The sequence below is a fragment of the Brevibacillus sp. HD3.3A genome, from assembly GCF_013284375.2.
Classification (GTDB): domain Bacteria; phylum Bacillota; class Bacilli; order Brevibacillales; family Brevibacillaceae; genus Brevibacillus; species Brevibacillus parabrevis.
Genome location: NZ_CP085874.1, coordinates 3518459 through 3574287, shown reverse-complemented (window position 1 = coordinate 3574287; position 55829 = coordinate 3518459). Strand labels below are relative to the sequence as shown.

68 protein-coding genes and 1 pseudogene (2 of these 69 running past the window's edge) are annotated in these 55829 nt (G+C 49.6%); 51 read left to right on the top strand and 18 right to left on the bottom strand.

Features of this window, described 5'->3' with window-relative positions; translation table 11 throughout:
* On the top strand, window positions 1-149 hold the 3' portion of the coding sequence (hfq, locus tag HP435_RS16360) for an RNA chaperone Hfq (protein ID WP_063227534.1). It extends 91 nt beyond the left edge of the window; 149 of the gene's 240 nt are visible here — the last part of the coding sequence; the start codon falls outside the window, past its left edge; the stop codon is at window positions 147-149.
* 145 nt (window positions 150-294) lie between these two features.
* Here hfq and HP435_RS16355 read toward each other — a convergent pair whose 3' ends face one another.
* The 3 genes from HP435_RS16355 to HP435_RS16345 form a co-directional block, all read right to left on the bottom strand.
* Window positions 295-1314 carry a vWA domain-containing protein gene (locus tag HP435_RS16355; protein ID WP_122965278.1) on the bottom strand — a complete coding sequence of 340 codons (1020 nt, stop codon included), beginning with the start codon at window positions 1312-1314 and terminating at the stop codon, window positions 295-297.
* 74 nt (window positions 1315-1388) lie between these two features.
* Window positions 1389-2510 carry an AAA family ATPase gene (locus tag HP435_RS16350; protein WP_229049956.1) on the bottom strand — a complete coding sequence of 374 codons (1122 nt, stop codon included), beginning with the start codon at window positions 2508-2510 and terminating at the stop codon, window positions 1389-1391.
* 222 nt (window positions 2511-2732) lie between these two features.
* On the bottom strand, window positions 2733-3212 hold the full coding sequence (locus HP435_RS16345; protein ID WP_122965279.1) for a DUF6530 family protein: 480 nt from the start codon (window positions 3210-3212) through the stop codon (window positions 2733-2735).
* A 273-nt stretch (window positions 3213-3485) separates the two neighbouring features.
* Here HP435_RS16345 and HP435_RS16340 point away from each other — a divergent pair, with 273 nt between their 5' ends.
* The gene (locus tag HP435_RS16340; RefSeq protein ID WP_173596516.1) at window positions 3486-3842 is read left to right on the top strand and encodes a GIY-YIG nuclease family protein; all 357 of its coding nucleotides are present in this window, start codon (window positions 3486-3488) and stop codon (window positions 3840-3842) included.
* Window positions 3843-3988: 146 nt separating this feature from the next.
* Here the strand turns inward: HP435_RS16340 and HP435_RS16335 are convergent, their stop codons facing one another.
* The 3 genes from HP435_RS16335 to HP435_RS16325 form a co-directional block, all read right to left on the bottom strand.
* Entirely contained in the window at window positions 3989-4414 is a 426-nt protein-coding gene (locus tag HP435_RS16335; protein ID WP_122965281.1) for a VOC family protein, read from the bottom strand.
* A gap of 193 nt (window positions 4415-4607) precedes the next feature.
* Complete coding sequence (locus HP435_RS16330; RefSeq protein WP_122965483.1) at window positions 4608-5834, bottom strand: multidrug effflux MFS transporter; 1227 nt, start codon at window positions 5832-5834, stop codon at window positions 4608-4610.
* Window positions 5835-5882: 48 nt separating this feature from the next.
* The gene (locus HP435_RS16325; RefSeq protein WP_063227529.1) at window positions 5883-6353 is read right to left on the bottom strand and encodes a MarR family winged helix-turn-helix transcriptional regulator; all 471 of its coding nucleotides are present in this window, start codon (window positions 6351-6353) and stop codon (window positions 5883-5885) included.
* 201 nt (window positions 6354-6554) lie between these two features.
* On the opposite strand from HP435_RS16325, the gene infC reads away from it, so the two are divergent.
* Window positions 6555-7040, top strand: coding sequence for a translation initiation factor IF-3 (gene infC / locus HP435_RS16320; RefSeq protein ID WP_063227528.1), 486 nt, complete (start codon window positions 6555-6557; stop codon window positions 7038-7040).
* A gap of 17 nt (window positions 7041-7057) precedes the next feature.
* Entirely contained in the window at window positions 7058-7840 is a 783-nt protein-coding gene (locus HP435_RS16315; protein ID WP_173598856.1) for a DUF4184 family protein, read from the top strand.
* A 76-nt stretch (window positions 7841-7916) separates the two neighbouring features.
* On the opposite strand, the gene HP435_RS16310 is transcribed toward HP435_RS16315, so the two are convergent.
* Window positions 7917-8867, bottom strand: coding sequence for an AAA family ATPase (locus HP435_RS16310; protein ID WP_173598855.1), 951 nt, complete (start codon window positions 8865-8867; stop codon window positions 7917-7919).
* Between the two features lie 225 nt (window positions 8868-9092).
* Here HP435_RS16310 and HP435_RS16305 point away from each other — a divergent pair, with 225 nt between their 5' ends.
* The 20 genes and pseudogenes from HP435_RS16305 to HP435_RS16225 all read left to right on the top strand — a co-directional run bounded on the left by HP435_RS16305 (window position 9093) and on the right by HP435_RS16225 (window position 23112).
* A complete protein-coding gene (locus HP435_RS16305) occupies window positions 9093-9710 on the top strand; it encodes a hypothetical protein (protein WP_173598854.1) in 618 nt (205 codons plus the stop codon).
* Between the two features lie 162 nt (window positions 9711-9872).
* Window positions 9873-11165, top strand: a complete 1293-nt coding sequence (gene hflX, locus HP435_RS16300; protein WP_122965286.1) for a GTPase HflX — start codon at window positions 9873-9875, stop codon at window positions 11163-11165.
* A gap of 8 nt (window positions 11166-11173) precedes the next feature.
* Window positions 11174-12451, top strand: coding sequence for a methionine gamma-lyase family protein (locus HP435_RS16295; RefSeq protein ID WP_122965287.1), 1278 nt, complete (start codon window positions 11174-11176; stop codon window positions 12449-12451).
* Window positions 12452-12702: 251 nt separating this feature from the next.
* Window positions 12703-13113, top strand: a complete 411-nt coding sequence (locus HP435_RS16290; protein WP_063230129.1) for a MerR family transcriptional regulator — start codon at window positions 12703-12705, stop codon at window positions 13111-13113.
* A gap of 34 nt (window positions 13114-13147) precedes the next feature.
* Window positions 13148-14482, top strand: a complete 1335-nt coding sequence (gene glnA / locus HP435_RS16285) for a type I glutamate--ammonia ligase (protein WP_122965289.1) — start codon at window positions 13148-13150, stop codon at window positions 14480-14482.
* 116 nt (window positions 14483-14598) lie between these two features.
* Complete coding sequence (locus HP435_RS16280) at window positions 14599-14883, top strand: DUF4376 domain-containing protein (RefSeq protein ID WP_229049697.1); 285 nt, start codon at window positions 14599-14601, stop codon at window positions 14881-14883.
* A gap of 67 nt (window positions 14884-14950) precedes the next feature.
* Window positions 14951-15325 carry a C40 family peptidase gene (locus tag HP435_RS16275; RefSeq protein WP_173598853.1) on the top strand — a complete coding sequence of 125 codons (375 nt, stop codon included), beginning with the start codon at window positions 14951-14953 and terminating at the stop codon, window positions 15323-15325.
* A gap of 237 nt (window positions 15326-15562) precedes the next feature.
* Complete coding sequence (locus tag HP435_RS16270; RefSeq protein ID WP_173598852.1) at window positions 15563-15757, top strand: hypothetical protein; 195 nt, start codon at window positions 15563-15565, stop codon at window positions 15755-15757.
* Window positions 15757-15873 (top strand): CD1375 family protein, encoded by a 117-nt coding sequence (locus tag HP435_RS29100; protein ID WP_255679063.1) that lies wholly within the window; start codon window positions 15757-15759, stop codon window positions 15871-15873. The genes HP435_RS16270 and HP435_RS29100 overlap by 1 nt, the downstream gene beginning before the upstream one ends.
* 44 nt (window positions 15874-15917) lie before the next feature.
* Window positions 15918-16052, top strand: a complete 135-nt coding sequence (locus HP435_RS29095; protein ID WP_254223122.1) for a CD1375 family protein — start codon at window positions 15918-15920, stop codon at window positions 16050-16052.
* Between the two features lie 662 nt (window positions 16053-16714).
* Window positions 16715-17115: pseudogene (locus HP435_RS16265) on the top strand (holin family protein).
* 1 nt (window position 17116) lies between these two features.
* Window positions 17117-17512: an N-acetylmuramoyl-L-alanine amidase gene (locus HP435_RS16260; RefSeq protein ID WP_173598850.1), complete on the top strand. Its 396-nt coding sequence runs from the start codon at window positions 17117-17119 to the stop codon at window positions 17510-17512.
* Window positions 17487-17603 carry a hypothetical protein gene (locus tag HP435_RS29290; RefSeq protein WP_370641078.1) on the top strand — a complete coding sequence of 39 codons (117 nt, stop codon included), beginning with the start codon at window positions 17487-17489 and terminating at the stop codon, window positions 17601-17603. Before HP435_RS16260 ends, HP435_RS29290 begins: the two co-directional genes overlap by 26 nt.
* Entirely contained in the window at window positions 17594-17761 is a 168-nt protein-coding gene (locus HP435_RS29285) for a hypothetical protein (protein ID WP_370641077.1), read from the top strand. Before HP435_RS29290 ends, HP435_RS29285 begins: the two co-directional genes overlap by 10 nt.
* A gap of 186 nt (window positions 17762-17947) precedes the next feature.
* A complete protein-coding gene (locus tag HP435_RS16250; protein ID WP_173598849.1) occupies window positions 17948-18424 on the top strand; it encodes a DNA-directed RNA polymerase subunit alpha C-terminal domain-containing protein in 477 nt (158 codons plus the stop codon).
* A 138-nt stretch (window positions 18425-18562) separates the two neighbouring features.
* Window positions 18563-18736 (top strand): MerR family DNA-binding transcriptional regulator, encoded by a 174-nt coding sequence (locus tag HP435_RS16245; protein ID WP_340965192.1) that lies wholly within the window; start codon window positions 18563-18565, stop codon window positions 18734-18736.
* Between the two features lie 18 nt (window positions 18737-18754).
* A complete protein-coding gene (locus HP435_RS16240; protein ID WP_173598848.1) occupies window positions 18755-19723 on the top strand; it encodes an arsenic resistance protein in 969 nt (322 codons plus the stop codon).
* A 220-nt stretch (window positions 19724-19943) separates the two neighbouring features.
* Window positions 19944-21194: an aminopeptidase P family protein gene (locus tag HP435_RS16235; RefSeq protein WP_370641106.1), complete on the top strand. Its 1251-nt coding sequence runs from the start codon at window positions 19944-19946 to the stop codon at window positions 21192-21194.
* Between the two features lie 303 nt (window positions 21195-21497).
* Entirely contained in the window at window positions 21498-22088 is a 591-nt protein-coding gene (locus tag HP435_RS16230) for a sigma-70 family RNA polymerase sigma factor (RefSeq protein WP_122965348.1), read from the top strand.
* Window positions 22063-23112: a hypothetical protein gene (locus HP435_RS16225; RefSeq protein WP_173598846.1), complete on the top strand. Its 1050-nt coding sequence runs from the start codon at window positions 22063-22065 to the stop codon at window positions 23110-23112. Before HP435_RS16230 ends, HP435_RS16225 begins: the two co-directional genes overlap by 26 nt.
* Window positions 23113-23418: 306 nt before the next feature.
* On the opposite strand, the gene HP435_RS16220 is transcribed toward HP435_RS16225, so the two are convergent.
* Window positions 23419-24798 carry a MocR-like pyridoxine biosynthesis transcription factor PdxR gene (locus HP435_RS16220; RefSeq protein ID WP_173598845.1) on the bottom strand — a complete coding sequence of 460 codons (1380 nt, stop codon included), beginning with the start codon at window positions 24796-24798 and terminating at the stop codon, window positions 23419-23421.
* A 48-nt stretch (window positions 24799-24846) separates the two neighbouring features.
* Between HP435_RS16220 and HP435_RS16215 the strand changes: the two genes are divergently transcribed.
* The 7 genes from HP435_RS16215 (at window position 24847) to HP435_RS16185 (ending at window position 29379) form a co-directional block, all read left to right on the top strand.
* Window positions 24847-25302, top strand: coding sequence for an FMN-binding negative transcriptional regulator (locus HP435_RS16215; protein ID WP_338076096.1), 456 nt, complete (start codon window positions 24847-24849; stop codon window positions 25300-25302).
* A gap of 69 nt (window positions 25303-25371) precedes the next feature.
* Window positions 25372-26010 carry a LysE family translocator gene (locus HP435_RS16210; protein WP_173596535.1) on the top strand — a complete coding sequence of 213 codons (639 nt, stop codon included), beginning with the start codon at window positions 25372-25374 and terminating at the stop codon, window positions 26008-26010.
* 65 nt (window positions 26011-26075) lie between these two features.
* Window positions 26076-26465: a hypothetical protein gene (locus HP435_RS16205; protein ID WP_173596536.1), complete on the top strand. Its 390-nt coding sequence runs from the start codon at window positions 26076-26078 to the stop codon at window positions 26463-26465.
* A 327-nt stretch (window positions 26466-26792) separates the two neighbouring features.
* Window positions 26793-27212, top strand: a complete 420-nt coding sequence (locus HP435_RS16200) for a MarR family winged helix-turn-helix transcriptional regulator (protein ID WP_122965352.1) — start codon at window positions 26793-26795, stop codon at window positions 27210-27212.
* A 25-nt stretch (window positions 27213-27237) separates the two neighbouring features.
* Complete coding sequence (locus tag HP435_RS16195) at window positions 27238-27879, top strand: nitroreductase family protein (RefSeq protein ID WP_173596537.1); 642 nt, start codon at window positions 27238-27240, stop codon at window positions 27877-27879.
* Window positions 27880-27910: 31 nt separating this feature from the next.
* Entirely contained in the window at window positions 27911-28207 is a 297-nt protein-coding gene (locus tag HP435_RS16190) for a putative quinol monooxygenase (protein WP_122965354.1), read from the top strand.
* A 794-nt stretch (window positions 28208-29001) separates the two neighbouring features.
* Window positions 29002-29379: a hypothetical protein gene (locus HP435_RS16185; RefSeq protein WP_173596538.1), complete on the top strand. Its 378-nt coding sequence runs from the start codon at window positions 29002-29004 to the stop codon at window positions 29377-29379.
* 420 nt (window positions 29380-29799) lie between these two features.
* Here the strand turns inward: HP435_RS16185 and HP435_RS16180 are convergent, their stop codons facing one another.
* The 3 genes from HP435_RS16180 to HP435_RS16170 form a co-directional block, all read right to left on the bottom strand.
* The gene (locus tag HP435_RS16180; RefSeq protein ID WP_173596539.1) at window positions 29800-30438 is read right to left on the bottom strand and encodes a FusB/FusC family EF-G-binding protein; all 639 of its coding nucleotides are present in this window, start codon (window positions 30436-30438) and stop codon (window positions 29800-29802) included.
* A gap of 170 nt (window positions 30439-30608) precedes the next feature.
* A complete protein-coding gene (locus HP435_RS16175) occupies window positions 30609-30923 on the bottom strand; it encodes a CD3324 family protein (RefSeq protein ID WP_255679262.1) in 315 nt (104 codons plus the stop codon).
* A 284-nt stretch (window positions 30924-31207) separates the two neighbouring features.
* Complete coding sequence (locus tag HP435_RS16170; protein ID WP_173598843.1) at window positions 31208-31777, bottom strand: DUF4269 domain-containing protein; 570 nt, start codon at window positions 31775-31777, stop codon at window positions 31208-31210.
* A gap of 126 nt (window positions 31778-31903) precedes the next feature.
* Here HP435_RS16170 and HP435_RS16165 point away from each other — a divergent pair, with 126 nt between their 5' ends.
* On the top strand, window positions 31904-32389 hold the full coding sequence (locus HP435_RS16165) for a DUF456 domain-containing protein (protein WP_122965360.1): 486 nt from the start codon (window positions 31904-31906) through the stop codon (window positions 32387-32389).
* 46 nt (window positions 32390-32435) lie between these two features.
* On the opposite strand, the gene lexA is transcribed toward HP435_RS16165, so the two are convergent.
* The gene (gene lexA / locus HP435_RS16160) at window positions 32436-33059 is read right to left on the bottom strand and encodes a transcriptional repressor LexA (protein ID WP_063228476.1); all 624 of its coding nucleotides are present in this window, start codon (window positions 33057-33059) and stop codon (window positions 32436-32438) included.
* 312 nt (window positions 33060-33371) lie between these two features.
* On the opposite strand from lexA, the gene HP435_RS16155 reads away from it, so the two are divergent.
* The 4 genes from HP435_RS16155 to HP435_RS16140 all read left to right on the top strand — a co-directional run bounded on the left by HP435_RS16155 (window position 33372) and on the right by HP435_RS16140 (window position 36737).
* Entirely contained in the window at window positions 33372-33707 is a 336-nt protein-coding gene (locus tag HP435_RS16155) for a cell division suppressor protein YneA (protein ID WP_173596542.1), read from the top strand.
* Window positions 33708-33799: 92 nt separating this feature from the next.
* A complete protein-coding gene (locus tag HP435_RS16150) occupies window positions 33800-33997 on the top strand; it encodes a DUF896 domain-containing protein (protein ID WP_063228478.1) in 198 nt (65 codons plus the stop codon).
* 96 nt (window positions 33998-34093) lie between these two features.
* Window positions 34094-34459: a fluoride efflux transporter CrcB gene (gene crcB / locus HP435_RS16145; RefSeq protein WP_173596543.1), complete on the top strand. Its 366-nt coding sequence runs from the start codon at window positions 34094-34096 to the stop codon at window positions 34457-34459.
* Window positions 34460-34496: 37 nt separating this feature from the next.
* Complete coding sequence (locus tag HP435_RS16140) at window positions 34497-36737, top strand: HelD family protein (protein ID WP_173598842.1); 2241 nt, start codon at window positions 34497-34499, stop codon at window positions 36735-36737.
* Window positions 36738-36796: 59 nt separating this feature from the next.
* Here the strand turns inward: HP435_RS16140 and HP435_RS16135 are convergent, their stop codons facing one another.
* The gene (locus HP435_RS16135) at window positions 36797-37099 is read right to left on the bottom strand and encodes a HesB/IscA family protein (protein WP_063228481.1); all 303 of its coding nucleotides are present in this window, start codon (window positions 37097-37099) and stop codon (window positions 36797-36799) included.
* A gap of 131 nt (window positions 37100-37230) precedes the next feature.
* On the opposite strand from HP435_RS16135, the gene ltaE reads away from it, so the two are divergent.
* The 3 genes from ltaE to HP435_RS16120 all read left to right on the top strand — a co-directional run bounded on the left by ltaE (window position 37231) and on the right by HP435_RS16120 (window position 40495).
* Window positions 37231-38268 (top strand): low-specificity L-threonine aldolase, encoded by a 1038-nt coding sequence (gene ltaE, locus HP435_RS16130; protein ID WP_173598841.1) that lies wholly within the window; start codon window positions 37231-37233, stop codon window positions 38266-38268.
* 249 nt (window positions 38269-38517) lie between these two features.
* The gene (locus HP435_RS16125) at window positions 38518-40161 is read left to right on the top strand and encodes a peptide ABC transporter substrate-binding protein (RefSeq protein ID WP_173596546.1); all 1644 of its coding nucleotides are present in this window, start codon (window positions 38518-38520) and stop codon (window positions 40159-40161) included.
* A 139-nt stretch (window positions 40162-40300) separates the two neighbouring features.
* Window positions 40301-40495 (top strand): hypothetical protein, encoded by a 195-nt coding sequence (locus HP435_RS16120; RefSeq protein ID WP_063228484.1) that lies wholly within the window; start codon window positions 40301-40303, stop codon window positions 40493-40495.
* Window positions 40496-40516: 21 nt separating this feature from the next.
* Here HP435_RS16120 and HP435_RS16115 read toward each other — a convergent pair whose 3' ends face one another.
* Window positions 40517-41251, bottom strand: coding sequence for an alpha/beta hydrolase (locus HP435_RS16115; protein WP_173596547.1), 735 nt, complete (start codon window positions 41249-41251; stop codon window positions 40517-40519).
* A 325-nt stretch (window positions 41252-41576) separates the two neighbouring features.
* Here HP435_RS16115 and pdhA point away from each other — a divergent pair, with 325 nt between their 5' ends.
* The 7 genes from pdhA to HP435_RS16080 all read left to right on the top strand — a co-directional run bounded on the left by pdhA (window position 41577) and on the right by HP435_RS16080 (window position 48556).
* Complete coding sequence (gene pdhA / locus HP435_RS16110) at window positions 41577-42662, top strand: pyruvate dehydrogenase (acetyl-transferring) E1 component subunit alpha (protein ID WP_122965367.1); 1086 nt, start codon at window positions 41577-41579, stop codon at window positions 42660-42662.
* Window positions 42663-42665: 3 nt separating this feature from the next.
* Window positions 42666-43646: an alpha-ketoacid dehydrogenase subunit beta gene (locus HP435_RS16105; RefSeq protein ID WP_122965368.1), complete on the top strand. Its 981-nt coding sequence runs from the start codon at window positions 42666-42668 to the stop codon at window positions 43644-43646.
* A gap of 102 nt (window positions 43647-43748) precedes the next feature.
* Complete coding sequence (locus HP435_RS16100; protein ID WP_173598840.1) at window positions 43749-45122, top strand: dihydrolipoamide acetyltransferase family protein; 1374 nt, start codon at window positions 43749-43751, stop codon at window positions 45120-45122.
* A 6-nt stretch (window positions 45123-45128) separates the two neighbouring features.
* The gene (lpdA, locus tag HP435_RS16095) at window positions 45129-46538 is read left to right on the top strand and encodes a dihydrolipoyl dehydrogenase (protein ID WP_122965370.1); all 1410 of its coding nucleotides are present in this window, start codon (window positions 45129-45131) and stop codon (window positions 46536-46538) included.
* Between the two features lie 104 nt (window positions 46539-46642).
* Window positions 46643-47326, top strand: coding sequence for a helix-turn-helix domain-containing protein (locus HP435_RS16090; RefSeq protein WP_173600257.1), 684 nt, complete (start codon window positions 46643-46645; stop codon window positions 47324-47326).
* A gap of 20 nt (window positions 47327-47346) precedes the next feature.
* Window positions 47347-48216 (top strand): IS3 family transposase, encoded by an 870-nt coding sequence (locus tag HP435_RS16085; RefSeq protein WP_173600258.1) that lies wholly within the window; start codon window positions 47347-47349, stop codon window positions 48214-48216.
* A 178-nt stretch (window positions 48217-48394) separates the two neighbouring features.
* Window positions 48395-48556, top strand: a complete 162-nt coding sequence (locus HP435_RS16080; protein WP_063228490.1) for an aspartyl-phosphate phosphatase Spo0E family protein — start codon at window positions 48395-48397, stop codon at window positions 48554-48556.
* A 21-nt stretch (window positions 48557-48577) separates the two neighbouring features.
* Here HP435_RS16080 and HP435_RS16075 read toward each other — a convergent pair whose 3' ends face one another.
* On the bottom strand, window positions 48578-49300 hold the full coding sequence (locus HP435_RS16075; RefSeq protein WP_173599479.1) for a hypothetical protein: 723 nt from the start codon (window positions 49298-49300) through the stop codon (window positions 48578-48580).
* 153 nt (window positions 49301-49453) lie between these two features.
* Window positions 49454-49603, bottom strand: a complete 150-nt coding sequence (locus HP435_RS16070) for a small acid-soluble spore protein P (protein WP_063228492.1) — start codon at window positions 49601-49603, stop codon at window positions 49454-49456.
* Window positions 49604-49810: 207 nt separating this feature from the next.
* Between HP435_RS16070 and HP435_RS16065 the strand changes: the two genes are divergently transcribed.
* Both HP435_RS16065 and HP435_RS16060 read left to right on the top strand, forming a co-directional pair.
* Window positions 49811-50668: a HEPN domain-containing protein gene (locus HP435_RS16065; protein WP_122965372.1), complete on the top strand. Its 858-nt coding sequence runs from the start codon at window positions 49811-49813 to the stop codon at window positions 50666-50668.
* Between the two features lie 33 nt (window positions 50669-50701).
* A complete protein-coding gene (locus tag HP435_RS16060; RefSeq protein ID WP_122965373.1) occupies window positions 50702-52273 on the top strand; it encodes an ABC-F family ATP-binding cassette domain-containing protein in 1572 nt (523 codons plus the stop codon).
* Window positions 52274-52341: 68 nt separating this feature from the next.
* Here the strand turns inward: HP435_RS16060 and HP435_RS16055 are convergent, their stop codons facing one another.
* Together HP435_RS16055 and HP435_RS16050 are read right to left on the bottom strand one after the other, a co-directional pair.
* Entirely contained in the window at window positions 52342-52851 is a 510-nt protein-coding gene (locus HP435_RS16055; RefSeq protein WP_173599480.1) for a DUF6886 family protein, read from the bottom strand.
* A gap of 43 nt (window positions 52852-52894) precedes the next feature.
* Window positions 52895-53962 (bottom strand): phosphodiester glycosidase family protein, encoded by a 1068-nt coding sequence (locus HP435_RS16050; RefSeq protein ID WP_122965375.1) that lies wholly within the window; start codon window positions 53960-53962, stop codon window positions 52895-52897.
* 129 nt (window positions 53963-54091) lie between these two features.
* Here HP435_RS16050 and HP435_RS16045 point away from each other — a divergent pair, with 129 nt between their 5' ends.
* From HP435_RS16045 to HP435_RS16035, 3 genes are all read left to right on the top strand, one after another.
* Window positions 54092-54235 (top strand): hypothetical protein, encoded by a 144-nt coding sequence (locus HP435_RS16045; protein ID WP_167470337.1) that lies wholly within the window; start codon window positions 54092-54094, stop codon window positions 54233-54235.
* A 156-nt stretch (window positions 54236-54391) separates the two neighbouring features.
* Complete coding sequence (locus tag HP435_RS16040; protein ID WP_173599481.1) at window positions 54392-55681, top strand: DEAD/DEAH box helicase; 1290 nt, start codon at window positions 54392-54394, stop codon at window positions 55679-55681.
* Window positions 55682-55717: 36 nt separating this feature from the next.
* On the top strand, window positions 55718-55829 hold the 5' portion of the coding sequence (locus HP435_RS16035) for a hypothetical protein (protein WP_173596552.1). Its footprint extends 44 nt past the window's final position; only the first 112 of its 156 coding nucleotides appear in the window; its start codon is at window positions 55718-55720; its stop codon lies off the right edge, out of view.

Here is a 55829-nt window from a genome sequence, read left to right as displayed (position 1 = left end):
AATTGCGCGGGTATATTAAAGCGTTCGATAATTTCACGATTGTGATTGATAGCGAAGGCAAGCAACAATTAGTATACAAGCATGCGATCTCCACTTTCACTCCGCAACGCCCAGTTTCACTGATGTCTCAAGACAACAACCAGCAATAAGTCGTGAAATGCTCTGCCCACCAGCCAGGACCCTAGAGGTTCTGGTTTTTTCTTTTTGCCAAGCTTTTCTTTGCAAAAGCGCAACACAAACAAAGGCTCCCCGCTTATACCCGGAAAGCCTTTGTCAGCTGAGTTTTCAGGCAAGTTACAAATACCGGGCAATCATTCGAACCAGCTTTGCAGGAAACTCGTGTAAATTTGTCATATCCAAAAAGCGTTCCTTTCCGTAAATTTCACTAATGACCTCCTTGTCTTGGCCGATCGCCGCTGCAAGGAAGGCGACTCCTTTTCGTTCGTACTCCTGGATCGTTTGCTGCATATCGGCAACCGCATGACTTCCGGTATAGTCGTCCAGCGCTTTCGGTTGTCCGTCGCTGATGCTGATCAACAATTTGGTCTGTTGCGGGCAGACGACTAGCCGTTCCGCCATAATGCGCAGTGCCATTCCGTCGCGATTATTGCTTCTGGCTTGAATCCGCATCAGCCGGAAGCGGTCAGTGGCGTCCGTTTTGTCCAGGTCGACATAGGCGAAGACGGACATTTGCTCCAAGCGGGACACATCCGCCGTATCCCCGTAGATCAACACAGGAATGTGGCAAAGCTGACAAAATTCATAGACGGCGATGACCGCCCGTTTGGCCGCCTCCAATCTCCCGAAGGCTGACATCGACGCGGATTCGTCCACCCGCAGACCCACGACAAGCGACGGCGATTCCGTTGGCGGGCGTTTCTTGGCAAAATATTTGTAGTCTTTGTAGGCAACGCTGTCCGCTTGAAATTTGCTGCCGTAGTAACGATTCCGCGCAAAGTCGGAAGTGACCTCATGCTCCAAGTAGGGAAGTGTCTTTCTGGCAAGCTGTTGTACGATGGGCATGAGTCCTTTGCTCAGGCGGACGTACTCCTGCTGGTTTTCCTGATCGTAGTCAGGGCGGTGCACGATGAGCTTCACTTTTCGATGAATCGAATCGGAAATGACCTCTCGTGCCGCCTGATTCAGCTTTTTGCGGAAATCGCGCTCCTGTTGCTTCGCTTCCTCTGAGGCAGACTCGGGGTTTGCCTGATGATAGCGAGGGGTGCCGTCTTCCCCCGGAGTGGAGCGCTCGATTTGAGCAGGATCGTCGGAGACTTGCGAAGAGTTGTTGTCACTGTCAGCCGATTTTTTCAAGGCGATTCCTGTTTGCTCCCGTGGCTGGTCTGTGTCAAAAGCAGCGTCGTCAATCTCCCCGGATGTCTTGATTTCTATGGCATCGTCCCAGTTTCGTTTTTTTTTAGCTCACCAGAAGAGGCTGCCTCCAGACGGGCAAACAATTCATGCTGGGCAAGTGCTTCTTCCAAAAGCTGAATTTCTTCCGGATCGGTCGTGATTTTGTAGATGACCTTGTGGTAAAGCGATGCTTTTGCAGAAATGCCGTTGGCAATCGCATCTGCCCAGTAAAAGAACGAACGCATTCCCGCCACACCCTTGATCGCATTGGCTCGTGCCGTTTTGTCCAATAGCAAAATGACATTCGCTAAGAGAGACAGCATTTCTTCATCTTGGAAGCCCGTTTTGGCCTTGACGCGCCCGATCATGACCTCTTTTGTCGGCAGATCCATCTTTTCCGTATGCTGGACTCTGTCGCGCAGTGCCTCGTTTAACGGTCTTGTTCCGGCATAGCTGCGGTTTGTCGTGATCACGGCGATGAAGTCCGGGTGCCTGCGGATGATTTCCGTTGGAAGGTTGATGCTCCCATCCAGCTCCAGGGCAGAGTTTAGCGCCATTAACACCGCAGCATCGCGAATCACGTTCGGTTCCTGGATTTCCAAAAGATAGCCCTTTTGATAGGCTCTGACGATTTCAGAAGGGTAAAATCGGTATTCAATCGCTTCCCCATCGCTCTTTTCCGCGGCAAGCTTCCCTAATTGCTTCATCATTTTGGCGGCTTGCTCCCCGGAAATCCCCAATGCCTTCATCAAAATTTCCGTGCCGCTTGCCAATCCTTCGTTTTCATAGAGAGCTGTTAAGGCGGTTTGTTGCGCAGGCTGCAAATTGTTTAGGCGCTCAGAAGAAATCACCGGCAAAATAGCTCCAATAATATCTGATTTATCCATATCAGCAAAACAAGTGACTTTCGTGTACGGAAGCCCGAAATTCGCCGATAAAGCTTTTGCCAGTTGAGTCTTGCCAGAACCCGCATCGCCCTCCAGCAAAATGTTGGCGATCTTCATTTCCCAGCGATGCCAGTTGCGCCTGACTTCGTCACTAATGCGCCGCTCTTCTTCGCTGACTTGATGGGTAGGCGGCTTTTTCCACACGAGTGCTTTTTCTTCATCAGTCAACTGTCTATCAGGTGATAAATAATCGTGTCTGTTTTCTGTCATTCCATGTTCCTCCAAATTGTCGTCATGCGGCGTGCTGCTCTGCTTTGTGCCTTTTTTCAACAGCGACAAGCGGGAGCAGGCAAGTGGCATCGCCGATCATCCATGCTTCACTCGCGGCGTGTACCGCTTCTTCGAGGGAAAACGTGTCTTCGACTAGCCGGGTACGAATGTCCCGTTGACCAGCCTTCCGATGAAAACAGGGGTAACTGCGGCTAAACAAAGCTAATAGCCCATGTCTCTTAAAACTTTTGCCAATGAGCGCAGACGCTCGCCGATCAGTTCCCCGTCGTCGCTTAAAATTTGGCTGAACTGCTTGATGTCTTCATGGAGACTTTCGTTGTCTGTGCAGATTGCGACGTTCAACGCATCGCCTTGCAGGGCAATCCTGTCGATAACGGGCTTTTGCGGATCGTAAAAATGCTCATATCTGTATGCATCGTGAAAATGAGCCAACGACCGGCAAAGCAGCAGCGACAGATCAAGAACGCGATGGAGCGGGAGTTCCTCCGGTTGACTTGCCCCGTTTTCTCCCGCGCTTTTCCACACCTTGGCTGTGATAGCGGCTTTTTTATGGTCACTTTCCCGAGTCAAGCCGAGCGAGAGCGCTTGGACATCCGTGTTTCTGGCATGACGGCCGTCCACTCGATCGTAGTTTTCTGATACCACGACAGGCTTGTGTTCGGACGTAGCGGAGATTTTCATGTTCTTTTCCTCTTTCCTTTTCGAAATTACTGCAAAGTCTATCTGAGTTTTTCGCGAGAAGCAATACTTTTTTGTTATGATTGACAAACATTTCGTTTTTATGTTTATTATTATATAAACTTAATATTAATTTGTTTGTTTTTTTATCGAGCCATCCGCGCCCCTCTTTGGAAGAGAGGGAGCTTGAGGAAAGTATACAGGCAGAAAAACGGATGGAAGACTATTACAGGCTGCAGGTCAGGTGTAGCTCGTGAAAAGTGAGGAGAAACCAAGATGAATCGCAAAGACGAACTGAAACAGACGTTTAAGGAAGCGAAGACAGAGGCGGGCGTGTATCAAATCAAAAACACCCTTAATCAAAAAGTGTGGATTTGCAGTACCCGCAATCTTAAAACGATGAACGGAAAACTGTTCACGCTCAAACTCGGCTCGCATATGAACAAGCAACTGCAAAGCGAGTGGGATGAGTACGGAGAAGAGGCGTTCGTTGCGGAAGTGTTGGAGGTTTTGAAAAAGAAGGAAGACGGATATTTTGATGAAAAGGATGAGCTGGAGAAACTGGAACAAAAATGGCTCGACAAGCTTCAGCCGTATGGAGAACGTGGCTATCATCAGGAGAAAAAGAAATAGGCGTGGGTCTAGTGGAGGGAATGCAAAGCTGTATGGATTGCAAACAAACGAGAGCGAGCCGAAACACGTTATTCTCGCGTTTCGACTCGCTCTGACGGCTGGCATGTCATGATCTACAGACAAAGAAACAGAACGGTCTTAGATGATTATTGTTCGCCTTTAGTGAAAATCTGGAAGGTGATACCGAACTTGTCGCGCACGTTGCCGTAGGCAGGGCTGAAGAATGTTTCCTGCAAAGGCAGATGTACCTGCCCGTCCTCTTGAAGCGCTGCGAAAATGCGTTCTGCCTCGGCTTTATCCTCCAACGAAATGCAAATGGTCACTTGATCGCCTAACTGATAAGGTTGTCCAGGAAACGCGTCAGAAAACATCAATTCGCTGTCGCCAATTTGCAGTGTAGCATGACCCACAAGATTTTTGGCTTCTGGCGGGAGCGGGTACTCAGGGTCTTCCGGCATTTCGCCAAACGTCTGCTTGTAAAGCACTTGCGCACCCAACACTTTTTCGTAAAACGAGATGGCTTCGCTTGCATTTCCGTTCAGGACAAGATAAGGGATCAGACGCAAAGACATGGAGGAATCAGCTCCTTCGAATAGTGGTCTAGGCATGGCTGACGACAGGAGAGCAGACAGGTATTCTGGCTTCCAATGTCATCCATAAGCAAATGATACCACAAAAGAACATACGTTCGCAATAGTGTCAAAAAAAAAACGAGGCCGCATACGCGAATCCTCGTTTTGTTGCGTCTACGCCGCATCTGAAAAGTTACGCGGCTTTTCGACGAATCATGAACAGATAGCAGACAATCGAGCCGATGGTGGCAAGCGCCATGACAATGCCCATCGGCACAGCAGTGCCTTCCCCTCCGATTCCGACCAGCGGAGCGACAATACCGCCGCTGATGAAGGAGAGCAGACCTTGCAAGGCAGACGCACTGCCTGCTGCTTTGCTCTGATTTTGCATGGCGAGCGAGAAGCCTGTCGCCCCGACGATACCGACGCTGGAAACGACGAAGAACAAAGGCACGAGCACGGCAACCAGCCCAGCGTCAAGCAAGATCATGGCGAGCAGCGTGATTCCGCCAAGCCCAGCCAGCAAAATGCCAGTGACAAACAGTTTTGTCTCTTTGACTTTTCCGGCAAGTCGTCCGGTAATTTGGCTGGCGATGATAATTCCTACCCCATTCATGGCGAAAATCATGCTGAAGCCTTGCGGAGAGACACCAAAAATTTTCTGGAACACAAAGGGCGATCCGGCGATATAAGCGAACATCGCGGCCGTGACCAGACCTTGCGACAAGGCGTAGCCCATGAAAACCCGATCTTTCACCAGCCCGCCAAAAGTGGCGAGCGTATTGCCGATTCCGGCTTTGGAACGGCGATTGACAGGCAACGTCTCCGGCAATCCGAGCAGGACGACGAGCAGCATGACGGCACCGATCAGACCAAGTGCGACAAACACGCCGTGCCAGGAGGTGAACTCCAGCAGCTGACCGCCGACGATAGGCGCGGCAATCGGCGCAATCCCGTTAATCAGCATCAGCAGGGCAAAAAACTTCGTCAGCTCTGTGCCCGAATACAAATCGCGTACAGTAGCGCGAGCGATGACGATCCCGGCAGAGCCAGCAAGTCCCTGCACAAAACGGAGGAAGATGAACGTATAGATCGAAGGAGCAACCGCGCACAAAAAAGAAGACAAGGCGTATAAAATAAGTCCGATCAAAAGCGGCATTCTGCGTCCGCGTACGTCGCTGATCGGTCCCGCGAAAAGCTGACCAACAGACAGTCCAATGAGGCAGGCGGTCAAACTGAGCTGCGCCATCGACGTACTGGTGGAAAGATCGTCAGCCAGAAGCGGCAAAGCAGGCAAATACATGTCCAGCGACAAAGGGCCAAACGCCGAAAGCGAGCCTAAAATGGTGGCGATCCACAGGCGGCGCGTCTTGTTTTCGGCAAGCGCCGATGAGTCCAGTTCTTTTGCTACATGGTTCAAAGGGATGTTCCAACCTTTCTGTTGTGGAATGAAAAGCAAACGCCCCCGCTACTCTTTGGCTTCTTCAGATGGTTGGGTGTTTTCCATATAAAAGGTCATCAAGTTGCCGTGCATTCTATCCAGCATGCCTTGCAGAACGATTTTTTCTTCATCAGTAAAATCTTCAAAGCATTTTAGTTCAAGAACGCGCAGTGCTTCCTTGACAGCTTTTGTCGCCAAACGACCTTTGTCTGTGAGAAAAACCCGCGAGATTCGCTGGTCGCGTTCGTCAGCACGACGTTCGACCAGACCGCATTTTTCCATGCGATTGATCATGACGGTAAGAGTAGCCGGTTTGACCTGGATTCGTCTGGCCAGCTCTTTCTGAATCAAGCCGTCTGTGTGGGCAAGACGCATGAGGAGGATGGGCTGTCCCGGATAGACGTCATAGTTTTGAATCAAGTATTCAACGTTCTTCTTGTGAAGCTTCATCACATGGCCCATTGCATGCGTCAAAGCAGTAGAATAATCAAATTCCACCAGAGTACCCCCGTTTGTTAGCTGGCTAACAGAATGTAAATGTAAATGATTCTCAATCCACTGTCAATACTGATCTATTATACAAAAACAAAGCGCGCTCGTCATGAGGTTGACCAAGAATGTTGCGAACAAAAGGAAGGAGAGGAGCAGCAAGCTGTAGAATGTAAGTTATTTGGAAATGAAAGGACAGGGTGAGCAAAGATGATTGTGAACGAACAAATAAAAGCGGCAGAAGTCAGCCTCACTGGAGTGGACGGAGAAGACCTCGGGATTGTCGCTACCAAAGTCGCGTTGCAAATGGCAAAAGAGCAAGGCGTCGACCTGGTGTGCCTCTCGCTGGCGACAAGTCCGCCTCCGTGCCAACTCGTAAACCGCACGAATCATAAAGAACAGCTCAATCGCGAAAAGGCCAAGCAGCGCAAGGCAGAAAAAGGCATGAAAGTAAAAGAGCTGCGCCTGAGCGCTTTTATCGAAGATCACGATTACGAGACGAAAAAGCGACAAGCCGAAAAAATATTGGCGGCAGGCGACGCCGTGCAATTGACCGTGCGCCTGGAGAAAAAAGAGAGCCAGGAAGCGAAAAAGCTTGTCGAGGGGCTGGTCAAAGAGCTGGCGCATTGCGGAAAACAAGATAAAGGGATTCAAGTGAGCGGCAAACAAGTTGTTGCCGTCCTGCTCCCCAAATAAACAAAGCGAGTGATTTCATGCCATTTACTTTTTCGCATCCGGCGATTGTGCTGCCGCTAAGAAAGTTTGCCTGGGTATCGTTCCCGGCGCTTGTGCTTGGCAGCATGGCTCCGGACTTTGAGTATTTTTTGCGGTTGGCGCCTTACAGCGTCTACAGCCATACGACACTCGGACTGTTTACCTTTGACTTGCCGCTCGTCATGCTGCTTTATTTGCTGTATCGGTTTGTCGTGGAGAAAGGCTTGCTGGCGGTTGTGCCCCTGTGGGTGGCAAAGGGCTTGGCTGGCGACAAGGGCTGGGACCAGGCGAATCGCGGGCGAGGGCGAAGCTTCTTTTTATCGTTTGTGATTTTCGCTTATTCCGCTTTGCTGGGAAGCTTCAGTCACGTCCTCTGGGATTCTTTTACCCATGACCGGGGAAGCATGGTGGAACGATTTGCCTTGCTGCAACAACGCATTTCGCTTGCTGCTTGGGAGGTTCCCGTCTACAAGCTGCTCCAGCACGGGAGCACGCTGTTGGGCGGACTGGCCATTGTGTACGTCATCTGGCGTTGCGGGCGTGAGCGGAGGGAGAGAAGTATCCAAGTCGAGCAGGCGGCAGCGCATGTGAAAGGGCTGTTTTGGATCGGCGTAGCGGCCATGGGCATGGTTGTAGCTTGTTGGGATGCGCTTTTTGTCAAAGGCGTTTCGCCTGTCTTGTATCCGCTGCAGCATGTCGTTCCGTTCATCTCGGGGGCATTGCTCGGGGTGTGCCTTTTCGCTCCAGTGGTGAGTAGGTTCGGCTTGAAAAATAAAGCTTAGAAAAGAATGCTGGCAACGAAAAAATCCCTCCTTCTTGAGAGGGATTTCATTGTATGGATGGGGAGACGCGGCAGCCCTATATGGTGAAATCCTCGGATTTTAGCGTCAGTAAATCTTCTTTCGTTGGCTCATACACCTTCAACAAGCGCACAGCTTGCACCCGGATTGCTTTTTCGATGTTATTTCGAACAAACCGCGCATTGCTGAAGTTCTCGACGAAAGGATCGTTAAGAGCTGCCGTTACTCGCCGTCTCAATTTCTCACTGGCGTCCTTGCTCAGTTCGTATTCCTTGTTCTTTGACATTAGATGAGCAATTTCCATTAATTCATCTGCATCGTAGTCAGTAAACTTGATATGAACCGGAAAGCGGGAGGGCATTCCTGGATTGAGTTCAAGAAAAGAGTCCATCTCCTCGTTGTACCCGGCGATGATACAAACAAACTCATTGCCGTAATCTTCAAGTGATTTCGTCAGGCAGTCGATGGCTTCTTTTCCAAAATCTTTTTCGCCGCCGCGCGCCAACGAATAAGCTTCATCGATGAACAAGATGCCGCCAAGCGCTTTTTTGACCAAATCTCTTGTTTTCTGGGCCGTATGCCCGATAAATTCCCCCACAAGATCTGCGCGCTCGACCTCAATCAAGTGGCCTTTTGACAATACCCCCATTTCTTTAAAGATTTTGCCGAACAGTCGGGCGATCGTTGTTTTTCCTGTGCCAGGATTTCCTTTGAACACCATGTGGAATACTTGCTTTTCGATTTTCAGTCCATGCTTTTCCCGTTCTTTATTCATTTTGATGAGCGCATAAATTTCGTAAATCGTCTTTTTGGCTTCATGCAAGCCAATCAGGTTTTCCAACTCATCAAAGACAGAAGCCAAATTGGCACTTGCTGAAGCACGAACAATTTCAGCCAAAGTATTCGGTTGTTTAATACGCAACGGTCGGTTGAAAACGACCTGAATACGATTGGAACTGCTGGACGATTCATGTACATCTGCTGCTGAACTCGCTCCTGCTTGCTTCACCCGTGTCACCTGCCTTGACCATCATACAAAAAGTATACTCAGGGAGCCGATAAAAGCTGCCTATTTTTCAAAAATGAAGGTGTTAATTTACATATTATGGAATTTTTGAAGGGTGTCACTGAGATGCTGTTCAAAGTGGTTTGCTTTTTCCGATGAAAAATGTAGAGAGTATTATGCAAATTTACCTTGTATTGTAAAATATTCAAATCGAGGAGCTGATCGTTTGTGAGCGAGTTTACATCCGGCTTTTTAATGGAGCGCATCCATATGGGGAAAGTTGCAAAATACGCGCAAAGCAGATCTGTTATGAAGGAACTGAATCATAAATGGATCGTTTATTTGACAGAGGGTGATAACGACGCTGGAATAATGGACATGTCTCATGAATATCCAGTCATGTATTTTGACCATGAGGAAGATCATGGTTGGGGTTATCGCATATACGATCATGGAAAAATCATTGCCAGCCTGCGAATAAACTACGAATTAGAGGAAGGATTGCTTTGGGAAATGGCTCAGGAGAGATACCCTGAGGGAGATCTGATTGAGATTGTATACAATCAGGCAGGCGACGAACTGAGAGAGGAAATAAAAAACAATTTCGATGAGCTGATCTTGCAATCATTTGCCGAAGCCAATATCGGCAGCTTCGCCGTTTTTGGTTTTACACATGAACAACTAGAGACACTAAACGCTACTTTGACGCCTTCAGAAGTACGTTCTGGCAGCAATATATTTCAGATTGTAAATACCTTTAAAAGCGTCTTGCAATTAGAAGAGATGAGCTGGATCAACTATGATCATGTTGTCGAGGATGCTAATTACGATCTCATGTTTGACTGACTCTCGCCACCCTACTTGGATACAATGGCTTGAATATAAAGGGGAAGCCTCAAGTGGTAATTGAAAATTTGCTAATGGAAACAAGGCGGTCCATACCACACATCACACCCGTAACGAAATGGGCAAAATGTGGTATGATAAGAGAAGAAAGGGCGTGAATCGGTGAACGATCTGATCAAAACGAAAGAAACGGCGATCTTGGTCGGTTGCTTTTTGGATAACCGCGATGCAGAGCGAACACGTCTCTCCATGGAAGAATTGCATGAGTTGGCTGCCACTGCTGGCGTTGAGGTGCTCGATGTCGTGACGCAGAACCGGGATCGAATCGACTCGGCCTGGTATCTCGGGACGGGCAAAATTGATGAAATTGCCGAAAAGGCCCATGAGCTGGACATTGATGTGGTCATTTTCAACGACGAGCTGTCGCCGAGTCAGACGCGCAATCTCGACAGGATATTCGATTGCAAGGTCATCGACCGGACGCAGCTCATTCTGGATATATTTGCTGGACGGGCGCAGTCCCGCGAAGGGAAAATTCAAGTCGAGCTTGCCCAGTACAACTATTTGTTGCCACGTCTCGCCGGACAGGGTAAACAGCTTTCCCGGCTTGGCGGGGGAATCGGTACGCGCGGTCCCGGTGAAACCAAGCTGGAAAGCGACCGACGCCATATCCGCAAACGGATCAGCGAGCTGAAACAGCAGTTGGAAGACACCGTCCGCACGAGACAGCTGCATCGGGAGCGCCGCAAGAAAAACAAAGTGTTCCAGATTGCGCTGGTCGGATATACAAATGCGGGGAAATCGACCATTCTCAATCAATTGACGCAAGCCAATACGCTGCAAGAAGATAAGCTGTTTGCCACATTGGACCCGACGACAAGACAGCTGGAGTTGCCAAGCGGCCTGGAAGTGCTCCTGACAGATACCGTTGGATTCATTCAGGACTTGCCGACGAGCTTGGTCGCTGCGTTCCGCTCTACGTTGGAAGGGGTAAAGGAAGCAGATTTGATTTTGCATGTGGTCGATAGCCACCATCCTGATTTTCAGGTGCACATGGAGGTTGTCGATAAAATTTTGCGCGAGTTGAAAGCGGAAGAAATTCCGCAACTCGTCGTATTCAACAAAGCGGACCTTTTGACAGAACGGTCTTACTTGCCGCATGCGGAGGATTCAATCCTCATTTCGGCCATGCGCAAGGAGGATCAGCAAAAGCTGCTGGCGAGACTGGAAGCCTTTGCGCTCGCTTCCTTCCATGAACTGAAGCTGCGTGTTCCGGTGGAGCGCGGAGATATTTTGTCCCTTTTGCATCGTGAAGGGGTTGAAATGGAACAGCAATTTAATGAAGAAGAGGAGTCATACCTGGTCACTGTACGCGTGAACCGGGACCATCCGATCTATGGGCGGATTGCTCCTTTTCTCCTGGATAAACCAGAGACTGTTGAAGAGAGTTGGTAAGATCACCTATGTTTCAATATTTTTCTCACGGGGAAAAGCTTCGTCCTCTCGTCCTGGAGGTAGAAGCGATGATCTCCGAAAGACATCGTCAAATTTCCGCGCTGGTGGACACCAATCAATTGAAGGTGCTGCGCTCTTTTCAAAAGCATGAGGTAAACGAATTTCACTTTTCGCCATCGACCGGATACGGATACGACGACTCCGGCCGGGCTACGCTGGAATCGATCTACGCAGACGTTTTTGGCGGAGAGGCGGCGCTGGTTAGACCGCACATCATTTCCGGAACACATGCGATTGCCATTTCGCTGTTTGGGATTTTGCGTCCTGGCGACGATTTGCTCTACATCACGGGCAAGCCGTATGACACGTTGGAAGAGGTCGTAGGTGTGCGCGGCGAAGGCCAAGGTTCGCTGAAAGAATACGGGATCGGGTACAGCTATGTGCCTTTGACACCGGAGGGCGAAATCGATTTTGTCGCGGTGGCGCAGGCGATTACGCCCAAGACAAAAGTGATTGGCATCCAGCGCTCGCGCGGTTATGCGGATCGTCCGTCCTTTACGATCGCCAAAATCCGCGAGATGATCCGCATGGTCAAGGAAATTAATCCGGCGCTGATCGTGTTCGTGGACAACTGCTACGGTGAATTTACGGAAGAGCTGGAGCCGCTGCATGTCGGCGCCGATATTATGGCTGGTTCGCTCATCAAAAACCCGGGCGGCGGTCTGGTCAAGACTGGCGGATACATCGTCGGGCGGGAAGACCTTGTGCGTCTCGCTTCGTTCCGGATGGCAGCACCAGGGATTGGCGCAGAGGGTGGAGCTTCGCTGTACTCGCTGTTGGAAATGTTTCAAGGCTTTTTCCTGGCGCCACACGTCGTGGGAGAAGCGCTGAAAGGCGCGGTGTTCTCCTCGGCGCTGCTGGAACGACTCGGCTTTCAGACCAATCCGCTCTGGCATGAACCACGCACGGACCTCATTCAGTCTGTCGCTTTTGGCAGTGCGGAACGGCTGATTACTTTTTGCCAAGGGATTCAAAAAGCAGCTCCCGTCGATTCGCACGTCACGCCGTACCCGAGCGAAATGCCGGGGTATGCAGACCCGGTTATCATGGCGGCGGGAACGTTCATTCAAGGAGCGAGCATCGAGTTTTCCGCAGACGGTCCGATTCGCCCGCCATACTTGGGCTTTGTGCAAGGCGGTTTGACGTACTCGCATGTCAAAGTAGGGATTTTGACGGCGTTAAACGGCTTGCTGGACAAAGGATTGCTCGAATTGCCTGAGGCGTAAACGCTTTTTACAAAGGAAAGACGGCATTCTCTCGTGAAGGGAGAAGCCGTCTTTTTGCTATTCGACTGTGCGCGGACGGTAATGCGAAAAACAACCATTGAGACAGGCATGTCGTGGGTTCCATACGGGGATAACGTGGATTTTTTCAAAAGAGGTAACTTTCTTGCGTAATATTTTCTAACATCCGTTGACAGTGTTTGTGCTTTTGCATAAAATAAAGCATAAGGAAAACGATAGAGGAGGGACAAGTCATGAGTGATGACCTTCGCCGGAATATGGCCCTCTTTCCAATTGGGATCGTCATGAAGCTGACTGATCTCACTGCGAGACAGATACGCTACTATGAGCAAAATGACCTGATTCAACCGGCTCGCACGGAAGGAAAGCAGCGGCTTTTCTCCTTCAATGATGTAGACCGACTGTTGGAGATCAAGGAACTGATTGAAAAAGGGCTCAACATTGCAGGGATCAAGCAAGTGTTGAAATTGCAAGAGCCTGTCATGGAACCGACGGAAATTTCTACAACGTCCGAAGTGAAGCGCAAGGACATGTCTGACAAGGAACTGCATCAGCTGCTAAGGCAACAAATCATGTATCGCAATGCAGCCCGCCCAGGCGAGGACGCATTGATTCGTGGAGAGCTTTCCCGCTTCTTCCACTGATATAAAGTTGTGAGAGAGACAGGAGGAGAGAAATGTGAGCAAGTACACAAGAGAAGACATTATGCGATTGGCCCAAGAAGAGGACGTGAGATACATCCGTCTGCAGTTTACCGACCTGCTGGGGATTATCAAAAACGTGGAGATTCCTTCTTCCCAACTGCCGAAAGCATTGGACAACAAAATGATGTTTGACGGTTCTTCTATCGAAGGTTTTGTTCGTATTGAGGAATCGGATATGTACCTGGTACCGGATTTGGATACTTGGGTTGTATTCCCGTGGGGTAACGAGCATGGGAAAGTTGCACGTCTGATCTGTGACATCTATATGCCAGATGGCTCTCCATTCGAGGGTGACCCTCGCTACATTTTGAAACGCGCGCTGAAAGAAGCAGAAGAAATGGGCTTCTCCGCGTTTAACGTGGGACCAGAACCTGAGTTCTTCCTGTTCAAGCTCAACGACAAAGGCGAACCTACGCTTGACCTGAACGATCAGGGTGGCTATTTTGACTTTGCTCCACTCGACCTCGGCGAAAACTGCCGTCGCGATATCGTTTTGACGCTGGAAAAAATGGGCTTTGAAATCGAAGCTTCTCACCACGAAGTGGCTCCAGGTCAACACGAGATCGATTTCAAATACGCAAATGCTTTGCAAGCAGCTGACCAAATCCTGACGTTCAAGCTGGTTGTCAAAACGATTGCGCAAAAACACGGCTTGCATGCGACATTCATGCCAAAACCGCTGTACGGCGTAGCCGGTTCCGGTATGCACGCGAACCAATCCTTGTTCCGTGGCAATGAAAATGCTTTTTATGACGAGACAGACGAAATGGGCTTGAGCCAAACAGCGAAGCATTACCTCGCAGGTATTTTGCAGCATGCTCGCGGTTTCACAGCGATCACCAACCCGTTGGTGAACTCCTACAAACGTCTGGTGCCTGGCTATGAAGCGCCTTGCTACGTGGCATGGTCCGCGAAGAACCGCTCTCCTTTGATCCGTATCCCTGCCTCCCGCGGCATGGGAACTCGCATCGAGGTGCGCAGCCCAGACCCGGCAACAAACCCATACCTCGCTTTGGCTGTCATGCTGAAAGCAGGCTTGGATGGTATCAAAAACAAAGTGACTGTGCCGCCAGCCATCGATCGCAACATCTACGTGATGACTGAGCAAGATCGCGAAGCAAACGGCATCGAAAACTTGCCAGCAACATTGAAAGAAGCAATCGAGTGCCTGAAAGCCGATCCAGTGATCTGCGAAGCGCTGGGCGAGCATGCACTGATGCACTTCATCGAAGCAAAAGAAATCGAGTGGGACATGTTCCGCACACGCGTTCACGACTGGGAGCGCGAGCAGTACATGGCTGCTTATTAAGAAGTCCAAACCCCTTGTGCCTCATGGTGCGAGGGGTTTTTTGTTTTGGTGGGGGCGGGTGTAAAAATCGCCTCACCCACAAGCGCACCCACAAATCACTCATAAATCTTCTGCATATGGTCTTCAAATTTTCTCGTGAAGGGCCGAACCGGGAGTGCTTCAAGGCGATTTACACAGGCTTTACCTCTGCGTCGACCGGACGCCAGTTCTGTTTCAACGAGGAAGACCAGGCAAACTTCAACCAGCAGAGCACGCTATTTCTGTTGAAACCTGATCTTGCCGAGACGCAATGGAAAACGGAAGACGCGGGCATCGTCAGCCTGACGCGGGAACAGTTCATTGAGGTGGTGCTGGAGGCAGGGCAGCATAAGCAGGAGCAAATCGCTAGGTACTGGACCTGAAAGCTCAGGTCGAAGCTGCTGAAACAAAAAACAAGTGAAATCTGTCAACTGGTAGGAGGTCGAGCGCATGGACTTGAAGCGCTTGGACCTTCTTTTTGTATCTGGTCGCTCGCCTTTGGCGGGGGCTATACAGTGGTTTACTGACTCACCATACAGTCACCTTGCTATCGTGCTGGATGACATGCACATTGCGGAGATGGATTGGCGGTTTCCATTGCAGCGGCACCACAATAATTATCCACCGTGGCAATGTGACGTGTACCGATATCGCGGCGAGCTGACAGCGGCGCAGGTTGCTACAATGACCGAATTTATCCAGGCGCACATCGGGACGGTGGACAAGATGTTTGCGGCAGCGGGCATCAGGCTGAGGAGCGGCGATATCGGCAAGGTTTCGCCTGCTGATTTGGCACGGTCAAGCCTGCTGCAAAGAGTCGCGTAGCTTTACATGACAACAAGACCGAGAGCCAGTCCCGAACAGATCGGGGAAATTTTTGTTCCCGGATGAGGGGGGGATAGGAACATGAATTTTGACGGCATGATCATAGTTATTACAGTTGTGTCTGGACTTACAGGCATTGCGTTGGGGTGGATTGGCCGGGTCAGGACGGGATCAGTCAGGATGGACTGATGCCACGCAACGCGTCCACGTCTATGGATACGGAGGTGCTTTTGACTGATGAAGTTCAGCAATCAAGAGTCCATCACGGAAATTCGCAAAAAGCAGCAGGAAACGCCGGAACAAAAGATTGTCAGGCTGGAGGCAGAGCTGGTCGCCGAAAAAAATGACAAGCTCACAATCATGGAGGCAACCGCTCAACTGTATGAAGAGTTGCTGATGTTGAAAGAGCAGATGCCAGGAGGGACGGCATAGTGGCAGCAATTTACTACAGTTTGATCAAGGCAGGCAGGCGGGAGATGGAACAAGTTCCCGCGCATCTTCGAGAGGAAGTGCAGGCGATGCTTGATGCTGAAATCAGCGCTAATTAATCTTGGCATCTGGTTCGTATCTTTGGGGGGGAGGTGAGGACATTTTGGTAGCGATCTACGTTGCTCTGATCGTCGCTGGCCGCCGCATATACAACAGTGTGTCGGTTGGCTTGAAACCAGCCGTAAAAGAAGACCCGGAAGCATTGGGGCTAGGCACTGAAGGTAAGCCTTTGGTGTAATGCTCCATTCGTTGAAAGGGGTGTTTTTTATGGGGGCGGCTAATGTGGCTCCCTATATATTTGTCGAAAACAATTTGTGTCAATGCAGACATAATTGGTGTACGATAAAAACGCCCATTGTGAATTTTCTTTCTTATCCGTTGATGGAACGCCGTGTGCGATGAAAGTCGCCTGCACGGTGTAGGCTCGAACGAAAACCCTCGTAAAGAGAAGGGAATAAGTCGAGAATAGCACACCAATATTTAATCTTGGAACAATGTTTGAAGATGGAGCAGCATTTGGTCCACAGGAATTACCATACAATCACAATCTCAGTGCAATCTTCCTGGATCAAGCGAATGGCCCTGGTACGGTTACATTTTCGAACGCAAGAAGCAGTGATCCTGCTGTAGGAAACCCTAGAATCCAACATGGTGCGATGAATGTATCGTTGATCGTAGATAAGGTTGGAGTAGGGGAAACAACGGTATCATTTGATTACACTGACATCACTGGCGTCACCCGCACACACTCTTGGGTTTTTAAGTTTAATTAATATCTTTGCTTCCATCAATGGCCCTCGGGAAATCCCGGGGGTATTTTTTATCAACTAGACCATGAGCCAGCCCCGAGCCGACCGGGGCAATTTTTACTGCACCGAGGGGAGAGAGGAAGAAGAGCGAATGGACAACTTTATCAAAGCAGGAATTGCTATCGGAGGCGCAGCAGCCTCTTTTCTTTTTGGCGGCTGGTCAGCATTGCTCAGTGTGCTACTCGCATTCGTCATTTTTGATTTTGTCACTGGCTTGATTGCAGCCGGAATGGAAGGAAAGTTAAAAAGCAAGGTCGGTATGATCGGCATTGCGCGGAAGTTGTTCATTTTTTGCATGGTCGCGATTGCCCATCTGATCGACATGTCGCTTGGTGACCAAAATTTCATCCGCGACGCGACGATCTTTTTTTACCTGGCAAATGAGCTGCTAAGCATTATCGAGAACGCGGGACGGGACGCATTGGCCTGCCCGTTCCGGAATTGATTAAGCGAGCAGTAGAGGTACTAAAAGGGAGAGGGGAAGGGAAATAACATGCAAATCACAGAAATGCTACTCACGAACCCAACGGCCAGACCAGGTACAAAGATGGTCCCGAAAGGACTGGTCATCCACTGGACAGCCAACGAGAAAAAAGGCGCCGATGCGGTAGCAAACCGGAACTACTTCAACAAGCCGACGACAGAAGCCAGCGCTCACTACATCGTGGATGACTGGCAGATCGTCCGGTGCTTGCCGGAAATTGAAATGGGCTACCATGTCGGGGGGAAATCGTACAAGTCAGGCTATCGCCACTCGGGAAACCGGGCGTTTTTTATTTGCAAGTTTCCCAGTTGTTCGAATGAGAACAAATGTTCTTTTTTAGGGGGCGAACTTGTCGGCAGGAGAAGGCTTTGGCCGACAGATGAAGCTGGCGGAAGCGACGAATGATGCCATGGAGCTGTATGAGGCAGCCTGCCGGTTGTTTGCAGTATCGGGATCAACCTGGAACAACTCGTTTCCGATCATGCCGTGCAGCTGAATTTGTTCACAGACAACCACAAACGCCGTTCGCTCGCCCGGACGATCGATGAGATTCGTACGCGGTTTGGTACGGACGCGATTTTGCGGGCAGCCTCTGTCACGGAGGCTGGTCAGGCGAAAGAACGCGCGCGCAAGATCGGGGGGCACTATGAGTGAAAGAGACGCGTGTCTCTAGAAAAGATAACGTGTTTGCAGCCAGTTGATTTGTACTGGCCGGATCAAGCTGGTAAACGATGAGGACTGGCAGTGGATATCGATAGATGCTACCATGTCTGTCCGTTCATAGCCTTACCCTGCCGGACATAGTAAACTAGAGTAAAATGAACAAGGCGGGGCTATTTAATGAAAAAAAAGCTGGTTTATATTATGGGTGTTAACGAGGCATCCGAAGCCTGGGAGCTTAACAATGACACGATCAGAGAACTATGCAAGAGCGGTAAAATCGTCGCTGCACCAATTGACGACACATGGGCTATACTTCGTGAGCAATCAGAAGCAACCTTGCAACTGATCGAGGACATTCGGAAGAAAGAGAGTCTGTATCATGTTGCTGCAGATTCACCTGATGAGCCAATCATCAATTTATTAAAGGATATCGTACTACCTTTAGATCAGCCTATCGAAACGATCTTTGAGTATGACACTGGTCGCCTTTCTACACGAGCTATAAATGCACTGAGAAGAGTTGGCATCAGAACAGTACGCCATTTGGTTGAATCCACCTTTAATCGACTTTGGCCTATTCGAAATTTGGGCAATCGTGCTCTGATGCATACTTTTCATGCATTGAAGCAAGCAGCTACAATCCCGTCACCTTGACTTGGTGACGGGGAAACCCCTTGTGCCTCATGGTGCGAGGGGTTTTTTGTGCTCCATTCTTTGCTCATTTTGTCTACATCCTTTGCCTTAACGAGATATAATGGAATCATAAAACGTAAAGTTCACTTTAAGTCAAGGATGGCCGTTATGTCAGGGCTTAGCATTGGTCAATTGGCTGCAAAAGCAGAATTGAGCGCATCGACACTTCGTTATTATGAATCTGTTGGATTGCTGCCAGCGCCTGAGCGAAAAAACGGTCAGCGCCGCTATGATGAATGTTTGCAGAAGATAAACAATACGGGGGCGTGTTAGAAAGGGGCAGTGCGAGAAGTGATTGCAAGAGAGCAATTAGAAAAGCATCAAATATGGCTATATGCTGCTGTATTAATGATTGCTGCCGGATTTGGCTTGTTGTGGCCGGAATCGAGCAAAAGTTTCGATCAGATGATTTCGATTGTACTCGCCATTTTAATGTATGGCATGTTTGCGCAAATTCCTTTTTTTCGTTTAAAAGCGGCGTTAACAAATCGAAAGTTCATCTATGCACTACTTATTACGAATTACATAGCCGTACCTGTTCTGGTGTGGGGGTTAACCCTGTTTCTTTCAGCCGATCCAGCGATCCTGCTAGGTGTGCTTCTTGTTTTGCTCACGCCCTGCATTGACTACGTGATCGTTTTTACACATCTTGGGCGCGGGAACGAAAAGCTTGTTTTGGTTTCAACTCCCATCCTTTTTGTCACCCAAATGCTCTTATTGCCTGTTTACCTATGGCTGTTTATGGGCAAGACAGCGGCTGAAATCGTGAGTGTCGGGCCTTTTTTTGAAGCATTTTTAGGACTTATCGTTGCTCCGCTGTTACTTGCTCTGCTTACACAATGGTGGGCACGGCGGCAGCCAAAGGGAGAACGTTTCCTTGATGCGACTGCATGGCTTCCAGTACCTTTTATGGCTCTGACTCTTTTTGTTGTCGTTGCATCACAAATCGCTAAACTATATACCTCTTTTGAGTCTATTGTCCAAGTGGTTCCCGTCTATGCAGCATATATGGTCATTACGCCGATTGTTGCTCGTATCGTTTCTCGTCTGTTCCGTTTAGATACCGGAGCGGGGCGGGCCCTTATTTTTAGCGCAGCAACTCGTAACTCGCTTGTCGTTCTTCCCTTTGCACTGGCGCTACCAGAACCATTAAACGGGGTGGTGTCTGCTGTCATCGTAACGCAAACGGTTGTAGAACTTATCGGGGAGCTAGTATACATTCGGCTTATTCCAAAGGTGCTTTTGCGAGGGACGGATTGAAAACCGAAAGCATGTTCCGCACAGGCATCCACGACTGGAAGCACGGATGAGGTAACAGGTTGGCACCTCAAAAAAGCTTTATTGCAAAATTCGTTTCCCAAATGCTAAAAATATCCTAAAATATTGATAATTGATCAAGAGCCCTTTTACACAACTAAATCAGACCATGCAGAAACTCACAAGCGAACAAGCGAAAAGAGGGAAACAAATGACAACAACCATGGATTCAAAAGAGTTCGTCAATCGCCGTCAAAAACTCGCGGAAAAAATGCCTGAGCATAGCGTACTGGTCCTATTCTCTGGGGTTGCCAAGACGCGCAGCCAAGACGATAAATACCCGTTTTCACCGAACCGCAACTTCTACTATCTCACCGGCATCGGGCGCAGCAACCTCATTCTCATGATCACGAAACGCGCGGGCATTGTGAGCGAAACGTTATTTCTCCAGCGCCCAAATGAACTGGAAGCGAAATGGACAGGCGCCGTCTTGGCGGATCAAGAGGCAAAAGAGCTGTCTGGTATCGAACACTTCGACTATCTCGATGAGTGGCTGGAGGCTTTTGCGACTTTTGTGCGGCGTTGCGAAGGTCAGTGCTCGCTCTATCTTGACTTGTATCGTTACCAGTGGAGCGATGAGCAGACCCTTGCAGAGGCTTTTGCTGAAGACGCGCAAAAGAAATACAAGACTTTGCAAATGCAGGATGCAGGCCCGTGGCTGAAAGAACTGCGCATGGTAAAGAGTCCGGCAGAGATCGAAGAAATCAAGCGTGCGATTGCGATCACAGATGAAGCCATCCGGCGTATGTGGGCGCATTCACGTCCTGGGATCATGGAATATGAGCTGGAGGCGCACTATGATTTTGCGTTGAAGTCGAACGGGGTGCGCGAGCTGCCGTATTTGCCGATTATTGCGAGCGGCATCAATGCTACTGTTTTGCACTATGAGGCGAATAATCAGCGAGCGGAAGATGGTGACCTGGTCCTGCTCGACCTTGGTGCGGCATCGAACTACTATGCGGCTGATATTTCGCGTACATTTCCCGTGAATGGCCGCTTTACAGAACGTCAAAAAGCGATTTATCAACTCGTGCTCGAAGCCGAAATCAAGACTATCGAAGCCGTGAAACCGGGTGTCACGCTTCAACAACTAAACGAGGTCACGAAACAAGTATTGGCGGATGGCCTGTTGCGTCTCGGTCTTATCCAAGACAGCAGCGAACTGTCCAAATACTACTACCATGCCGTGTCGCATCACCTTGGGCTGGATACGCACGATGTTTCGGACTACAGTGCTGTCATGCAGCCTGGTATGGTGATCACGATTGAACCTGGCCTGTACATAGAGGAAGAAGCGATTGGCATTCGGATTGAAGATGATGTGCTAGTCACCGCAGATGGCTATGAGGTGCTCTCAGCGCAGATCCCGAAGGAAATCGCAGAAGTGGAATTGCTGATCGGGAAAAAGGAATAGCGAACGCTTGCCAGCCAGATGGCATCGTAAGCAAGGCATCATGCAAGCATTCGTCTAATACGCGAAACGGGAGGGCGTCAGATTCGCACCAACACAAAAGGTGTGATCTGGCGCTTTTTATTTTGCCGCTGCCAAGCGCGTGGTTCGCATGGAAGCGGCGATGAGCCAGGATGCATGAGGCGATAGGAACGTAACCGGATAGCAACTGACGCTTTTCTTTTGCAAAATGCCAAACGGACCGAACCTTTTTGGGCAAACGAGACAATATAGGGTGTAAGCTGCTTACTCAGGAGGGCCCTCTGAATGCAAAGGGAATACATGTACGAATTGCTCGCGAAAATGAAAGAAGGGAATCGACAGGCGTTTCATGCGTTTTATGACGCAACTTATCAGGATGTGTACCGGACAGTCTCCTTTCTCGTGGATCATCCGCAAGATCGGGAAGATGTCATGAACGAGATTTACATGCAAATGTGGACCTCGCTCGCGAACTACGATACGAACCGGCCTTTCCACTTTTGGCTGCATGGCTTGGTCGTCCGCCAAGTACAGCGATTTCGGGTCAAACGCTGGCGGAGATTCCGAATTTTTGAGCGCGTCCGCGTTTTCTTTCGGGACGAGAATCACTGGGACCAACCGACTGTGCTGATGGATGGAACGAATCAAATGATAGAGCAGGCCATCCAAAAGCTGACGGACAAACAGCGAACGGTGATTATCCTCCGCTTTTTTCACGACTATACGCTGGAGGAAATCGCGGTCTTGCTGCAAATTCCGCCGGGTACAGTCAAGTCCAGATACCATGCGGGTCTTGAGGCGCTGCGAAAATACGTACGGAATCTCCCCCCGGAAAGGATGGAACAGCTCAATGCTTATGGAACGCAAAATTCGTGAACATCTCGAGCAAAAAGCAGAAACGATGGAGTGCCCGCCGGCCATTTCCAGACGAATCGAACAATCCTATTCTCACTATTTGCAACAAAAAAGGAGCGGAATAACTATGAAAAAACGATTGATAAGCGGTATCGCAGCCGCAGCGATTTTGATTCCAACGGCAGCATTTGCAGCCCCAGCCTTGATTGAAATTTTGACCCGAACACCGATGACTGCCGAACAAGTCCAAGTAGATGAAGTCGGCAAGGCAACACTTGAAAAGCTGTATCGTGCTTTTCCAGAGACAAAATCGTTTGCGATTATCGACGCCAGCAACGTTCAAGGTGTCCAAACAAGCATCACTTTGCAGGACAAAAGCGGGAGCGGCAAAAAGTTTACTCTTCATACAAACAGCCGTACGGGTACGATTGAACACATCATCCAGGAAAATGACGGGGGATCTGAGGAAAAGCCGCTGATTGCTTCCACCGAGCAGGAAATCAAGGCGAAAGTAGACGAGCTGCTGAATAAAATGTACGGCAACATCAGCGAGTACGAGTTTGCTATGGAGCAAATGGAGAACGCGGAGCAAAAAACGCTTATGCTCAATTACAGCAAAAAGGGAGCGAAAACCCCGTTCTACCAAGTATTTGTTCAGGGCAATACGATCAGCGCGTCGCTAATTGGAGGGGAAACGACACCTTCCGCCGCGAAAGTAGAAGGCTTTTTCACGATGAACGGCCAGCCTGATTATACTGCCGATGCTTTTTTCAATGATGAAAAGCTGTTGTCTTTGCTAAAAATGAGCGCAGCCGACTTAAAACAGGAACTGGCAAAAGGGAAATCGGTTGTGGAGATCGCAGCCGCTAAAAATATCTCCAAGCAACAAGTAATAGATGTCATTGCAACAACGCAGGTTGAGGTGCAAATGCAAGGGGAGAACAGCAAAGCAGGCAGCCATTCCAAAGAACAGATGCTGAAAGCGATTGAGCCAAAAGTATTGCAACTGATTGAGCGCAAAAATGAAACATCGAGCAAAAAATAGCAAGCTCGGCACATAAGGTTGGGAGATATCGCGGGAGAAGCGAAATGACATTTTGCCAGAACCAGCAGCAATAACAGGATCAAAACCAGAAAAAACGCTTAACGAAGCTGCGCTACCAGACATTCGTTCACGGCATTACCAGTAGCGTACGAAAACTTGAACTTAAAAAGGTGACCCGGAAGAGGCAGCGCTAGCAAAAAGTGCTCCTCCTGCGGGTCACTTGCGTTTTCATCAACAATTCGAATGACCGATGGTGTCACGGGGCAAAGGAGGGCGTTTGCAAAAATGGCACCCCAGTGATTTGTGCTATAACCAAGCCCGTTTTAACAACTCCACGCCAAGCTTGACTTCATCGCATGACAAGTTGCTGAACCCAAGTCTAATGATAGGCTCTGCGGTCTTGTTTTTCAAAAAATAGAGGGAAGTAGGATAGACTTTCACTCCCAGAAGGGAAGCTTGCTGAATGAGCCATTCCTCTGAACGCTCCAAGTGCACTTTGACCAAGACGTACAAGCCAGACTGCTCGCCAATGACAGTGATGTTGTGCTGGAAATGATTCCGTAATTCAGAAACGAAGTGCTGCATTTTGCGCTTATAAACAAGCCGCATTCGTTTAATGTGGCGATTCCATTCGCCTTCTTCCATAAATTTTGCCATAGCGAACTGGCTCAGCAGCGACGTCGTGCTCTCGAAATGTGCGAAGTGCTTTTTATAGCTGTCTAGCAGTGGCTGCGGCAACACCATGTAACTTAAACGTATGCCTGGCAGAAAGCACTTGGAAAAATTGCCAAGGTAAACAACTCTCGCGGAATCGATGGAAGCGAGAGCGGGGAATGGCTGTTGGGTATAGCGAAATTCACTATCGTAATCATCTTCAATAATGTACCCTTGCCGCTTGTTTGCCCAATGGATCAGCGCATGCCTTTGTTGAATGGTCATGCTTACTCCGTATGGACTGTGGTGGGACGGAGCCACATAAATTAATTTTGATTTCGTATGTGCCAATTGGGAAAAATCAGCGCCTGTCTCATAAACGGGTAACGTTTCCAGCGTAAAACGATTTAATTGAAAAGCTTCCCGAGCGCCATCATAGCCAGGGTCTTCCACAATGATGCTTGAGAAATCACGTTTCAGGACAAGACTTAAATACAGCAGCATTTGTTGGGTACTGCTTCCGATGATAACGGCATTCGGATCTGTGCGTACCCCGCGAGACTGGAGCAAGTAAGCTGCGATTTGTTCGCGCAAACACCGTTCGCCAAAAGGTTCTCCGTAGCGATAGGTGTCTTTTGCCGTTAAGATTTGATTCGAAATTCTTCTCCACGCTTTTACAGGGAAGTGCGTCTGATCGACGACATCTGCGCGGAAATCAATGCGAGCAGCTGGTATCGGCTCTGCTTGCCTGTGATGAGGCGTGCTGTGAGTTGCTTGAAATAAAAGGGGCTCTAGCTCATTGACAAAATACCCTTTTCGACCTTCGCTACGTACATACCCTTCGGCAACAAGCTGTTCATAAGCCAGCAAGGTCGTATTGCGGCTGACATGCAAAGAATCGGCAAGCTGGCGGATGGAGGGCAAAGGCTCACCCGCCTTTATGTCGCCTTGCTCAATAAATGCTTTAAATTTTTCGTAGATTTGTTTGTATTTAGGAGAGTGATCCTGGAAGGTAAAAATGGTATTTTTCATCTATATCCCTTCTGACATGTACATTTACTCCGTATTGTATCTTTTTTTATGTCAGTTTGTATTTTATTGTTTGCTCATCGGGCAGTTATTTTGCATACAGAAAGGATGAGCATGGTGTACACTCCGAAGCAATATCGCATGAATCATGATGAGGCGGTTCAAATGATGAAGACTTCCCCGTTTGCCTTGCTGATTACGGTGGAGCAACAGCGCCCGTTGGCTACGCACATTCCGGTGGAGATTCGCGAAGAGGAAGGGAAAATTTATGCCACGGGGCACATCGCATACGGCAATACGCAGAAAAAAACGTTGAAAAACAATCGTGATGTCTTGCTGATTTTCCAAGGACCACACACCGACATTCAAGGGGCAGCCAAAATGAGTCAAAATCGCAACAACACCGATTACAAATCGATTGTGGGAGAGCTTGAAAAGTCAAATGATCAAGAGGAAAATCTCGTTGCTGAATGGCTGCGTGAGCAACGGAAAGAGTTATTTAAATAATTGGCCTGAAAGTGCTTTACGCAAGCCCAAGCAGATCGTGTACAAACATACAGCAAGGAGTTGCAAGTCATGGAATTTTCAACGGTTTGGCTGTTTGTAATTGCTGCCGCTACCTTGTTAATCATACCTGGACCTGCTGTGTTCTACATTATGGCAAGAAGTATAGATCAAGGCAAAAAAGCGGGCTTGGTATCGGTTCTCGGTGTATCTTTTGGTGGTTCTGTCCATGTGATCGCGGGAGCAATCGGAGTTTCTGCGATCCTGATGACGTCAGCAACAGCCTTTCATATCGTGAAATACGTGGGAGTTGCCTATCTGGTCTATCTCGGGTGCAAGACTTTGTTTTCCAAAGCGGATCGAACAGACGCAGAGATACCAAAAGCCCCTCGCAAACAGTTAGGGAAGATTTTTTGCGAATCCGCCATCGTGGAAGTCATGAATCCGAAGACAGCGCTCTTTTTTCTAGCCTTCTTTCCGCAGTTCATCTCACCTTCTGCTGGCTCCGTTACCGTACAGTTTTTGCTTTTGGGAGCGATATTTTTGATCCTGGCTTTGATTAGCGATGGGCTGTATGCGGTTCTCGCAGCAAGTATTCGCAAGCGGATTGTGGGCAGAACAGCGAGTTCCAGGTTAGTGAAGCGGATAACCGGCTATTTTTATATGGTTCTAGGGATCATTTCCGCCTTTGCCAGTCCTGCCAAAACATAAGAGCATGATCGTGTTGTGACGCAACAAATGACGTTTCTGCCAAAAATGAAAGGGAGAGATCAAGGATGCCTAGATTTATCGCGGAAGATGACTTTTGGTCGCTATTTCCCCAGGCCAAAATAGGCGTCGTTATTTGTCAGGGGATTGATAACTCTATCAAAAACGTTGAAGTTTACGAGAAGCTGCTACAGGAAGCAGGGAAAGAAGCGCAGCAATTCCTCAAGTTGGAGGAATTGAGCAGTAATCCGGTCATTTTGGTTTGGCGCGAGGCGCAGCGGACGATGCTAACCGAAAAGACGAAAAATGCTTTCCTCTGTATGGAATTAGTCGATGAAACGAGAAGCGATGAGTTTCATAGAGCGCTAAAAGAATTGTCTGATCTCGTCTCCCGCCATCTTGGCGGTACGGTGAAGCTGGAAGTATTGGACATCCATAACAGGGAAATGGCCATTTGAAACTAAGTGTTAAAGACGTGGAATCAGGATGTTTTTCAACCGAGATAGACAAACATGCGGCTGCGTCCCGCATAAAAGAAAAGCTTGTCAGAACTCTCAATCGACCTCGCTTCGGCGGGGTTTTTGCGTTAGGCAATGCCAAAAAACAACGCGAAGCATATTTGCGCCAGGCTAAAAGTTGCAATGGCGAGTGCATGATGGTATATTAATTGAGGTATCAATGATTGATGGGTCAAGTAATTGTCAGCCACTAACTGCATGCTGCTGAATTTGCTCATCCACACGCATGATCCGTATCGATTTACCAGCCCCCGGGAGGCATTTTTCATGACATACAAGGAGTTTGAAGAAGAACAAATTCTCAGCTTGCTCATTGGTTTAACCAATAAAATCAGCCCGAAATTCGAGCGCTGTACCGGAATCAGTTCGACTCGTCTCGCGATCTTGCAAATGTTGTGCGAGCGAAGCGAAATCAATCAGTCCCAACTGCAAAAGCACATCGACATCGATGGTGCGGCCATTACACGGCACTTGAAGCAACTGGAAGCGGATGGCATGGTGATTCGCTACAAAAATCCAAATGATAACCGCGAAACGTTCGTGCGCTTGTCCGACGAAGGGATCGAGCGGATTGAAGGGTACAAAAGCGAGAAACGGATTTTTATCCAGCAGATTTTGGCGGGATTCAGCGAGGAAGAGACGCGGGTCCTGGCTGATTTTCTCAAACGGATGCAAAACAACATTTGATCGATCAGAAAAGGAGTCTGTTACTATGGTGCGCACATTGCAAAAGACAAACGATTTTCGGGAAATTACATTTGGCCGTCGCTCTGTCAAACTGTATGACCCGGAAGTCAAAATCAGCAGGGAAGAGATGACCGAGATTTTAGCCGGAGCGACGCGTGCCCCATCTTCGGTCAATATGCAGCCATGGCGTTTCGTCGTGATCGAAAGCAAGGAAGGGAAAGAAAAGCTGGCCGAGCTGGCTCGTTTCAACAAGACGCAAGTGCTCACTTCGTCTGCGGTCATTGCCGTATTCGTTGACATGAACAATGCCGCATACATGGATGAGATTTTCGGAAAAGCGGTCGAGCTTGGTTACATGCCGCAAGAAGTGAAAGATATGCAGCTGCAAGCGGTGAAACCGTACTACGCGAATCTGTCGGTTGCTGATCTGCGGGACGTCAATTTTATTGATGCGGGACTCGTATCGATGCAACTGATGCTCGTTGCCCGTGCTTTTGGCTATGACACCAATCCGATTGGCGGCTATGAAAAAGAGCAAATCGCCGAGGCATTTGATCTGGACAAGGAACGCTATTTGCCGATCATGTTAATCAGCATCGGCAAAGCGGCGAAGGAAGGGCACTCGTCTTATCGATTGCCGGTGGAGACAGTGACCACCTGGAAATAATCCAACTACGTTTTCGAAAGGGAGAAAAAACATGCTGATCATTCATGCGCATCTGCAAGTAATTCCTGCACAGGAAGAAGCATTTTTGCAAGCGGTCAAAGGGCTGGTTGCTGCCAGCCAGGCGGAAGCAGGCAATCTCGGATACGTTCTGATGAAAAGCACAGAGCAAGAGCATTGCTATACGATGGTCGAGAAGTGGGCGGATGCTGCGGCAGTAGCGGCGCACAATGCAAGCGCTCATTTTCAGGCGTTCATCAAGCAAGCACCAGCTTTTGTTTCGGCACCGATGGAAGTGGAAGTATTCGCAGGCGAGCCAGTGAAGCTGTAAATCAGTCTGGAAAAGAAAAACAGCAAGGGTGATCCTGGGAGCTGACTCCAGGTGATCAGCTTTGCTGTTTTTTTGCATGACGGGAAGACATTGCGGTGGAAAGCATAGACCCGAAAAAAAAGACCCCACTTCTGGGGTGTAAATCCAATGACCCGTTGATGGAGGGGAGTTAGGAAACGCTTATTTCGAAGCAATCTGAGACAGTCCCACCTTTTCCGTCATGAGCGGTGACTTTCACGATAGCGTAATCTGAATGACCCGAAATGGTATGGAATACAATTTTTCCATAGTTAGGGCTAGTAACGACATCGTTGAAAGTGTAAACAAAGCCCGATCCCCGTTCAAATTGAATGGTAAAAGTCAGGCTATCTTCATCGGGATCAGCAAAATAATCGGTAAGGGAAACAGCCTCATGGGTTCCGGTAGGAGGGATAGCGAGATCAGGTATTCCCGAGCCTACAACAACCGGGGCTTGATTGCTATTCTCGACTTCTTCCCTGCTGTTTTGGAGGGATTTCGTTCGAGCCTACACCGTGCAGGCGACTTTCATCGCACACGGCGTTCCATCAACGGATAAGAATGGAGGAAAAGGAACAACGGGCACTATCATCGTACACCGCCTATGTCAAAATTTACACCTTTTCTTTCCATTTCACCCCAAAAAGCAAGCAATCACCAAAAGTTTGGGGAAAAGTATCCATTAAGACACAGGAGTCGTAATACATATAGACCCAGGCAATCTCGGTTCACAAGATGGAGAACAGGTCCGGAAAGATTTGAAATGGGGGGGTCTGATGAAAAAGCGGTTAGTAGTAAGCGGATTGATCCTTGTCTTTGCTTGCGCTTTCGTATTCGACAACAAACTTTACTATCCGCCACTCCCAATAGAAAGTATGAGCAAAAAAGCGGTGATAGAAAAGCTGAATGACTCTGACAAACCAATCGTTACATTATCGAACGAAAACGGTCAACAATGGTATATCATACGCGAACGAGATGCATCCGCAGCTGATGAGTTGATTAAGAAAATGGTCAGTCAAAAAGGATGGACGTTCCGACAAAAAGAAGGTAGTGGCCTCTTCTTTGAAAAACAAGGAGAAAATTTGATTGTAACTACCCAAAAGTGGACGGGTGACTATGTGTTAGTGAAAATTCCGGCCCCTTTTTCATGACTAAACGCGGTTCGCTTTCCGGTTATTTATGAGGCTGTCTGCTTATGAGTGATGAAGAGATAAAAAAATTAACCCCTACCTAACTTTCGATAGGAGACGGCAGAGAGGCAGGCAAAGTATAGTAAAAGTACCCGAAAGGAACATCCTCGCTTTAGTTGATGGACGCCATCTTCGATGAAAATCGCCCTCCTCGTGGCGTATCCTGTGTGGAAGGAACCATCTCTCCGTGCACCTTCCACACAGGAAGCGGGCTTATAATGGATTCCATTTGAGAGAATCAGATACAACCTCTCGCCCGCTTGCCATCAACAACCCCTTGAGCTGCACGAGGGGTTCATTTTTTTGCCAAAACAGCTCCTTGTTCATGAATGAGAACAAGGAGCTGTCATCGTTTTTGCCCAGAAAGTTGCTGTTGGTCCCTCATTTGATCATGAGAGCTAAAAACTCGTGCAGTTTATCCAAAGAGCGGATGTTTTGATTGCAGGTTGTGCTGTCTTGGCATAAATAGTTTCCTTTTTTCAAATACGTGCCGTCACTTGAACCGCGTGCTTCCAGGACGAACATGCCGATGTCGGAAACTTTGTTGCAGATGGCACAGATGCCTTTCTTCGCCATTGGCGTAAAAGTGCCGTGGATACCGATCAGCTTGTCGGGGTAGTTGGCGATGATAAATTTTTTATCAGAACCGTTGTCGAACCAACTGATGTACGACAACTCGGCATACGGAAGCTCGGCGGCTACTGGTGGCTTGAGCTTCTTGATCTTCGGGTACATTTTTTTGATCGCTTGCTCGGTAACGGTGGGAAACGGAACAACATAAGGCGACAAAGACAGCAGAAACTGTTTGGATTCGTTCTTTTCTTTCAGCGAACGGATTGGCGCAAGTAGTTGTCTTTGTTCGTCAGAAAGATCAGCGAACAGCTGAAAAACCGCTTCCTGCGCAATGTCTTTTCGTGCCCGGATGACGTTCAAATCCGTGCTGCCCGTATACGCATTCAACAAGTTTTGCACCTGCCATTTGATAAAGTTGTAGTGGTGGGGAAAAATAAACGGTTGCATGTGATCGTGTACCTCCTGTATGTGTCCGCTGCGCTGGTGGAAGAACGCAGCAGTTTTGTCTCTTTTACTTTAAAAGCAAACGGCTGCGCTTGATAGGGAAAGAACGATTCTAAACAAAACTCGGCATAGAAGAAGCACTGATCGTCTTGGGGACAGATCAGTGCCTGAGTCTATTTGACATATACGATTTTTTTGATCGTTTCGATCGAGAGAAAGTACTGTTCGGCCAGCTGTGGAATGGACACGCCTTCGCGAAAAGCGTTGCGGATCAGGTTGTTCCTTTCATCCAGCTGTTTTCTTCCGCCAGAGCGGGTTCCCCATTTATAATGTGTGGTTTTTAACTTCGGGATATAGATGGTTTCCCCTTGCACATACTTCTGGATTTCTGCAATCAGGCTTTCTGGCAGCATATTGGCTGCATTCGCATATTTCATTTTCGCTCGCTCCTTATTTTGGCATTCAAATAAGGGGCAAAGCCGGAAAATAAAAAATGAGATACATAACGGTAGGCGATGTATTGTCTAAACGACTGTCCACCTCATGCAAAGTATCGCCTTTTTATTTCCAGGCTTTGCATGAGACGCTGCAGTATCTGGCAAACTGAATCCATTCACCAACCATACACCCCCTCGATCACGATTCATACCTTCCTGTGCAGTACGCAAACTCTGCGCAGTTCCTTCCATTATAGATCATCTTGCAGCGATTTTCATGCGCAGATGTTTGCGAGCGCTTTGCCAAGTTACTCAAAAAACACGATCTTTGCGGCTTATCGGCCGACGATCAGGTCAAGCAACTGATCATCTGTCCATGGCTCCAGCGCAAGCAACGCTTGGTACGGGTCAGCTCCCGGGATGTGAAAGTAGGAGGCAAAAGCTGGCTCTGTCTTCAAGCCGTTTTGTTTGAGCTGGCGGATGTGCTGCCGCGCTTTCGGTCCTGCCAGTTGCAGCAAGCGATGTTCGATGATCATGTGCCGATACGCGTTTTGTTGTTCGACGGGGCGCGGTTGGGCAAAAAGCTCGAACCAGAAGCCGTGGGCAAAAAAGGAGACAAGACATGTGGGCACAGCTTGTACCGGCATGCGGGCTTCCTGGTATCCTTCGCAGTCTGCGTAAAAGCTGCGGGCGATCTCGGCGAACAGCTCAAGATCGTAGCATTCGCAGACGATGTCCAAATCACTGTCGCCAAGATCGATGTCGAGCGGAATCGTTCCGGCGAGCACCGGATCAAAAGCTTGCAGGCGTTGCAAGACCGCGCTTTGTTCGATGGCTCGTGCGGCTGTTTGCTGTTTTGCTGTACCGTTTTGCAAATAGGTGAGATCACGCCAGTTTCTCGTCATAGAAAACTCCTGTTTCCTTCGGTATTTGCAGATGTTTGTCGCAACAAGTATGATAGATTCGCGAAAACAAGTGTGCAACAAAAATCGCTTTTGCTCGTATTACCTATGTGAGGGGAGTGCATGCAGATGGATATTTTACTCTGGATCGTTGTTTTGGTGCTATTCGCGCTCAGTATTGCAGGTATATTTTTGCCTGTGTTACCCGATACGATTTTGCTGTGGGCAGGCTTTTTGCTCTACCACTTTTTCATAGCAGATCCGGGAGCGGGGTTGCCAGCGTCCTTCTGGTGGGGAATGGTGGTATTCAGTATATTGCTGTACGGCGCTGACTTGTTGACCAACATGTATTTCGTGAAAAAATACGGCGGCTCCAAATGGTCATCGGTGGCGGCGGCCGCAGGGATTTTTCTCGGGATTTTCGTGTTTCCGCCATTCGGGATGATCGTTTTGCCGTTTGTCTTCGTCGTGCTGGTAGAGCTGTTGGTGCAGAACCAGCCTTTCGAGCGGGCGGTCAAAGCGGGCTTTGGCTCCCTGATCGGCTTTTTGGGAAGCGCAGTAGTCAAAGTAGTGTTGCAGGTGACCATGATTATCTGGTTTTTCCTCGCCAGATAGAGAGAAAAAAGGACAGCGATGGCTGTCCTTTTTGTATGTCGCGAAATTAGTGAATGAGGCGGTAGACGCCGATGACTTTGCCGAGAATGGAAACGGCGTCCAAAATGATCGGTTCCATCGTGGCGTTCTCAGGCTGGAGACGGAAGTGGTTTTTTTCTTTGAAAAAGCGCTTGACGGTTGCTTCGTCTTCTTCGGTCATGGCGACAACGATATCTCCGTTGTTTGCTACATGCTGCTGGCGCACGATGACGTAGTCTCCGTCGAGGATTCCGGCGTCGATCATACTGTTTCCGGACACGCGCAGCATGTACACCTTGTCTGAAGTCACGATATTTTCTGGAAGCGGGAAGTATTCCTCTACGTCCTCAATCGCCGTGATCGGTTGTCCGGCGGTTACTTTCCCAATGACAGGAACGCGGACAACGGAGTCTTCGAAGTTGTCCTGGAAGCGATCTTCTTCAGACAACAGCTCGATCGCGCGCGGTTTGGTCGGGTCGCGGCGAATCAGGCCTTTCTTTTCCAGGCGGGCCAAGTGGCCGTGTACGGTAGAGCTGGAAGCCAGTCCGACAGCTTCGCCGATTTCGCGCACAGATGGAGGATAACCTTTGTCGCGAACTTCCTTCCGAATGAATTCGATGATGGCTTGTTGTCTGCTAGATAATTTTGACATAAAAAGACACCCCTGATTTCTCGAACATATTTTCCTATATTATACCATGGGAGCTTGCGTTCGACAAACATAAGTTCGATAAAAAGGCGAACAGGAATTTTTGCCCGAAAGAACGTTTCTTGTCGAATGGTTGGTGCGAGCCAGAAGCATGGCTGTTCGCGGATTGTCCCATACCAAAAGGGGAATTGGCCATCTTGCCGTCACCTGCGTGAATTTTGCAAAGGGGCAGGTTTTCGTATTGACATGAACATATGTTCTCATTTATGATTGGGGTACGAACTTATAGAACGTATGTTTGTAGGAGGTTATCCCATGAATGTCATGTCTATTCCTAACCGTTTTGAAAAAGAATCGTCCCGTCGCGTCCGTTTTGGTATTACCAGAGGCCAAGCCCTGTTGTTCCTGATTACGTTTTCTCTCTTTTTTTACTTGTTGACCGAACTGGTGTTTGCTTCTTCGCACGCTGAGCCGCTAAAAGGAACAGAAGTGACGGTTCGCGACGGTGACAGCTTGTGGACCATTGCAGTCCGCCATCAAACGGAGACGGTCGATGTACGCGATCTGATCCAGGATATTAAAGAGGCGAACGATCTGCAGAGCAATCTGATTTATCCGGGACAGACCTTGCTCATTCCCGATCCGAAATGATAGAAAGCACTTGCCGGTTCGTCTCCATCTTGCGAGTTCGCCCTGATGTGATATAATTAAACGGCATTACTACTGGGTGGGAGGAACCGTACGTGGTATCTGACGCGGAAATCAAACGAATCAACGAACTGGTCAAAAAATCGCGCGAGGTTGGTTTGACCGATGAGGAAAAGCAAGAGCAGCAAGCTCTGCGACAAAAGTACATTGATGCGGTCAAGGCATCGCTGAAAGCGAATCTCGATTCCATCCGTTATGTGGAAGATCTTGAAGAGAATCGTCCCAAACATTAAGCTCACTTGTATTGATAAGGCAGACATCCTTGCTTGACGCTCGGGTGTCTTTTTGTTCCTTATGACTATCAGGTATTCGACAGAGGAGGAAAACAGATGGCGTGGGTGGCTGTAGCGGTAGGCGGTGCTGTCGGTTCATTGTTTCGCTATTGGTTGTCTTTGGCGGCGAATCAGCCGGGGTGGCCAATCGGCACCTGGTTAGCCAACATCATCGGCTCATTTTTGATCGGCGTGTTGTTTGTGATCGGCAAAGAGCGGGGAGGCATTTCTCCCGAAGTGTATATTTTGTTTACCACAGGGGTTATGGGTGGCTTCACGACGTTTTCCACCTTTTCTCTGGAGGTTGTTTCTTTTTGGGGCGACGGGCAATGGCTGCGCGGGACGCTGTATGCACTCGCGAGTATCGTGGTCGGGCTGTCCTCATGCGCCGTAGGGATTTGGCTTGCCCGGCAAATGCAATAATAAAAAATAATGGATAAAGCTGAGAGGGGGGATGGGTGTGAGTACCCAGCACCGCGATTACGAAGCAGAACAAAACAAGCTGAAAGAGACGATTGCGCTCATTGACGACGAGATTGTTCAACTGCGTGAGGAAATTAACGAAGCAACCGATGACTATGTGAAACAGGTCGTGAACTACAACAAGGCCAAAGATTTGCGGTATCTGGAAGATCACGGGCGAGACAAACCGTATTTCGGACGTGTGGATTTTCTCAAAGACGAGATTTACGAGCTGGATCAGGTGTATATCGGAAAACGCGGAATTGTCCGCAGCGATACGTTCGATTCGATTGTCGTGGATTGGCGAGCGCCCATTGCCAGTCTCTATTACTCCGGAGAGAGCAAGGATGCGTTTTACCGGATGGGGCGCGAGATTGTTCGCGGAGAGGTGCGGTTGAAGCGCAACTTTGCGATTGAGGACGGAGAGATTGTCGGGATTTACGATGGAGCGGTGAAAGAGACGATCAATCGGGAAATGGGGCATCCGGACGAGTTTTTGCAGGAAGGTTTCATCGACGAGTTTTTGAACGCGAATTTGAATATGGCCAATGACAGTCGCTTGAAAGATATCGTGGCGACGATCCAGTCAGAGCAAAATGAGATCATCCGTGCGGAAAAAGATCGGCCGATCGTCGTGCAAGGGGTGGCAGGTAGCGGAAAGACGACCATCGCCCTGCATCGGCTGTCGTACTTGATCTACAACTATCAGGATACGATGATGTCGAAAAAATTCATGGTGTTCGCGCCAAACCGGATGTTTCTTACGTACATATCAGAAGTGCTGCCTGAACTCGGCGTCGATGATGTCCAGCAGTCGACATTTGTGGATTGGGCGGCGCGGCTCGTCAAACCGCTCATGCCAAAAGGCTGGCGGATCGTCAGTCCCGACAAGCCGTTGCAGCTGTTTTTTGAGGAAGGTCAGGATCAGCGTGAACAGGAGATTACTCGCAACAGGCTGCGCTTCAAAGGCTCACTGGCGTGCAAGGAAGCGATGGAGCAATACATTCGCTACGTGATTGAGACGAGAATCCCTTTCAAGAAACTGAGTTTTCTTTACAACAAAACAAAGCAAGTCTTCTCCATTCCGGGAGAGACGATCCGGCAATTTTTCCTGGAGCAGTTCGGGGCGTTGCCGTACCAGCGCAGGGTAGACGCGCTGCGCAAACATTTGAAGCAGGAAATGAACAAGCAGCTGTTTTCGCATTTGCGTGAACGAAAAGTCGATCTCGACAAGCAAGGGCTGGCCAAATTTGAAAAAATGCTGGAACAGATTTTGGATACATACCTGGTCAGCTTTCCACGTCTGGATATTTTTGCGGCGTATCGGGAGTTGATTGCAGAGGAGGAATTGCTGCGCAAGCTTGCTCCGGCTGCGATCCCGGACGAGGTGATCCGTGATGTCAGCACCTCTTCTGCCGCACTGCTGGAACAGGAGCGCCTGGAGCCGGAAGACATCGCGCCGCTACTGTACTTGCAGCATATTATCGAGGGCATGAACAAAGCGGAGCATTTTGATCATACGGTTGTCGATGAAGCGCAAGATTTGAGCGCATTGGAGGTTGCGGTCATCGGGCTTGCGACGAAGCGAAATTCCATGACCATCGTTGGCGACATTGCCCAAGGCATCCACAGCTATCGCGGCATTCACGCGTGGGAAGAGCTGACGCAAGGCATTTTTGAGCAGCTTCGTCCCGCCTACTATACGCTGGCACAAAGCTATCGTTCGACGATCGAAATCATGCAATGCGCCAATGAGGTGCTGCGACAGATTGATCTGCCGGAGACGGTTCTCGCCAAGCCGGTTTTGCGTCATGGGGAAAAGCCGGTGATGGTTCATGCTCATTCAAGAACCGAGCTGTGGGACGATATTCGTTCGCGAGTCGCCGCCTTGCAACAGGAAGGCTTTCAAACGATTGCGATTGTCACCAAAACGATTTTGGCGAGCAAAAAGGCGCACAAGGCTCTTGCCGAAAGTATCGCCGATCTGACGCTTCTCGGCAGCAAGGACAACCAGTTTCCGGGCGGCGTAACGGTAATGCCAGCTTATTTGACGAAAGGCTTGCAGTTTGACGCCGTGATTTTGCTCGATGTTGCATCTTATCAAAACAACGAGTGGGACGCGAAGCTGTTGTACGTGGCGATGACAAGACCTGTCCACCGGCTGGTGATGACGCAGATGGCAGGCGAAGAAGCGCCGCTTTTAGCTAACCTCGCACAAGAACTGTATACGCAGGCGTGAACAGGAAAAATCCCCTCTGACTGAATAACAGCAGAGGGGATTTTTGCTGGCTGAACCGATTAATGGTCGCCTGTATTTCCTTTGGACGGATTGGTGATGACGAAGCCTTCCTGTGGCAGGAACAAGTAGTCGATGATGATGCCATCGAGCAATGGCTCGTCTTTTTTCACGATGACGTCAATTTCCTTGTCGGTGGAGACAACTACATCTTCTTCGGTTGGCTTGTCCAGAGCAAGACCGTAGTGCGCATGGTCACCGTGCGCGTGAGTGATATAGGCACGCAGCTTCAGGTCTTTGTCTGCTTCTTGTTCCATGATTGTGCCGAGCTGCTTCGCTGCATTTTTGGTAATCTTTACCTTCATAGGTCAAGTCTCCTAACTGTATGTATGTGAGTTTCTTCTCCATCTTAGCAAAGAGGGAAATGCAGATGCAATGTGGAAAGTGTTCTGGGTGATAGAGTTGCTAGACAAACTTGCGAAAAGGGGACGCTTTCATGAAGATTGATTTGCGCAGCGATACCGTCACAAAACCGACTGAGGCGATGCTTCGGGCCATGGCAGATGCCGAGGTGGGCGATGACGTTTACCGGGAAGACCCGACCGTTAACCGACTCGAACAGATTGCAGCCGAGCTGCTGGGGAAAGAAGCGGCTTTGTTTGTCACAAGCGGCACGCAAGGCAATCAGATTGCCGTGTTGACGCACTGTGTGAACGGCGATGAGGTCATTGCGGAAGCGGATTCTCATATTTTTTATTACGAAGGCGGCGCGATGTCGGCTTTGGCTGGTGTGCAGACACGGACGCTGGCGGGAGAACGGGGCGCCCTGCGTCCAGAAGATGTGGAAAAGGCGATTCGCGGCAACAACATTCATTTTCCGCGCACGAAGCTGATTTGTATCGAAAATACACATAACCGGGCGGGCGGCGCGGTCGTTACGATCGAGCAAATGAAGCGCGTGCATGAGGTAGCGCAACAGCACAACATCCCCGTTCACTTGGATGGCGCACGACTGTTCAATGCGGCGGCATCTCTGGGCGTGCCTGTGTCTGCGCTTAGCCAGCATACCGATACCGTCCAAGTCTGTCTGTCCAAAGGCTTGAGCGCGCCTGTAGGCTCTCTTTTGGCGGGGGATCGGGCCTTTATCGAAGAAGCGAGATGGTGGAGAAAAAAACTCGGCGGAGGCTTGCGTCAGGCTGGATATTTGGCAGCGCCGGGAATCGTGGCTTTGACACAGATGACGGAGCGGTTGACGGAAGACCACGCGCGTGCGCAGCAACTGGCTGAAGGGTTCCGCAAGCTGTCGCTCGAAGTCGAGCCTGTCGAGACGAACATCGTGCTGGTGAAGACGGATTCGATCCGGGAGACGGCAGTTGCCTTTTTGCAGCGTCTTGCAGACAAAGGAGTCCTGGCAGTCGACTTCGATGAATACGTGATCCGCTTTACCACTCATCGCCACATTGATGAGCAGCAAGTAAACAGGGTGCTGGAAATCGTGGAAGAGCTCATTGGCACGGCGAAGGTTTCGGGATAATTGTTGCGGGCACCAAGCATAGGCAAAGCCAGTCTGCTTGAATCGGGGAGCGGGTTGGCTTTTTCTGATTGCACCGTTCACTTGCGGCCGACTTTCGACAAATTGTACAAAATTTTTCGGAATAAAGAGAATATTTTTAACCAAGTCGTCCAGTTCCTTTCTCACTGTAATGCGATAGCATAATGATGAGTTGGAGCCTATCTTTCAGTCATCATCGCGAACTCGATACAGACGAGGGGGATGCCAGATTTGAAAAAGCGAATGGGCGCACTTTTGGCTAGTTTTCTGATTTTTCAATTAGTAACTGGATGTAGCACAGCGCAGCCAACAGCTACAGACAACAAGGGAACCGAAGCACCCAAAACAGACACAGCCAAAGCGAAAGAAATGGTCCTGAACTGGAACGCAGATGGGGGAGAACCGCCTACGGCCGACCCGGGACTTGCTTCAGATGGAACTTCTTTTGACGTCATTACGGCCTGTTTCGAGGGTCTGACACGTTATGGGACGGACGGGAAAATTGCGGGCGCGATGGCTGAAACGTATTCGGTTTCGCCAGATATGCTGACGTATACGTTCCAACTGAAAAAAGACGCGCTTTGGTCGAATGGAGATCCGGTAACGGCACACGATTTTGAGTTTGCCTGGAAACGCAATCTCGACCCGCAAACAGGATCGGAATACGCCTACATGCTTTATTTCATCAAAGGAGCGGAAGAATTTAATACAGGCAAAGGCAGCAAGGATGATGTCGGGGTGAAAGCGATGGACGATCATACCCTGGAAGTCAAGCTGAACTCGCCAGCGCCGTTCTTTTACGAGCTGACAGCTTTCCCGACGCTGTTCCCGCTGCACAAAAAAACAGTGGAAACTAACCCGGCCTGGGCGGCATCTCCGGAAAATTACATCGGAAACGGGCCGTTTAAAATGGAAACGTGGGAACACAAAAACAAGCTGGTTTTGGTCAAAAACGACAACTATCACGACAAAGGTGCAGTGAAGCTGGACAAGATCGTCTGGAGCATGATTACCGATACCAATACAGCGCAAGCTCTGTTCGATTCGGGCGATCTGGATTGGGGAGGCCATCCGACGTATACGCTCCCTGTAGATTTGCTGCAAAGCTTGCATGACGAAGGCAAAATTGTCCTCGATCCGTATCCAAACACGGTAGCCGTGACATTCAACACCACAAAGCCACCTTTTACGAACAAAAAAGTTCGTCAGGCGTTCTCGTATGCGATTGAGCGCCAGCCGCTGGTGGACGGCATCGTCATGCCGGGTGTGCCCGCTGCGTATGCCTGGGTTCCGCCGTCGATGAAGCTCAGCGGCAATGATTATTTCCAAGAAGATTCGGCGAAAGCCAAGCAGCTTTTGGCGGAAGGGTTGAAAGAGCTCGGTTTGACAGCGATGCCGGAATTTACTTTCTCCTATGGAACAGGGGATGACAGGCAAAAGAAACTGGCGGAAGCGCTTCAGGATCAGTGGAAGAAAAACCTCGGCGTAGAGGTGAAGATCAGCGGGTTGGAAGAAAAGGTGTTCCTGCAAAACAAGCGCTCCAAAAATTATCAGTTTGCCTATCGGAATTGGGGAGCGGACTTCAACGACCCGATCAACTTCCTGGAGATTTTCAAAGACAAGACAGTCGGAACGAATGACGCCGCCTGGGAAAATGAACAGTACCGCAAACTGATCGTGGACAGCTATCTGGAACTGGATACAGCGAAGCGCAATGCGATCATGCAGCAAGCCGAGCAAATTTTGATGGACGAGATGCCGATTGCCCCGATTTACTATGGCGTGCGCCCGTACATTCAAAACGACAAGGTCAAAGGTCTGCTTCTGAATCCGTTCGGCGGCAGAGACTTTAAATACACTACCGTAGAAAAGTAAACGAAAAAGGCAAGAACCCCCTTTGTGCCAACGATCAGACTGGCGGCATGAAGGGGGTTTTCTCTGTTCAGCGCGTGTAATTCCGCACACCCAAAGAAATACTATAGCCATTGACTATGGAAGGAAATGAGGGATAGACATGATATCGGCCAAAGAGCGTGAGAGACTGCAGAACCAGATGAAACGCGATGAGAGCAAGATTGTCAACATTGTGCTCCAGGATGCCCGCCAAGTGGCAGGGGAGATTGAAAAAGCCACCCACCAAGGAATTTTCATGGTAGATGGCCGTTACTACGGATATGAAGACATCAAGGAAATCAACGGTTCACTCTAAACAGCGGATGTGCGTGTCCGCCTAAATCAGCGGCGGCGGAAAAAAGTGACGCAAAGCATCGGGGAGTTCTTTTTGCCACAAGCCCCAGACGTGGTTGCCCGGTTTTTCCGAATAGGACAGGCTGGCGTTGCTGTCAGTGAGCAGTGTTTTTGCTTCCCGATTCCATTGAACGAAGTCGAACGTTCCGATATGGGTTTCTACAGCGGTTTCATCCAGTCCCACAACCATCCAGAGCCGCAGCCAGGAAAGGTCTCCGCTGTTTTGGATGGCCGCTTGTGTCGGCTGGAAAAAGGCTCCTGACAGGGCAAGCACTTGGGAAAACAGTTCGGGGTGGTCCAGTGCGAGGTGCAAGGAAACCGTTCCTCCGAGCGAATCGCCCGCGAGCACGCGGGAAGCTTTGTCGCGTCTTACGGGATAGCGCTCCTCGATGTACGGCAGCAGCTCCTCGCAAAAAAAGCGTTTGTACGCTGCATTTTTTGCGCCTACAGGCGAATATTCACTCGTCCGTTTGCTGCGATCCACCGAGACGCCGACGACGAGGAACGGTTCGATGCCTTCTTCGAGAATCAACTGGTTGGCGATGGTGGCAATCCGCCCCATCGTAAAGAAATCGTTTCCGTCCTGACAATAGACGACAGGGTAAGAAAGCAGTTCATTATAGCCCGGCGGGAGGTACACTTTGACCGAGCGGGGAGTGTCTACGTGGACGCTTGGGACTTCTTCTTTTATGATTGTTCGTTTTACATAATCAGACATCGATTTACACTCCTGTTTGCTCAAATGTAAAACTAAGCCTTGAAAAAAACTGATACAGCTTATATAGTAAATGATAACAGAGAGGAAATAAACCCTGTAATATCAATACTATAACACGTTAAACAGACATTTTGTCTGCAATATAACAGGGTTGTGCGGACGGCGCTGTAAGCCCTTTCTTGCACACACAAACTTTCTTCTGCTTTTTATCAGGGGACACTTCCGACACGTTTCGTCTTCCTTGTCGATTGAGCACTGGCTCAGTTGCGTGGGACATGGCGAAGCAAGCAAGGAAGCCCCTTATTCTAGTGACGAGGTGAATGTGATGAGCGTAACCACTGCTGTTGAACAAACAGAGAACAACGCCCCGCTGCAAATTCTTGCTCCGGACGGTACGGTTGTTCGTCCTGACTTGATGCCTAAGCTCTCCGATGATGAACTGCGTGAACTGATGCGTAAAATGGTCTTTACCCGTGTGTGGGACCAACGCGCTATCAGCTTGAACCGCCAAGGTCGTCTGGGCTTTTACGCGCCTGTAGCTGGTCAAGAAGCAAGCATGATCGGTTCCGAGGCGGCTCTGTCCAAAGAAGACTTCATCCTGCCAAGCTACCGCGACATTCCGCAAATGGTCTGGCACGGTTTCCCTATGCACAAAGCATTCCTCTACTCCCGTGGACACATCGAGGGTGGACGAATCCCTGAAGGCGTAAACGTTTTGATGCCACAAATCATCATCGCAGCACAATGTACACAAGCGACAGGCGTGGCAATGGGCTACAAGCTGCGCGGCGAAAAGCGCGTTGCGATCAACTACTTTGGTGACGGGGCAACCTCCCAAGGTGATTTCTACGAAGGTATGAACTACGCAGGTGTTTACAAACTGCCTGTGATCTTCTTCTCGCAAAACAACGGTTATGCGATCTCCCTGCCGTTCGAAAAACAAACGGCTTCTGAAAATATCGCAGTCAAAGCAGTTTCTGCCGGTATCGCAAGCGAGCGTATCGACGGCATGGACATCCTCGCTGTTTACTACGCAGTTCAAAAAGCGAAAGAGCGCGGTGTTAACGGCGAAGGCGCGACTTTGATCGAGGCGCTGACATACCGTTATGGTCCGCACACCATGGCTGGTGACGACCCAACTCGCTACCGTACTGGTGAAGAGCAAAGCGAGTGGGAACTGCGCGACCCATTGATCCGCTTCCGCAAATTCCTGGAGAGCAAAGGTCTTTGGAGCGAAAAAGACGAAGAAGCTGTCATTGAAGAAGCGAAAGCAGCAGTTGCAGACGCGATCAAAAAAGCGGACGAAACTCCGAAAATGAAAGTGACTGAACTGATCGATGTAATGTTTGAGACACTGCCGCCTGCACTCGAAGAGCAAAAGGCAGAATTCCTGGCGAAGGAGTCGAAATAAGCCATGGCACAAATGACAATGGTTCAAGCCATTACGGATGCAATGCGCGTAGAATTGAAGCGCGATGAAACCGTACTTGTCTTCGGGGAAGACGTAGGGAAAAACGGCGGGGTATTCCGTGCGACAGAAGGTTTGCAAGCTGAATTTGGCGAGCAGCGCGTATTCGATACGCCGCTCGCTGAGTCCGGAATTGGTGGACTGGCAGTAGGCTTGTCCATTAACGGCTTCCGCCCTGTAGCGGAAATCCAGTTCTTTGGCTTCGTATTTGAAACGTTCGATGCGATCGCTTCCCAAGCGACTCGTATGCGTTACCGTTCCGGCGGTCGTTTTAGCAGCCCGGTAACTTTCCGTTCCCCATTCGGTGGCGGCGTGAAAACTCCTGAGCTGCATGCTGACTCTCTGGAAGGCTTGATGATGCAAACGCCGGGTCTGAAAGTGGTTATCCCTTCCAACCCTTACGATGCAAAAGGTCTGCTGATCTCGGCAATTCGCGACAACGATCCGGTTGTGTTCCTGGAGCACATGAAGCTGTATCGCTCTTTCCGTCAAGAAGTACCAGAGGGCGAGTACACCATTCCGCTCGGAAAAGCGAACGTAGTAAAAGAAGGCAGCGATGTTACCATCATCACCTATGGTGCTATGGTGCATACCAGCCTGAAAGCGGCTGAAGAAATCGAAAAAGCTCGTGGCGCCAAAGTGGAAGTCATCGACCTGCGCACCATCAGCCCGCTCGATATCGACACCATCGTAGCATCCGTGAAGAAAACAAACCGTGCGATCGTCGTGCAGGAAGCGCAAAAAACTTCCGGCGTTGCTGCGGAAATCATTACGCAAATCAACGAGCGCGCTATTCTCCACCTCGAAGCACCAGTGCTGCGTATCACGGCACCGGATACCGTTTATCCGTTTGCACAAGCAGAAGACATCTGGCTGCCTGACGTGAAACGCGTGGTAGACGGATTGACTCAAGTGCTCGATTTTTAATCGGTAACAGACATAATGGCGGAAAAGTTGAAAGCTTTCCGCCTTCTTTCCGAAATTTACAGGCTGTGAATACGGCGTAGTGTTTACTAAGGAGGAGATACTGTGAGTCGTTTTACATTCAGACTCCCGGAGCTCGGTGAGGGTATCCATGAAGGCGAAATCGTCAAATGGCACGTTCAGCCCGGAGATTCCGTAGAAGAAGACCAAGTCATTATGGAAGTGCAAAATGACAAGGCGGTAGTAGAAGTGCCATCGCCTGTAAAAGGAAAAGTTATCGAGCTGAAAGTAACAGAAGGAACGGTTTCTGTTGTCGGCGATCCTTTGATCGAGTTCGAGGTTGAGGGCGAAATTCCAAACCTGCCAGACCACGGTCATGGCAGCGCACCTGCTGCTGACAAAATGGAGCCAGGTTGCGATATCGGTTCCCAAGTGAGCGCGAATGCGAACCAAGCGCTGGAAACACCAATGGCGCAAGCAACTGCGACAGCAGTAGCGGCTCCAATCGATCGCAAACACGTATTGGCTACCCCTTCCGTGCGTAAATATGCGCGTGAAAAAGGCGTTCAGCTGACACTGGTTCCTGGAACTGGCAAGCTGGGCCGCATCACTCGCGAAGACGTAGATCGCTTCGTATCGGGTGGCGCTGTCGCTCCTTCTGCACAAGCAGTGGAAACGGCTGCTCCAGCAGCAACAGAAGCACCGGCAGCTACGGCTCCAACAGGCGTAGCACAAGCTGCTTCTGCGCCAACTGTTCACTACAGTGCGCAAGCAGGCGAGCTGGAAGAGCGCGTTCCTTTGAAAGGAATCCGCAAAGCGATCGCCAAAGCAATGGTCAAATCCGCTTACACAGCACCACACGTTACTATTTTCGACGAAGTGGACGTAACGGCGCTGGTAGCGATGCGCAAAGACGCGAAACCACTCGCAGAAGAGCGCGGCGTGAAGCTGACTTACTTGCCAATGATCGTCAAAGCAGTCGTTGCTGGTCTGAAAAAGTTCCCAGAACTGAATGCTTCTATCGACGAAGAAAAACAAGAAATCATCTACAAAAAATACTACAACATCGGCATCGCGACTTCGACAGAAGACGGTTTGCTCGTACCGGTTGTCAAAGCGGCTGACAGCAAGTCGATCTTCCACATCGCGGGCGAAATCAGCGAGCTGGCGAAAAAATCTCGCGATCGCAAAGCGAGTGCTGACGAGCTGAAAGGTTCGACTTTCAGCATCACCAACATCGGCTCTGCTGGCGGCATGTTCTTCACGCCGATCATCAACTACCCTGAGGTTGCGATCCTGGGCGTAGGTCGTATCAGCGAAAAACCAGTGGTGAAAAACGGCGAAATCGTGGTTGGCCAAATGCTGCACCTGTCCTTGAGCTTTGACCACCGCTTGGTTGATGGAGAACCTGCACAACGTTTCGTCAACTACGTGAAGCAGCTTCTGGAAAACCCAACGCTGCTCGTCATGGAGGGATAAGAGACAATGGTAGTAGGTGAATTTACGACAGAAGTAGACGTGCTCGTCATCGGTGCGGGCCCAGGCGGATACGTGGCAGCGATTCGCGCCGCGCAAATGGGAAAAACCGTAGCAGTTGTGGAAAAAGCGGAAGTCGGCGGCGTGTGCCTGAACGTAGGTTGCATTCCTTCCAAAGCGATGATCCATGCTGCACACACGTATGAGCACGCTCAACATACCGAATCCATGGGCATCACCATGGAAAACGTCAAAGTGGATTTTGCCAAGGTTCAAGAGTGGAAAAGCGGGATTGTGAAGCAATTGACAGGTGGCGTAAGCTCCTTGTTCAAAGGCAACAAAATCCAGGTGATTCCAGGTGAAGCACTGTTTGTCAGCGAAAACGAAGTGCGCGTCTTCCACGGCTATGACGTGAACCGCTATCGCTTCCAGCATTGCATCATCGCGACCGGATCTCGTCCGATCGAACTCCCTGCTTTCCCGTTCGGCAAACGCGTTCTGTCCTCGACAGAAGCATTGGCTTTGACCGAACTGCCTAAGAGCATGGTTGTAATCGGCGGCGGATACATCGGCATCGAGCTGGGTACCGTATTCGCGAAATTCGGCACCAAAGTAACCATTCTGGAAGGCTCCGATCAAATTTTGCCTGGCTTCGAGCCAGATATGCCTCGTCTCGTTGAGCGCAAGCTGAAAAAGCTGGGCGTGACCATCCATACCAAAGCGCTGGCGCAAGGAATGGAAGAAACCGAGAACGGCGTAATCGTCAAGGCAGAAGTAAAAGGCGAAGCGCAGCAAATCGAGGCGGAATACGTTCTCGTTACAGTTGGGCGCCGTCCGAACACGGATGAGCTTGGCGTTCGCGATATCGGCATGAACCTGACTGATCGCGGCCTGATCGTCGTCGACAAGCAAGGCCGTACGAACATTCCTAACGTGTATGCGATCGGGGATATCGTGGCAGGACCAGCTTTGGCGCACAAAGCTTCCTACGAAGGAAAAGTGGCCGCTGAAGCGATTGCAGGCCATCCTGCTGAAGTCGACTACAAAGCGATCCCGGCAGTTGTTTTCTGCGATCCGGAAATCGCAAGCGTCGGTATCAACGAAAGAGAAGCAAAAGAACAAGGCATCGATTATGTGGTGGGACGCTTCCCATTCGCAGCAAACGGCCGTGCGCTCTCTGTCAATGCAGGTGAGGGCTACGTGAAGTTGATTGCCGAAAAAGAAACGAATCTCGTCCTCGGTGCGCAAATCGTTGGTCCAGAAGCTTCGAACATCATTGCAGAAGTGGGACTGGCGATTGAAATGGGCGCAACCCTTGAAGATATCGAATTGACCATCCACGCTCACCCGACTCTTGGGGAAGTGACGATGGAAGCGGCTGAACTGGCACTGGGTCGTCCGATTCACGTGATGAAATAACAGCAGCTTTTACGAAAAAAGCCTTGTACCTTTATGATATGCTCCCCTTTGGGTAGACAGTTGAAATAATAAAACTGTCTACCTGTAAGGAGGAGCATTTTTTTATGTCCCATAAAGCAAAAATAGCTGGACCAGAAAAGATCGCAGCTATCGAAAAATATCTCCGTGGAGAAGATTCTCTCAATCATCTAGCAAGCACGCTAGACGTTACCTTTTCCTCCATGAAACAATGGCTTCAAACCTATCAATCATTAGGTCCAGATGGACTGCTCAGTACACCTAAGAACAGGACTTATTCCGCAGAACTGAAGTTATCTGCTGTTGAGGACTATCTAGCTGGCGGTGCTTCTCATATGGAGATATGTAAGCGATATGGCATTAAATCAACCCGCCAACTGCGTAAATGGATTCTAAAGTATAATGGTCATGAGAAGTTGAAATCTTCCGGAGCAGGAGGAACACCAATCATGACAAAAGGACGAGCGACTACTTTCGAAGAAAGAATCGAAATTGTGAAATTCTGCTTAGAACATCAGCATAATCATGCCCAAACAGCCAAAGAATTTCAGGTTTCCTATCAGCAGGTTTACTCATGGACACACAAATACATAAAATTTGGCGTAGATGCGCTTCAGGACAAACGTGGGAAACGAAAATCTGAAAACGAGATGTCTGAGGTGGAGAAGCTACGAGCACAAAATACATTGCTTCAAGCTGAGAATAAAAGAAAGCAAATGGAGATCGATTTTCTAAAAAAGCTAGACGAAATTCAAAGGGGGCGACCCTAAACCAAGTCCGCAATGAACCTATTTATCTTGCCATCCGTAATCTGTACGACAGTAAATCATATGCCATCAGTCAGCTTTGTGAAATCGCAGGGATTCCGCGTTCGTCGTATTATAAGTGGCGAAATAGGAAAGAAACTGAAAACGAGAAATTCAACAAAGGGTTGCTGCCTATGATTAAGCGTGCCTACGAAGAAAAAAAGGGGATTCTTGGTTATCGCCAGATGACCATCAAACTGAATCGACAGTTCCATCTTTCTATCAACTATAAACGCGTATACAGACTCATGGGTATTTTAGAATTGAAATCCGTTTGCCGCAAAAAGAAAAAGAATTACGTTCCGACAACGCCTGAAATCACGGCAGAAAATGTCTTGAGCAGGGATTTCAAATCCGTAGAATTCGGTACAAAGTGGCTCACAGACGTAACGGAAATGAAGTACGGCCTTCAAAGCAAGGCTTATTTGAGTGCGATTCTGGACTTGTCGGATAAAAGTATTGTTTCTTTTGTGATTGGGCACTCGAACAACAATGAGCTTGTGTTTAGAACGTTTGATATTGCCCATCGGGCATATCCTAATGCGAAACCCATCTTTCATAGTGATCGAGGATTTCAATACACGAACAAAATGTTCAAGAAGAAACTAGATGATACGGGAATGACTCAGAGCATGTCGAGGGTAGCTAGGTGTATCGACAATGGTCCAATGGAATCATTCTGGGGAACGTTAAAATCGGAGATGTACTATCTCCAGAAATTCAATACATACGAAGAGCTAGAAGTAGCCATTACGGAATACATACATTACTACAATAATCATCGGTACCAGAAAAGGCTAAACTGTATGACGCCCCTAGAATATAGGCACTATTTACAAAGTTCTGTGGCATAAAAAAGACACCAACCTAGGTTCAGATTGGTGTCTAAGCTTTTTGTTTTTTTCACTGTCTACTTGACAGGGGGCACTTCATTACGGTTACAGGGCTTTTTTCTTCCACATCTTACCCTTTCCACCTGTACTTATATAATGTAAAATAGTGGGAGACTGACGTGGGTGGAGGCTTGGCAGCATGGAGATTACAAATAAGATGATTGATGACTTGCGCCAAAAGCTGGAACGCGCAGCCAAAGAAGCAGGCTACAATTTTCTTGACCCCGAGATCGTAAAAATAAGCCAGCAGTTGGATAAGCTGATCGTCGCGCATATGTTGCATGAAAAACGCCCTTCGTAAGGGCGTTTTTAGTGGGCAAAATTAGGAGAAGGAATACAGCAGGTGGGCGTTAGACCCCATTTTTCGTAAACAAGGCTCTTGGGCATAATAATAGCTGGGGTACAAAATAAGCTGCTGCGCGTCATGGTTTGGCTCATCGCTCGGGTGCGTCAAATGACGAGCCGCTTCATCAAAAGCGAACGCAGGGGAAATGGTGTGCAAGTAGGCAAGCATGGCAGGAATATCTTGCACGGCATAGTAGATGCGCTCGGCTTCTTTTACAAACTGCGGGGCGATGATCTCCCAGTTCTCCTCGAAAACCATTTGCCAATAAGACGATACAAACAGGCTGAAGCGGCCTTTTACATAATCGGAGTCTTCCCGTATATCGAGAAGCACTTGTGGGATGCTGTGCTGCTCTAGCCATCGGTCCAGCATCGGGCTCACGCTTCGCACAAACTCTTCGGTTGGCAGGGTGACGAAGTATTCGTACTGATCGTCGACAGCCATGACCCCTTTGGTATGTACAGGATCGAACGAATCGGGGATGCCGTAACGAAACAGCGGCAGCAGATAGTCCCATTCTCTTTTCAGACGAACAGATTCAAATTGTTCAAGCTTGTCTTCCGACCATGAAGTGAAGCGCTCAGGAGGAGTTGGCTGGGCAAGGGTATGCAGGCTGGCAGCCAGCTCGTACAAGGGAGAAACACTGTAGCTGATCGCGTTCGAAAGCGGGCTGTTGCCCGGAAGTGGAATAGTGATCATAGTGGGCTAAACCTCCATCATGGATACTGAATCCATCATAGATCATCCCTGTGGGACAATTCAATCTTTTTTATTGTAAGAAAAAGGAAACCCGCACGGTCTAAACCGTCCGGGCTTCTGCACAATGCCGTTCTTGCGCAGGGAAAATTGCTTTCAGCCTTCCCTGGTCTTGATGGAACGAGAATGGTTTTTTTGCTTTACTTTTTTGGAGCCGGAAAGAGGCTCGCCAGTCTGTTCTTGCGGTTTTGCGACATTATTGTAAGTTTGATGAGGGTTCTCATCCAAAATATGATCCTTTTCCATAAAATCAGCTCCTTCTTTCCGTAGTTTGTATCAATCAGATGGTGACGAACCATAGGAAATGCTGGTATTCTATAAGGAAGCGTGCCCGCGATTGGTAGCAATGGATAGGTTGTCAAAAGAGCCAAAAAGCACGATACTGAAAGCATAACAGCATGTTTATTATGTAAACAAAAAACCAGGCTTTGATGGATCGGAAAGGAGCAGCTCATGCCACTGTTGATTGCACCCGTGTTTAATTCGACGACAGAACAGCCCATTCGGATCGAGCTGCCCAATTCGTACTACTTGGTCTCGGGAGCAGAGCGGCCGTACGAGATAGCCTCGCGTTATTTGCGCAACGAAATGGACGAGAACAAGCGCATTTTTGATCAGCGCGTGAGTCGCACCAGTCTGTTTTTGGTTGCAGAGCATGCCGAGATGAAAGTAACGGACGACCGCCCATGGATTGAAGAGATCGAGAACAAGCTGAACTTGTCTGCGTTTGACGGGACATGCTCCATTCCATACGTACTGACGGTTAGCGGGAATATGTGCGGGATCACGTACTTGAAGCGCTCTATCGACGGAAACAAGCTGGCATTTGACCAGTCGACGCAGAACACGTTTCTGCGGATTTTGGAACATCAACTGCCATCCCTCGCTTTTCGCCGCTATGTGCTGTCTCTTGAGAAAAAAAGCAACGAAGACCAACTGCTCGATTTGTGGATCGCGCTGGAATCGCTGTTTGCCCCTGACGGTAAAAAGGGAGAAATCACCTACAAACTGCGGATACGGATGGCGTACTACTTCGGAGACTCGTATGCCCAGCGGCAAAAGATTGCCCAATTCGTCAAAAAATCGTACAATCATCGTTCAGAGATCGCGCACAGCGGAAAAGTATTCGGCGATAAACTGACCGATGAAGTGAATACGCTCAGATTGATGGCGAGAGCGACGATTTTGAATACGGCTATGCAAGGCATCAATCTGCAAGACATGCGCGTGCGCTTGGATGAGTTAATATTGTCTGGCGAGACCTATGAAGAACGGTACGAGCCGGCTTATTTTGAAAGAATCATTTTGTAGACCTCACAGAGGAAACAGGAGGAAGAAGCAAGCATGAGTGTTTTGATTGTAGAAGATTTGTCCCATGGGTTTGGGGATCGGATTTTGTTCCGCGACGTGTCGTTCCGTTTGCAGCCGAATGACCGCGTAGGACTTGTTGGAGCTAATGGTACAGGAAAGTCCACGATGATGGGCATTTTGACGGGCCAAAACATCGCAGATCACGGCCGTATCGAGTGGATGCCGAAAATTCAATACGGATACCTCGATCAGCACACGAAGCTGCAAGCAGGCAAAACCATCCGTGACGTGCTGAAAGATGCGTTCCTGCCCCTTTTGGAGCAAGAACAGGAACTGATGGCGATCGGGGAAAAAATGGCCGAAGCAACGCCTGAGGAACTGGAAGAGCTGCTGGAGCGCATGGGCGAAATTCAGGATAAGCTGGAGACGAGCGGTTTTTATTTGATCGATGCCAAAGTCGATGAGATCGCGAACGCTCTCGGTTTGAGCGCTATCGGTCTGGAGCGCGACGTTGCTTCCTTGTCCGGGGGTCAGCGGACGAAGGTTCTTCTGGCAAAATTGCTGCTGGAGCAGCCGACTGTTCTGCTTTTGGATGAGCCGACGAACTATTTGGACGAAGAGCATATTGTGTGGCTGAAAAACTACTTGCGCGAATATCCGTATGCGTTCATGCTGATCTCCCACGATACCGCGTTCATGAACGAAGTCGTCAACGTGATCTACCATCTGGAGTTTACCAAGCTGAACCGCTATACAGGCAACTACGAGTCGTTCCTTGCACAGTCCGAGATGAAGCGCAGCCAGCACTTCGACGCTTTTGAAAAGCAGCAGGAAGAAATCGCCCGCATGGAAGACTTTATCGCCCGCAACAAAGCGCGTGCATCCACTACAGGGCGCGCGAAAAGCCGTCAGAAGCAACTGGATAAAATGGATCGCCTTGACAAGCCGGAAACGGCAGCGAAGCCTTCGTTCATTTTCAAAGAAGCACGCGCGAGCAGCCGCTTCGTGATTGAGGCAGAAAACCTGGAGATCGGTTATTCGCACCCGCTGCTGCCTAAACTCAGCGTGAAGCTGGAGCGCGGCGAAAAAGTAGCGATTGTCGGAATGAACGGTGTGGGGAAATCGACACTGTTGAAGACGCTGCTCGGCATCATCCCGCCACTTGGCGGCAAGCTGGAGCAAGGCGACTTCCTGCACCCTGCGTACTTCGAACAAGAAGTGAAAGCCAAGCCGATCACGGCACTGGATGACGTCTGGAACGAGTTTCCGGCCATGAACAACCACGAAGTGCGCGGAGCTTTGGCGCGCTGCGGTTTGAAAAACGAGCATATCAATCGCAACCTGAACGCACTCTCCGGGGGCGAGCAGGCAAAAGTGCGTCTCTGTAAGCTTTTGCAACGGGAAAGCAACTGGCTTGTATTTGACGAGCCGACCAACCACTTGGATGTCGTTGCGAAGGAAGAATTGAAGCGTGCATTAAAAGAATTTAAAGGGACTGTCCTGCTCGTATGCCACGAACCTGACTTCTACGAGGATTGGGTGACACAGACGTGGGATGTTGAGAAATGGAGTCTGGAACAGGCAAAAACACCAATCAAGCTGTAATAAAAAAACAGGCAGCCACATTCAGTGGGACTGCCTGTTTTCTTTTGGCCAAAAAGTCGTGAGCTTCGTCAGCGGGCGTTGCGCATGCGAATCATCGAGAAGTGCAGGCTGCTGTCGAGCAAAGCTTCTTTGAGCGGCGTCAGCGACGGTGTGATTCGCAGCTCAATGTCCGCTTCGCCAAGACAGGCGAGCAAATCGCCCATGGCTGTGACCTGCAACGGTTGGACAGGCTCTTTGGAGACGAAGTAGCCCGCCCCTTCGTCGAGGCACGAAAAGGAATCGGCCGCAAACGTGTACTGGTAAAGCGTCGTCTGCGCAAGGATCGGATACCAGCGGCTTTCGATCGCAATGACCATTTTGGCGCTAGTCAGCCCGAGAAAACGTTCCTTGTCTGCCGAAGACGAATCTGGCTTCGCATAAAAAGCAATGCGCGGACAGTCGCGCGGGAAGTAATACATCGGTGCACGAGCCGCGTCAATCGCCCAGACGAGGGGAGGCAGGCTTGGGTGGCTGGGATGCAGCCGCGGCTGAAAATCGGCAATGGCAGAGTCTTCACTGTAATGAAACACCGTATGCATGTAAGCAAATTCCTTTCCGTAAGCAAAATGGAGGAAAGACAACCTAAATGACTGCCCAGGCATTTGGAAGGTATCGGCCCCGGTAGTATGGGCACGATGTTTTCGTAATCGCTTCGCCGTTATGGAGCATCATCGAGCTGGAGCCGCCGTCCATCGCCATGGCAGTTACAACCCCATGCTCTTCCAGCAGTTCCGCCAGGTCATTCATGCTCGCCCCGATGGAATGCCCCGGCTGGCGGCCGTCGATGACGACGAATACAATCGTGCCGTCCGCTTTTTGCCCGATCGCGGTCCGTGGCTGGATGCCCCAGCTTTTGGCCGGCTTGTCTTTGAACATGTTTTTCCCGTTTACAATCAGTTGCGGACGGAAGCTCATCGCATCGCGAACGCCCATGTTGACCAATTGTTCGGCCGTGTAGTTGCCTGTAATCAGCTTGCCTTCGTAAGTGATGCCCAAGGCTGTCTCGCCGCTTTTGGGATTATAGCCTTGCAAAATTTTCCCGTCGTGGATGACCACGCCGTACGCCTTGGCTCCTTTTCCGTAGCCATCTGGGTCGGAGAAGCCGCTTGCGTTGACGATGCCGATTGCATTGGTTTTTTTGACAAATTCATCGAGCAGATCGCCGCGGTCTTTGCGGTTTGTTACGACGAGCTGTACCCGTTTCGGGTCGTGGATGTACATGATTTTTCCTTTGAAATAGTACGTCTCTTTGGTCACGTCGATGTCTTCGATTTCGACCAACTCTTTCGGCTTTTCCGGCAGCGTGACGGTTACAGGCTGTTCTGTGGTAGGCGTTTCTTCCGGCTTGGTCGTGCCGTCAGGCTCTGAATTGATCACTTCCGGATTGCGAATTTGCTGCTTTAATGCATTCAATTTTTCTTCCGGCAAAAATGTATACGGCGCCCAGTAGTCGTGCTGCGTGGTCAGCAAGGTGCCTGCCGCCCACTCGCGCAGCTCTTCTCCGTTTTTCGTCCCAAACAAAAAGATGATACTTAACAAAGCGAGCGTCGTGCAAGTCAAAGCTGACACGAGCATCAGGCGCTTGACCCAGCGCCAAGGTCTTTTGCGAGTTGCGCGTTTGCGTGTGCGGGCACGTGATAAAGTTTGCATGATTTCTCCACATCCATCTGGTGTTAAAATTGACTGTTGCTATATGGTAAGGACGGATAAATGGGTAAAAAGTTTCAGGAAAATAATAAACGATCACCAGGGGAAAAATAGGGACAGGAGGTGAGGGCCGTGCGCGGCTATGATGAAGCATTTCAAAAGGAAGTAGAGGAGTACCAGGACAGTCCGAAAGGGACGCGAAACCAGACGACCAGTCGGGATCGCCAAGACCAGGGCGAGAAGCAGGAGACCCGAATCGATTCGAATAACGGGTAAAATGGCTGGCGGGCGGAGTCCACTTTGGATTTCGCCCTTTTTCCGCTCTGGGCAATCGGGCTTTCGCTGGAACGATTCAAGCGCAGGCCCTCTGTTATACATGGGCAAAGTGTGGTAAGCTTACCCAATGTACTTTTTTACGCCAGGAGGGTTCTTGTGAGCACCACGTTTGCAGATTTACAAATTAACGCGCCGCTTGTAGCGATTTTGCGCGACCAAAAAATGGAGACGCCGACACCCGTGCAGGTGGAAGCGATCCCATTGATATTAGCCGGACGGGACGCCTTGATCGAATCGCCTACGGGAACAGGCAAAACGTTTGCCTACTTACTGCCGCTGCTAACGAAAATCGATATGGATAAAAAAGATGTGCAGGTTCTTGTGCTGGCACCGACGCACGAACTGGTCGTGCAGATCGCCAAAGAAGCCGAAAAGCTTTTGCCAGGAGCCGATCATGCGGTTTTGCCGATCATCGGTGGAGTGGACGTCAAACGCCAGGTGGAGCGGTTGAAGAAGAAGCCAGTGCTCGTCGTCGCTACGCCTGGTCGTCTGCTGGAGCTGATCGATCAAAGAAAACTGAAGGTGCACGAAGTAAAGACTGTCGTCGTCGATGAAGCCGACAGAATGCTCGATGCAGGTTTTGGCAAGCCGGTCCAGGAGGTCATGAAAAAAACATTGCGGGACACCCAGCGTTTGCTGTTTTCCGCAACGATTTCAGACCAGATCGTCGCGGCAGCCAAAGTGTTCACAAAAGAGGCTGTGCTTGTTCGGGCGCAAGCACCAGAGGGCGCAGCAGGAGTCGCGCATCTGTATCTCGTCTCTGATCCGCGAAAAAAAGTGGACACGCTCAGACGGTTGCTTCGGCTCGTCAATGTTCGCTCCTCGATCGTTTTTGTCAATCAGATCGAAAAAGTGGATGAGATCGTGTCCAAACTGAACTACCACCATTTGGAATGCCGCCTGTTGCATCGCGATGCATCCAAGGAAGATCGAGCGCGTACGCTGCAAAAGTTCCGCGACGGGGCGTTCCCGGTATTGATTACGACGGATGTCTCGGCCCGCGGAATCGATATCCCGGAAGTCGAATGTATCGTTCATTACGATCCGGCCCCAGATGCGGATACGTACATTCACCGCAGCGGACGGACGGGACGGATGGGCCGTGCCGGACTTGTGTTCTCGATTCTCAGTCCGCAGGAGCGGTTTATTATCCAAAAGTTCGCCAAGCAGACGGAACTGGCGATTGCCGAAAAAACGATGGCGTACGGCGCTTTGGAAGATCCAAGACCGGAGCGAAAGCCAGCGGCCAAACCAACAGCCAAGCCAGCCGGAAAAGGAAAACCGCAAGACCGCAAAGCTGGTGGCGGCAAACCACCAATGAATGCAGGCAAAGAGTCTTCTTCGGCAAAGCGCGTACATAAGAAGGGCGGCTTTGGAACAAAGTAGGACAAGAAGCACACGTCTTGTTCTAAGGAGGGTTCCATGCGCAAAGATCGTTTGTATGAAGAGGACTTGCTGGTGAATGGCGCGGTTGGGGGAGAAGTGTTGGGCAAGCAAGAGCGGCAAACGCTTCGCCGCGAAGCGGGCGAACTGA

Coding starts and splice junctions, on each gene's coding strand:
- HP435_RS16350 (WP_229049956.1), bottom strand. CDS start 2,510: ATGACAGAAAACAGACACGATTATTTATCACCTGATAGACAGTTGACT.
- HP435_RS16345 (WP_122965279.1), bottom strand. CDS start 3,212: ATGAAAATCTCCGCTACGTCCGAACACAAGCCTGTCGTGGTATCAGAA.
- HP435_RS16340 (WP_173596516.1), top strand. CDS start 3,486: ATGAATCGCAAAGACGAACTGAAACAGACGTTTAAGGAAGCGAAGACA.
- HP435_RS16335 (WP_122965281.1), bottom strand. CDS start 4,414: ATGTCTTTGCGTCTGATCCCTTATCTTGTCCTGAACGGAAATGCAAGC.
- infC (WP_063227528.1), top strand. CDS start 6,555: ATGATTGTGAACGAACAAATAAAAGCGGCAGAAGTCAGCCTCACTGGA.
- HP435_RS16315 (WP_173598856.1), top strand. CDS start 7,058: ATGCCATTTACTTTTTCGCATCCGGCGATTGTGCTGCCGCTAAGAAAG.
- HP435_RS16295 (WP_122965287.1), top strand. CDS start 11,174: ATGTTTCAATATTTTTCTCACGGGGAAAAGCTTCGTCCTCTCGTCCTG.
- HP435_RS16290 (WP_063230129.1), top strand. CDS start 12,703: ATGAGTGATGACCTTCGCCGGAATATGGCCCTCTTTCCAATTGGGATC.
- HP435_RS16280 (WP_229049697.1), top strand. CDS start 14,599: ATGGTCTTCAAATTTTCTCGTGAAGGGCCGAACCGGGAGTGCTTCAAG.
- HP435_RS16275 (WP_173598853.1), top strand. CDS start 14,951: ATGGACTTGAAGCGCTTGGACCTTCTTTTTGTATCTGGTCGCTCGCCT.
- HP435_RS16270 (WP_173598852.1), top strand. CDS start 15,563: ATGAAGTTCAGCAATCAAGAGTCCATCACGGAAATTCGCAAAAAGCAG.
- HP435_RS16260 (WP_173598850.1), top strand. CDS start 17,117: ATGCAAATCACAGAAATGCTACTCACGAACCCAACGGCCAGACCAGGT.
- HP435_RS29290 (WP_370641078.1), top strand. CDS start 17,487: ATGAAGCTGGCGGAAGCGACGAATGATGCCATGGAGCTGTATGAGGCA.
- HP435_RS16250 (WP_173598849.1), top strand. CDS start 17,948: ATGAAAAAAAAGCTGGTTTATATTATGGGTGTTAACGAGGCATCCGAA.
- HP435_RS16245 (WP_340965192.1), top strand. CDS start 18,563: ATGGCCGTTATGTCAGGGCTTAGCATTGGTCAATTGGCTGCAAAAGCA.
- HP435_RS16235 (WP_370641106.1), top strand. CDS start 19,944: ATGGATTCAAAAGAGTTCGTCAATCGCCGTCAAAAACTCGCGGAAAAA.
- HP435_RS16230 (WP_122965348.1), top strand. CDS start 21,498: ATGCAAAGGGAATACATGTACGAATTGCTCGCGAAAATGAAAGAAGGG.
- HP435_RS16225 (WP_173598846.1), top strand. CDS start 22,063: ATGCTTATGGAACGCAAAATTCGTGAACATCTCGAGCAAAAAGCAGAA.
- HP435_RS16220 (WP_173598845.1), bottom strand. CDS start 24,798: ATGAAAAATACCATTTTTACCTTCCAGGATCACTCTCCTAAATACAAA.
- HP435_RS16215 (WP_338076096.1), top strand. CDS start 24,847: ATGTCAGTTTGTATTTTATTGTTTGCTCATCGGGCAGTTATTTTGCAT.
- HP435_RS16210 (WP_173596535.1), top strand. CDS start 25,372: ATGGAATTTTCAACGGTTTGGCTGTTTGTAATTGCTGCCGCTACCTTG.
- HP435_RS16205 (WP_173596536.1), top strand. CDS start 26,076: ATGCCTAGATTTATCGCGGAAGATGACTTTTGGTCGCTATTTCCCCAG.
- HP435_RS16200 (WP_122965352.1), top strand. CDS start 26,793: ATGACATACAAGGAGTTTGAAGAAGAACAAATTCTCAGCTTGCTCATT.
- HP435_RS16195 (WP_173596537.1), top strand. CDS start 27,238: ATGGTGCGCACATTGCAAAAGACAAACGATTTTCGGGAAATTACATTT.
- HP435_RS16190 (WP_122965354.1), top strand. CDS start 27,911: ATGCTGATCATTCATGCGCATCTGCAAGTAATTCCTGCACAGGAAGAA.
- HP435_RS16185 (WP_173596538.1), top strand. CDS start 29,002: ATGAAAAAGCGGTTAGTAGTAAGCGGATTGATCCTTGTCTTTGCTTGC.
- HP435_RS16180 (WP_173596539.1), bottom strand. CDS start 30,438: ATGCAACCGTTTATTTTTCCCCACCACTACAACTTTATCAAATGGCAG.
- HP435_RS16170 (WP_173598843.1), bottom strand. CDS start 31,777: ATGACGAGAAACTGGCGTGATCTCACCTATTTGCAAAACGGTACAGCA.
- HP435_RS16165 (WP_122965360.1), top strand. CDS start 31,904: ATGGATATTTTACTCTGGATCGTTGTTTTGGTGCTATTCGCGCTCAGT.
- lexA (WP_063228476.1), bottom strand. CDS start 33,059: ATGTCAAAATTATCTAGCAGACAACAAGCCATCATCGAATTCATTCGG.
- HP435_RS16155 (WP_173596542.1), top strand. CDS start 33,372: ATGAATGTCATGTCTATTCCTAACCGTTTTGAAAAAGAATCGTCCCGT.
- crcB (WP_173596543.1), top strand. CDS start 34,094: ATGGCGTGGGTGGCTGTAGCGGTAGGCGGTGCTGTCGGTTCATTGTTT.
- HP435_RS16135 (WP_063228481.1), bottom strand. CDS start 37,099: ATGAAGGTAAAGATTACCAAAAATGCAGCGAAGCAGCTCGGCACAATC.
- ltaE (WP_173598841.1), top strand. CDS start 37,231: ATGAAGATTGATTTGCGCAGCGATACCGTCACAAAACCGACTGAGGCG.
- HP435_RS16120 (WP_063228484.1), top strand. CDS start 40,301: ATGATATCGGCCAAAGAGCGTGAGAGACTGCAGAACCAGATGAAACGC.
- HP435_RS16115 (WP_173596547.1), bottom strand. CDS start 41,251: ATGTCTGATTATGTAAAACGAACAATCATAAAAGAAGAAGTCCCAAGC.
- pdhA (WP_122965367.1), top strand. CDS start 41,577: ATGAGCGTAACCACTGCTGTTGAACAAACAGAGAACAACGCCCCGCTG.
- HP435_RS16105 (WP_122965368.1), top strand. CDS start 42,666: ATGGCACAAATGACAATGGTTCAAGCCATTACGGATGCAATGCGCGTA.
- lpdA (WP_122965370.1), top strand. CDS start 45,129: ATGGTAGTAGGTGAATTTACGACAGAAGTAGACGTGCTCGTCATCGGT.
- HP435_RS16090 (WP_173600257.1), top strand. CDS start 46,643: ATGTCCCATAAAGCAAAAATAGCTGGACCAGAAAAGATCGCAGCTATC.
- HP435_RS16080 (WP_063228490.1), top strand. CDS start 48,395: ATGGAGATTACAAATAAGATGATTGATGACTTGCGCCAAAAGCTGGAA.
- HP435_RS16075 (WP_173599479.1), bottom strand. CDS start 49,300: ATGATCACTATTCCACTTCCGGGCAACAGCCCGCTTTCGAACGCGATC.
- HP435_RS16070 (WP_063228492.1), bottom strand. CDS start 49,603: ATGGAAAAGGATCATATTTTGGATGAGAACCCTCATCAAACTTACAAT.
- HP435_RS16065 (WP_122965372.1), top strand. CDS start 49,811: ATGCCACTGTTGATTGCACCCGTGTTTAATTCGACGACAGAACAGCCC.
- HP435_RS16060 (WP_122965373.1), top strand. CDS start 50,702: ATGAGTGTTTTGATTGTAGAAGATTTGTCCCATGGGTTTGGGGATCGG.
- HP435_RS16055 (WP_173599480.1), bottom strand. CDS start 52,851: ATGCATACGGTGTTTCATTACAGTGAAGACTCTGCCATTGCCGATTTT.
- HP435_RS16050 (WP_122965375.1), bottom strand. CDS start 53,962: ATGCAAACTTTATCACGTGCCCGCACACGCAAACGCGCAACTCGCAAA.